Source organism: Streptomyces sp. NPDC006458, assembly GCF_040612135.1.
Lineage (GTDB): Bacteria > Actinomycetota > Actinomycetes > Streptomycetales > Streptomycetaceae > Streptomyces.
In genome coordinates this window covers 84,610-140,495 of the sequence record NZ_JBEXPR010000021.1, presented here as the reverse complement: position 1 = coordinate 140,495, position 55,886 = coordinate 84,610, and the positions used below count along the sequence as shown (strand labels likewise).

General features: G+C 72.6%; 52 protein-coding genes (2 of these 52 only partly in view). 32 read left to right on the top strand and 20 right to left on the bottom strand.

The window, feature by feature from the left end; translation table 11 throughout:
• A protein-coding gene (locus ABZZ79_RS27045) for a hypothetical protein (protein ID WP_356692917.1) crosses the window boundary here: on the bottom strand, positions 1–301 show its beginning. The gene continues 911 nt to the left of window position 1, outside the view; the window shows 301 of its 1,212 coding nt (coding positions 1–301); the start codon lies at positions 299–301; its stop codon lies off the left edge, out of view.
• Positions 298–1,095: a phosphatase PAP2 family protein gene (locus ABZZ79_RS27040; protein ID WP_356692915.1), complete on the bottom strand. Its 798-nt coding sequence runs from the start codon at positions 1,093–1,095 to the stop codon at positions 298–300. Before ABZZ79_RS27040 ends, ABZZ79_RS27045 begins: the two co-directional genes overlap by 4 nt.
• Positions 1,096–1,323: 228 nt before the next feature.
• On the opposite strand from ABZZ79_RS27040, the gene ABZZ79_RS27035 reads away from it, so the two are divergent.
• Positions 1,324–1,935 (top strand): TetR/AcrR family transcriptional regulator C-terminal ligand-binding domain-containing protein, encoded by a 612-nt coding sequence (locus ABZZ79_RS27035; protein WP_356692913.1) that lies wholly within the window; start codon positions 1,324–1,326, stop codon positions 1,933–1,935.
• A 172-nt stretch (positions 1,936–2,107) separates the two neighbouring features.
• On the opposite strand, the gene ABZZ79_RS27030 is transcribed toward ABZZ79_RS27035, so the two are convergent.
• Positions 2,108–3,211 (bottom strand): DUF2510 domain-containing protein, encoded by a 1,104-nt coding sequence (locus tag ABZZ79_RS27030; protein ID WP_356692911.1) that lies wholly within the window; start codon positions 3,209–3,211, stop codon positions 2,108–2,110.
• A 293-nt stretch (positions 3,212–3,504) separates the two neighbouring features.
• On the opposite strand from ABZZ79_RS27030, the gene ABZZ79_RS27025 reads away from it, so the two are divergent.
• Positions 3,505–6,186: an AAA family ATPase gene (locus tag ABZZ79_RS27025; RefSeq protein WP_356692909.1), complete on the top strand. Its 2,682-nt coding sequence runs from the start codon at positions 3,505–3,507 to the stop codon at positions 6,184–6,186.
• Positions 6,187–6,257: 71 nt separating this feature from the next.
• Here the strand turns inward: ABZZ79_RS27025 and ABZZ79_RS27020 are convergent, their stop codons facing one another.
• Entirely contained in the window at positions 6,258–7,244 is a 987-nt protein-coding gene (locus ABZZ79_RS27020; RefSeq protein WP_356692907.1) for a DUF3048 domain-containing protein, read from the bottom strand.
• Positions 7,245–7,450: 206 nt separating this feature from the next.
• Between ABZZ79_RS27020 and ABZZ79_RS27015 the strand changes: the two genes are divergently transcribed.
• A complete protein-coding gene (locus ABZZ79_RS27015) occupies positions 7,451–8,641 on the top strand; it encodes a zinc-dependent alcohol dehydrogenase (RefSeq protein WP_356692905.1) in 1,191 nt (396 codons plus the stop codon).
• A 1-nt stretch (position 8,642) separates the two neighbouring features.
• Here the strand turns inward: ABZZ79_RS27015 and ABZZ79_RS27010 are convergent, their stop codons facing one another.
• A complete protein-coding gene (locus ABZZ79_RS27010; protein WP_356692903.1) occupies positions 8,643–9,713 on the bottom strand; it encodes an ATP-dependent DNA ligase in 1,071 nt (356 codons plus the stop codon).
• 73 nt (positions 9,714–9,786) lie between these two features.
• On the opposite strand from ABZZ79_RS27010, the gene ligD reads away from it, so the two are divergent.
• Positions 9,787–10,812 carry a non-homologous end-joining DNA ligase gene (gene ligD, locus ABZZ79_RS27005; protein ID WP_356692901.1) on the top strand — a complete coding sequence of 342 codons (1,026 nt, stop codon included), beginning with the start codon at positions 9,787–9,789 and terminating at the stop codon, positions 10,810–10,812.
• A gap of 45 nt (positions 10,813–10,857) precedes the next feature.
• Positions 10,858–11,886, top strand: coding sequence for a LacI family DNA-binding transcriptional regulator (locus ABZZ79_RS27000; RefSeq protein ID WP_356692899.1), 1,029 nt, complete (start codon positions 10,858–10,860; stop codon positions 11,884–11,886).
• A gap of 14 nt (positions 11,887–11,900) precedes the next feature.
• Here ABZZ79_RS27000 and ABZZ79_RS26995 read toward each other — a convergent pair whose 3' ends face one another.
• Positions 11,901–12,689 carry a VOC family protein gene (locus tag ABZZ79_RS26995; RefSeq protein WP_356692955.1) on the bottom strand — a complete coding sequence of 263 codons (789 nt, stop codon included), beginning with the start codon at positions 12,687–12,689 and terminating at the stop codon, positions 11,901–11,903.
• Between the two features lie 184 nt (positions 12,690–12,873).
• On the opposite strand from ABZZ79_RS26995, the gene ABZZ79_RS26990 reads away from it, so the two are divergent.
• A complete protein-coding gene (locus ABZZ79_RS26990; RefSeq protein ID WP_356692897.1) occupies positions 12,874–13,119 on the top strand; it encodes a WhiB family transcriptional regulator in 246 nt (81 codons plus the stop codon).
• Positions 13,120–13,528: 409 nt separating this feature from the next.
• On the opposite strand, the gene ABZZ79_RS26985 is transcribed toward ABZZ79_RS26990, so the two are convergent.
• The 4 genes from ABZZ79_RS26985 to ABZZ79_RS26970 all read right to left on the bottom strand — a co-directional run bounded on the left by ABZZ79_RS26985 (position 13,529) and on the right by ABZZ79_RS26970 (position 18,060).
• Complete coding sequence (locus tag ABZZ79_RS26985) at positions 13,529–14,503, bottom strand: acyl-ACP desaturase (RefSeq protein ID WP_356692895.1); 975 nt, start codon at positions 14,501–14,503, stop codon at positions 13,529–13,531.
• Positions 14,504–14,746: 243 nt separating this feature from the next.
• A complete protein-coding gene (gene ddaH / locus ABZZ79_RS26980; protein WP_356692893.1) occupies positions 14,747–15,523 on the bottom strand; it encodes a dimethylargininase in 777 nt (258 codons plus the stop codon).
• Between the two features lie 200 nt (positions 15,524–15,723).
• The gene (locus ABZZ79_RS26975; RefSeq protein ID WP_356692891.1) at positions 15,724–17,346 is read right to left on the bottom strand and encodes an ABC-F family ATP-binding cassette domain-containing protein; all 1,623 of its coding nucleotides are present in this window, start codon (positions 17,344–17,346) and stop codon (positions 15,724–15,726) included.
• A gap of 297 nt (positions 17,347–17,643) precedes the next feature.
• A complete protein-coding gene (locus tag ABZZ79_RS26970; protein ID WP_356692889.1) occupies positions 17,644–18,060 on the bottom strand; it encodes an SsgA family sporulation/cell division regulator in 417 nt (138 codons plus the stop codon).
• 227 nt (positions 18,061–18,287) lie between these two features.
• On the opposite strand from ABZZ79_RS26970, the gene ABZZ79_RS26965 reads away from it, so the two are divergent.
• Positions 18,288–19,406: a YCF48-related protein gene (locus ABZZ79_RS26965; protein WP_356692887.1), complete on the top strand. Its 1,119-nt coding sequence runs from the start codon at positions 18,288–18,290 to the stop codon at positions 19,404–19,406.
• An 8-nt stretch (positions 19,407–19,414) separates the two neighbouring features.
• On the opposite strand, the gene ABZZ79_RS26960 is transcribed toward ABZZ79_RS26965, so the two are convergent.
• Entirely contained in the window at positions 19,415–19,711 is a 297-nt protein-coding gene (locus tag ABZZ79_RS26960; protein WP_356692885.1) for a YciI family protein, read from the bottom strand.
• A gap of 63 nt (positions 19,712–19,774) precedes the next feature.
• Here ABZZ79_RS26960 and ABZZ79_RS26955 point away from each other — a divergent pair, with 63 nt between their 5' ends.
• Entirely contained in the window at positions 19,775–20,467 is a 693-nt protein-coding gene (locus ABZZ79_RS26955; protein WP_356692883.1) for an endonuclease V, read from the top strand.
• Positions 20,468–20,746: 279 nt separating this feature from the next.
• Positions 20,747–20,893, top strand: coding sequence for a hypothetical protein (locus ABZZ79_RS26950; RefSeq protein ID WP_356692881.1), 147 nt, complete (start codon positions 20,747–20,749; stop codon positions 20,891–20,893).
• 9 nt (positions 20,894–20,902) lie between these two features.
• Here the strand turns inward: ABZZ79_RS26950 and ABZZ79_RS26945 are convergent, their stop codons facing one another.
• A complete protein-coding gene (locus tag ABZZ79_RS26945) occupies positions 20,903–22,081 on the bottom strand; it encodes a saccharopine dehydrogenase NADP-binding domain-containing protein (RefSeq protein WP_356692879.1) in 1,179 nt (392 codons plus the stop codon).
• 91 nt (positions 22,082–22,172) lie between these two features.
• On the opposite strand from ABZZ79_RS26945, the gene ABZZ79_RS26940 reads away from it, so the two are divergent.
• From ABZZ79_RS26940 to ABZZ79_RS26920, 5 genes are all read left to right on the top strand, one after another.
• The gene (locus tag ABZZ79_RS26940) at positions 22,173–22,553 is read left to right on the top strand and encodes an MmcQ/YjbR family DNA-binding protein (protein WP_356692877.1); all 381 of its coding nucleotides are present in this window, start codon (positions 22,173–22,175) and stop codon (positions 22,551–22,553) included.
• A 142-nt stretch (positions 22,554–22,695) separates the two neighbouring features.
• Positions 22,696–23,850, top strand: coding sequence for a CaiB/BaiF CoA-transferase family protein (locus ABZZ79_RS26935; protein WP_356692875.1), 1,155 nt, complete (start codon positions 22,696–22,698; stop codon positions 23,848–23,850).
• A gap of 11 nt (positions 23,851–23,861) precedes the next feature.
• Positions 23,862–25,076 (top strand): acetyl-CoA C-acetyltransferase, encoded by a 1,215-nt coding sequence (locus ABZZ79_RS26930; protein ID WP_356692873.1) that lies wholly within the window; start codon positions 23,862–23,864, stop codon positions 25,074–25,076.
• A 36-nt stretch (positions 25,077–25,112) separates the two neighbouring features.
• Positions 25,113–27,293: a 3-hydroxyacyl-CoA dehydrogenase NAD-binding domain-containing protein gene (locus ABZZ79_RS26925; protein ID WP_356692871.1), complete on the top strand. Its 2,181-nt coding sequence runs from the start codon at positions 25,113–25,115 to the stop codon at positions 27,291–27,293.
• A gap of 215 nt (positions 27,294–27,508) precedes the next feature.
• A complete protein-coding gene (locus ABZZ79_RS26920) occupies positions 27,509–28,843 on the top strand; it encodes a glycoside hydrolase domain-containing protein (RefSeq protein ID WP_356692869.1) in 1,335 nt (444 codons plus the stop codon).
• A gap of 13 nt (positions 28,844–28,856) precedes the next feature.
• Here ABZZ79_RS26920 and ABZZ79_RS26915 read toward each other — a convergent pair whose 3' ends face one another.
• Complete coding sequence (locus tag ABZZ79_RS26915; protein WP_356692867.1) at positions 28,857–29,561, bottom strand: MerR family transcriptional regulator; 705 nt, start codon at positions 29,559–29,561, stop codon at positions 28,857–28,859.
• 113 nt (positions 29,562–29,674) lie between these two features.
• Here ABZZ79_RS26915 and ABZZ79_RS26910 point away from each other — a divergent pair, with 113 nt between their 5' ends.
• Positions 29,675–30,154: a macro domain-containing protein gene (locus ABZZ79_RS26910; RefSeq protein ID WP_356692865.1), complete on the top strand. Its 480-nt coding sequence runs from the start codon at positions 29,675–29,677 to the stop codon at positions 30,152–30,154.
• 113 nt (positions 30,155–30,267) lie between these two features.
• Entirely contained in the window at positions 30,268–30,741 is a 474-nt protein-coding gene (locus ABZZ79_RS26905) for a hypothetical protein (RefSeq protein ID WP_356692863.1), read from the top strand.
• A gap of 90 nt (positions 30,742–30,831) precedes the next feature.
• Here the strand turns inward: ABZZ79_RS26905 and ABZZ79_RS26900 are convergent, their stop codons facing one another.
• Positions 30,832–32,328: a M1 family metallopeptidase gene (locus ABZZ79_RS26900; RefSeq protein WP_356692861.1), complete on the bottom strand. Its 1,497-nt coding sequence runs from the start codon at positions 32,326–32,328 to the stop codon at positions 30,832–30,834.
• A gap of 308 nt (positions 32,329–32,636) precedes the next feature.
• Here ABZZ79_RS26900 and ABZZ79_RS26895 point away from each other — a divergent pair, with 308 nt between their 5' ends.
• Both ABZZ79_RS26895 and ABZZ79_RS26890 read left to right on the top strand, forming a co-directional pair.
• On the top strand, positions 32,637–33,686 hold the full coding sequence (locus ABZZ79_RS26895; RefSeq protein WP_356692859.1) for an oxidoreductase: 1,050 nt from the start codon (positions 32,637–32,639) through the stop codon (positions 33,684–33,686).
• A 13-nt stretch (positions 33,687–33,699) separates the two neighbouring features.
• Positions 33,700–35,340, top strand: a complete 1,641-nt coding sequence (locus tag ABZZ79_RS26890; protein ID WP_356692857.1) for an ABC-F family ATP-binding cassette domain-containing protein — start codon at positions 33,700–33,702, stop codon at positions 35,338–35,340.
• 37 nt (positions 35,341–35,377) lie between these two features.
• Here ABZZ79_RS26890 and ABZZ79_RS26885 read toward each other — a convergent pair whose 3' ends face one another.
• Together ABZZ79_RS26885 and ABZZ79_RS26880 are read right to left on the bottom strand one after the other, a co-directional pair.
• The gene (locus tag ABZZ79_RS26885) at positions 35,378–36,565 is read right to left on the bottom strand and encodes a serine hydrolase domain-containing protein (protein WP_356692855.1); all 1,188 of its coding nucleotides are present in this window, start codon (positions 36,563–36,565) and stop codon (positions 35,378–35,380) included.
• Between the two features lie 697 nt (positions 36,566–37,262).
• A complete protein-coding gene (locus tag ABZZ79_RS26880) occupies positions 37,263–39,635 on the bottom strand; it encodes a Tex family protein (protein WP_356692853.1) in 2,373 nt (790 codons plus the stop codon).
• Between the two features lie 152 nt (positions 39,636–39,787).
• On the opposite strand from ABZZ79_RS26880, the gene ABZZ79_RS26875 reads away from it, so the two are divergent.
• Entirely contained in the window at positions 39,788–40,750 is a 963-nt protein-coding gene (locus ABZZ79_RS26875; protein WP_356692851.1) for a GlxA family transcriptional regulator, read from the top strand.
• Between the two features lie 42 nt (positions 40,751–40,792).
• Positions 40,793–41,428, top strand: a complete 636-nt coding sequence (locus ABZZ79_RS26870) for a DJ-1/PfpI family protein (RefSeq protein ID WP_356692849.1) — start codon at positions 40,793–40,795, stop codon at positions 41,426–41,428.
• A gap of 11 nt (positions 41,429–41,439) precedes the next feature.
• On the opposite strand, the gene ABZZ79_RS26865 is transcribed toward ABZZ79_RS26870, so the two are convergent.
• The gene (locus tag ABZZ79_RS26865; RefSeq protein ID WP_356692847.1) at positions 41,440–42,189 is read right to left on the bottom strand and encodes an enoyl-CoA hydratase/isomerase family protein; all 750 of its coding nucleotides are present in this window, start codon (positions 42,187–42,189) and stop codon (positions 41,440–41,442) included.
• Between the two features lie 291 nt (positions 42,190–42,480).
• On the opposite strand from ABZZ79_RS26865, the gene ABZZ79_RS26860 reads away from it, so the two are divergent.
• A complete protein-coding gene (locus ABZZ79_RS26860; RefSeq protein WP_356692953.1) occupies positions 42,481–42,990 on the top strand; it encodes an ATP-binding protein in 510 nt (169 codons plus the stop codon).
• A 48-nt stretch (positions 42,991–43,038) separates the two neighbouring features.
• On the opposite strand, the gene idi is transcribed toward ABZZ79_RS26860, so the two are convergent.
• The 3 genes from idi to galE all read right to left on the bottom strand — a co-directional run bounded on the left by idi (position 43,039) and on the right by galE (position 45,973).
• Positions 43,039–43,632: an isopentenyl-diphosphate Delta-isomerase gene (gene idi / locus ABZZ79_RS26855; protein WP_356692845.1), complete on the bottom strand. Its 594-nt coding sequence runs from the start codon at positions 43,630–43,632 to the stop codon at positions 43,039–43,041.
• 150 nt (positions 43,633–43,782) lie between these two features.
• Positions 43,783–44,724: a cation diffusion facilitator family transporter gene (locus ABZZ79_RS26850; protein WP_356692843.1), complete on the bottom strand. Its 942-nt coding sequence runs from the start codon at positions 44,722–44,724 to the stop codon at positions 43,783–43,785.
• Positions 44,725–45,001: 277 nt separating this feature from the next.
• Positions 45,002–45,973 (bottom strand): UDP-glucose 4-epimerase GalE, encoded by a 972-nt coding sequence (gene galE, locus ABZZ79_RS26845; protein WP_356692841.1) that lies wholly within the window; start codon positions 45,971–45,973, stop codon positions 45,002–45,004.
• A gap of 306 nt (positions 45,974–46,279) precedes the next feature.
• Here galE and ABZZ79_RS26840 point away from each other — a divergent pair, with 306 nt between their 5' ends.
• The 11 genes from ABZZ79_RS26840 to hpnE all read left to right on the top strand — a co-directional run.
• Positions 46,280–48,082 (top strand): DUF5941 domain-containing protein, encoded by a 1,803-nt coding sequence (locus tag ABZZ79_RS26840; RefSeq protein WP_356692839.1) that lies wholly within the window; start codon positions 46,280–46,282, stop codon positions 48,080–48,082.
• Positions 48,079–48,831 (top strand): phosphocholine cytidylyltransferase family protein, encoded by a 753-nt coding sequence (locus ABZZ79_RS26835; protein WP_356692837.1) that lies wholly within the window; start codon positions 48,079–48,081, stop codon positions 48,829–48,831. Before ABZZ79_RS26840 ends, ABZZ79_RS26835 begins: the two co-directional genes overlap by 4 nt.
• Positions 48,819–49,880, top strand: a complete 1,062-nt coding sequence (locus tag ABZZ79_RS26830; RefSeq protein WP_356692835.1) for an iron-containing alcohol dehydrogenase family protein — start codon at positions 48,819–48,821, stop codon at positions 49,878–49,880. Before ABZZ79_RS26835 ends, ABZZ79_RS26830 begins: the two co-directional genes overlap by 13 nt.
• Positions 49,858–50,637: a CDP-alcohol phosphatidyltransferase family protein gene (locus ABZZ79_RS26825; protein ID WP_356692833.1), complete on the top strand. Its 780-nt coding sequence runs from the start codon at positions 49,858–49,860 to the stop codon at positions 50,635–50,637. The genes ABZZ79_RS26830 and ABZZ79_RS26825 overlap by 23 nt, the downstream gene beginning before the upstream one ends.
• Positions 50,634–51,518 (top strand): glycosyltransferase, encoded by an 885-nt coding sequence (locus ABZZ79_RS26820; RefSeq protein ID WP_356692831.1) that lies wholly within the window; start codon positions 50,634–50,636, stop codon positions 51,516–51,518. The genes ABZZ79_RS26825 and ABZZ79_RS26820 overlap by 4 nt, the downstream gene beginning before the upstream one ends.
• A gap of 89 nt (positions 51,519–51,607) precedes the next feature.
• A complete protein-coding gene (locus ABZZ79_RS26815; RefSeq protein WP_356692829.1) occupies positions 51,608–52,537 on the top strand; it encodes an ABC transporter permease in 930 nt (309 codons plus the stop codon).
• The gene (locus tag ABZZ79_RS26810) at positions 52,530–53,306 is read left to right on the top strand and encodes an ABC transporter ATP-binding protein (RefSeq protein ID WP_356692827.1); all 777 of its coding nucleotides are present in this window, start codon (positions 52,530–52,532) and stop codon (positions 53,304–53,306) included. Before ABZZ79_RS26815 ends, ABZZ79_RS26810 begins: the two co-directional genes overlap by 8 nt.
• A 369-nt stretch (positions 53,307–53,675) precedes the next feature.
• A complete protein-coding gene (hpnC, locus tag ABZZ79_RS26805) occupies positions 53,676–54,578 on the top strand; it encodes a squalene synthase HpnC (RefSeq protein WP_356692825.1) in 903 nt (300 codons plus the stop codon).
• 26 nt (positions 54,579–54,604) lie between these two features.
• Entirely contained in the window at positions 54,605–55,525 is a 921-nt protein-coding gene (hpnD, locus tag ABZZ79_RS26800) for a presqualene diphosphate synthase HpnD (RefSeq protein WP_356692823.1), read from the top strand.
• Entirely contained in the window at positions 55,525–55,737 is a 213-nt protein-coding gene (locus ABZZ79_RS26795; protein WP_356692821.1) for a DUF6380 family protein, read from the top strand. The genes hpnD and ABZZ79_RS26795 overlap by 1 nt, the downstream gene beginning before the upstream one ends.
• Positions 55,734–55,886, top strand: the 5' portion of a protein-coding gene (gene hpnE / locus ABZZ79_RS26790; RefSeq protein WP_356692818.1) for a hydroxysqualene dehydroxylase HpnE. Its footprint extends 1,275 nt past the window's final position; the window shows 153 of its 1,428 coding nt (coding positions 1–153); it begins with the start codon at positions 55,734–55,736; its stop codon lies off the right edge, out of view. The genes ABZZ79_RS26795 and hpnE overlap by 4 nt, the downstream gene beginning before the upstream one ends.

The following is a 55,886-nucleotide window of genomic DNA, read 5'->3' as shown; positions in this document are numbered from 1 at the left end:
ACTCGGCGGCGCTCACCCGGCGGCCCGCGACCCGGGCCCCCAGCGGCACCGCCGCGACCAGGGTGAGCGCGCCCAGCGGCTGCACCACGGTGAGCGGCCCGTACTTGAGGGCCACCACGTGCAGCAGGGCGGCGGAGGCGTTCAGCAGTACCGCCCACCACCAGCTCACGCTGCCCATCAGCCGCAGCACTCCGGTGCCCGGGGACCGGGAGGCGAGCCGCTCCTGGGCCACGGCCGCGGCGGCGTAGGCGACGGCGGAGAACAGCGACAGGACGAGGGCGAGGCCGAACGCGGTGCTCATCGGCCCGCCCCGACGAGCACGCCGTCCTCGGAGGGAGCGAGGTCCGCGGTGCCCCGGCCCGCGGTGGTGGCCGTGCGCCGGGGCGCGTGCACCAGCGCGAGCGCGAGACCCAGCAGGGCGGTCGCGACGAGCGCGTCCAGCCAGTAGTGGTTGGCGGTGCCGACTATGACCAGCAGGGTCAGCAGCGGATGCAGCAGCCACAGCGGGCGCCAGCGCGACCGGGTCGCGACGATCAGGCCGATCGCGAGCATCAGCGCCCAGCCGAAGTGCAGCGAGGGCATCGCCGCGAACTGGTTGGAGAGTGTGTCGGTCTGCGGCGGGCCGTACACCGAGGGCCCGTACACCCGGGCCGTGTCGACGAGGCCGGTCGCGGCGAGCATCCGGGGCGGGGCGAGCGGGAACGCCAGGTGCAGCACCAGGGCGGCCGCGGTGAGCGCGGCGAGCACCCGCCGGGCCCAGACGTAGTGCGCGGGACGGCGCAGATAGAGCCAGACCAGGAAGGCGACGGTCGCCGGGAAGTGCACGGTCGCGTAGTACACGTTGGCCAGATGCACGAGCGTGTCGCCGTGCAGCAGCGCGGACTGCACCGCGCCCTCGCCCGGCAGCCGCACGGCACGCTCCAGGTCCCACACGCGGTGCGCGTTGCGGAAGGCATCCCCGGTATGGCCCGTGGCGAGCTGCCGGCCGAGCTTGTACACGAGGAACAGTCCCGCGACGAGCAGGATCTCGCGCAGCAGCGGCGGCCGGGCCGCCCGGTCGGGCTCCGCTCGGTCGGGCTCGGTGCCTGCCTTCATGCCCAGCCCCTTCGGTGACGGTGGTGTGGATGAGCAGCGGGACCGGCCCGCGCTCGGCGATACGTCCGCGTACCGATACTTAGACGTACCGATACGGGACTGTACCGATACGGCAGTGTACCGATACGGCCGCGTACCGGTACACTGGCGTATCGCAGGGCTTGAGTCACACTGGAGCCAACACTGCTGGCGAGCGCTGGAAGACCGCTGGAGCGAGAGGAAGTGCCGATGACGTCGCAGGCCGCGGACCGGCCCGATCAGGTCGCCTCGCGCCGCTCCAAGCTCACGCGGGAGCGCGAGCAGGAGTTCTTCGACGCCGTCCTGGAGCAGATCCGGGCGTGCGGCTACGACTCCGTCACCATGGAGGGCGTCGCCGCGAGCACCCGGTGCAGCAAGTCCACGCTGTACCGGCAGTGGAAGACCAAGCCGCAGTTCGTGGCGGCGGCCCTGCGCTCGTGCCGTGAGGTGCGGTTCGCCGGGATCGACACCGGCTCGCTCGCCGAGGACCTGCGCCGGGCGGCGCACGCCGCGGGCGACTCCTCGGACAAGGACCAGGGGCTGCTCCAGGCCCTGGGCCACGCGGTCATGCAGGACCGCGAGCTCCAGCGGGCGCTGCGCGAGGCGCTGGTCGACCCGGAGATCGACGCGCTGCGGGAGATCCTGCGACGCGGCGTCGAGCGGGGAGAGGTCCGCGCCGACCATCCCGCGCTGGAGTACATCCCGGCGCAGATGTACGGCGTGCTGCGGGCCCGCCCGGTCATCGAGGGGGAGTACGCCGACTCGGACTACCTGGTCCGGTTCGTGGAGGCCGCGGTACTGCCCGTGCTCGGCCTCACCTGAAGACCCGGGCGCCGTCCGTGGGATGACCGGACGGTGGCCCGGCCGCGCCGCACCGTGGGGACGGGGGGCGGCGCCCACCCCCGGCCGGGTGGGGTGCCTCCTGAGCGGAGGGGCACCCCTCCCGGCCGTCGTACGTCCCGGGCGGCCGGGTACGACCCCGGCCCGCCCGCGGTCAGACGTTCTGCCCGTTGCCGCCGCCGCCCGAGGATTCCTTGATGCCCTCGGTGATGTCGTCGATGATCGACAGCTCCTGGTCGGTGTCCAGGCCGAAGCGGACGATGATCATCTGGTTCTCGGGGTCGGCGGGCGAGGGAAAGACCAGCGACTGGACGTAGCCGTCCGCGCCCTTGCTCGTGACCGCCTTCCAGCGCACCAGATAGCCCTTCTGGCCGGCCACGGTGACCGCCTTCGAGGCCAGCTCCTGGTGCGAGGTGATCTTGCCGTAGCTGGTCCCGTAGGACTCCGCGGCGTTCCTCGCGATGTCGTTCTTCGCGATCGCCTCCGGGGTGGTCCCGGTGGCGCCGAGGGTCCGCGCCGGAGCCGAGTAGGCCCCGCCCTTGGTGCACAGCTGGGACGGCGCGCCGGGGCAGTCGTAGGTGTCGTCCGAGCCCATCGCGGCCCCGGCCCGGTTCGTCCGCCCGGACCAGCCCTGCGGCACCGGCATGCTGATCCCGTTCACCGGGTCCTGGAGGGTGCCGCCGCCCGGCACCTCGGGCAGGCCGCGCTCCGGGTCCTCGTCCTCGGGGGAACTGGGCGCCTCGGGCGAGGGCAACCGCCCGTCCGGCCCGTCGGAGCCGCCGCCGTCGGGGCCGGGACGGCCGTCCGGCCCCTGCTGGGAGTCGGCCCGCGACGGGCTCTCGCCGTCGTCCTTGGTCAGCGCGTACACACCGACGCCGATGCTCGCCAGCACCGCCGCGGCGACACCGACCGCGATCCCGGTCCGCAGCCCGCGCCGCCTCGGGACGGGCGCCGCGCCGGGGTATCCCGGATAGCCCGGGTGACCGGGATAGCCCGGATAGCCCGGGTAGCCCGCGCCCGGGGTCCCCGGATGGCCCGGCTGCCCCGGATGACCGGGCTGGGCCGGAGCTCCCTGGTAGCCCGCCGGGCCCGGGTACGCCCCGCCCGCCGTCGGCACCGGCGGCCCCCAGGGCGCGGCCGGTCCCGCGGGGCGGGTCTGGTCCGTCCAGGCCCCGCCGTCCCACCAGCGCTCGGCGGCGGGAGCGTCACTTTTCTGCCCGGGGTCGGGGTACCACCCGGGGGGAGTCACCTGCGTCATACCCCCACCGTATGAGGCGACCGTGAGATCCCGATGAGAGGGCCCCGTTCACCGCCGAGAACCGGTCGATACCGGTGCACAAACGGTGCTTCACCTGCGAAACGGTGACAACTTCCCTCCCACCGGCCCCCGCTGACATCCCTTCGCGTCGCTTCGCCCGCCCCACGCGTGGCCCGTCCGCCCTCCCCGTCATCCGTCGTGGCAAGAGCTGACCGGACCCGCCTCCGCCAGTGCCGCCGGACGGCTACGCTCAAGCTCTGTACGTCGTCCGGGCGACTTGGGGAGGTAGCGGGATGACGGAGGTACGGCCCACTGCGGCCGCCTCGGCTTCCCTGTGGGAGCGCGACGCGGAGGTCGCCGCCATCACGGAGGCGGTCGGCACCCTGTGCTCCGACCGGTCGTCGGCGGGCAGGCTGCTGGTGTTCCGCGGCGAGGCGGGGCTCGGCAAGACCGCCCTGCTCCAGGAGGCCCGACGCATCGCCGAGGAACGCGCCTGCACGGTCTGGTCGGCGCGCGGCGGCGAGACCCTGAGGTCCGTCCCCTTCAACGTCGTACGCCAGCTCCTCCAGCCCGCCCTGGTCTCCCTGCTGCCGGAGGAGGCCCGCGACTACCTCGGCGACTGGTACGACATCGCCGGTCCCGCCCTCGGCATAGCGGAGCCGACCGAGCGTCAGGCCGACCCGCAGGGCGTGTGCGACGGACTCGTCGCCGCCGTGCGCCGACTGGCCCGGCGGGACTGGCCGCTCGTCCTGCTGATCGACGACGCCCACTGGGCCGACCAGGAGACCCTGCGCTGGCTCGCCGCGTTCGCCGAGCGCCTCGACGACCTGTCCGTCCTGGTGATCGTCGCCCGCAGGCCCGGCGACGTGACCGGGGACAGCGCCCGCCACCTCGACGCCGTCGCCGCCGCGTGCGGACCGGTCACCAACCTCAGCGCCCTCACCCCGGACGCCGCGGCCGGCCTCACCCGGGTCACTCTCGGCGCCCACGCCGACGCCCCGTTCTGCCGCGAGGTCTGGGCCGTCACCGGCGGCAACCCCTACGAGACCGTCGAACTGCTCGCCAAGGTCCAGGACAGCGAACTGGACCCGACCGACGCCTCGGCGGGTGAACTGCGCGCCCTGAACCGCACGGCACGCGGCGGCGGCCTCGTGGACCGTCTGGAGGGACTGGGCATCGAGGCGACCCGGTTCGCCTGGGCGGCGGCCATCCTCGGCGCCGGCATCTCCGTCGACCTCGTCGCCCGCCTGGCCACCATGGCGAACGACGACGCCGCGCGCTGCGCCGAACTCCTGTGCAGCGCCCGCATCCTGACCGAGCCCGACCCCGCGACCGCCCAACCCGAGTCCGGGGAACTGGAGTTCGTCCACCCGCTGATCGCCTCCGCCGTCTACAACTCCATCCCCGACGCCCTGTGCACCGCGATGCACGGCATCGCCGCCCAGGTCGTCACCGACTCCGGGCTCGGCGCCGCCGCGGCCTCCCGCCATCTGCTGCGGGTCCACCCGGACGACGACGCCGATCTCGTCGAGCAGTTGCGCGAGGCCGCCGCCGAACACCTCGCCGTCGGCGCCCCGGACGCCGCCCGCCGCTGTCTGGAACGCGCGCTGGCCGAGCCGCCCCGCAAGGAGGTGTACGCCCGCCTGCTCTTCGAACTCGGCTGTGCCACCCTGCTCACCGCGCCCGCGACCACCATCGGCCATCTCCAGAGCGCGCTCGCCATGCCCGGCCTGGACGGCGCCGAACGCGTGGACGCCGTCTACCGCCTCTCCCAGGCCCTGCTCCACAACGACCAGCTCGAACAGGCCGTCCGTACCGTCGAGGCGGAGGCCGCCCGGCAGGAGGACGGGCCCGCCCGACTGCGGCTCCAGGCCGTGCAGTACATGTGGGAGGGCATCCACGCGGGCGAGGCCACCTCCCCCGGACGCTCCGAGCGGCTCGCCCGGCTCGCCGCCACCTGCACCGGCCGGGACAACTCCGAGCGCGCCCTGCTCATCCTGCGCGCCTTCGACGCCATGACCCACGGCGAGAACGCCGAGGAGGTCGTCGAACTGTGCGACCGAGCCCTGGTCAACGGCCGCCTCGCACCCGGCCTCGGCTGGACAGACACCGAGTGGGGCATCGAACTGCTGATGATGCTCGGCAGTTCCTACGCCTACTCCGACCGGCTCGACCGCGCCGAGAGCCTGTTCTCCGGAGCCCTGCGCGCGTACACGTCGGCCGGCTGGAGCGGCGGCCATCTCGCCCTGGCCAACGCCTTCCTGGGTCTGGCCTACCGCCGCCGGGGCCAACTGCGGGACGCCGAGAAGGTGTTGCGCGAGTCCCTGCGTGTGGCCGAACGCGTCGGCCGCGGCCTGCCCCTGTACTGGTCGGCCACCTGCGGACTCGTCGACACCCTGCTGGCCCGCGGCCATGTCGACAAGGCCTGGTCGCTCGCCGAGCAGTACGGCTTCGCGCCGCCCTACCCGTCCACGATCGTGCTGCCGGACACCCGCTCCGTGCGCGGCCGGCTGCTGCTCGCGGTGGGCCGTACGAAGGAGGGCGTCAACGAACTGGGCGAGGCCGAGAAGGCGGCCGCCGCGCGAGGCGGGCACAACCCCGTCCTCGCGCCCTGGACCGTCGACCTCGCCGGCGCTCTCGCCACCGAGGACCCGGCACGCGCCGCCCAGCTGGCCGCCGACGCCCGCCGTCAGGCCGAGCGGTTCGGCACCGACTCCGCCATCGGTGAGGCCCTGCGCTGCGCCGCCGCCCTGGAGAGCGGCCCGGCCAGGGCACGGCTCGCCGCGCAGGCCGTCACCTACCTGGAGGCCTCACCCTGCCAGTACGAGCACGCGGCCGCGCGCATCGAGTACGGCATCGCGGTCCGCTCGGTGACCGAGCTCAACCGCGGTCTGTCCCTGGCCCGTTCCTGTGGCGCGGACGGTCTGGTGAGCCAGGCGCGCGCGGCACTGCAGACGCTTCCGGGACCGGGCTGACCGGCCCTCACCGGGCGTCGGGCCCCGGGGCGTGATCCCCCGGGGCGTGCTGCCCCGGCGGGGGCGTGGCCTCAGGCCTTGGCGAACACCACCCACACCTGACCCGGGGCGAAGTCGATCTGCTCGCCGTCGCCCGACCTGAACAGGGTGCCGTCCTCGGCCGTCGGACGGGACCAGGTGGCCTCGAACGCCTTGCCGTCGCGCAGCACCGTCGCCCGCCCCTCGCCGACCGTCTCGGTGAAGGGCGTGTTGTTGCCGAGGACGTCGTGGAAGGCGGACTTGCGCACCGTCACGTACTGCACGACGACCGTCGCGGGCGCCAGCGGTCCGGCCTCGGTCGTGGTGGCGCTCGTGCCGTCCATGGCGACCAGATAGCCGCCGCGGCTCGGGGACCAGGTGAAGGTGAAGCGGGCCAGCGGGTAGGTGACGGTCTCGGAGGTGGCCGCCCGGCCGCCCGAGGGCGCGGCGCCGTAGCTGAAGCCGGTGGTCAGGGCGGAGACGCCGGGCGTCGTGGGCATCAGGCTCGCGGGGCGCAGATAGAGATTGTGCGGGGCCCGCCGTCCCGGGCCCCGGTAGTACGCGCCGGAGGTCTGCCCCGGCGGCTCGGCCCGCAGCGGAGCCTCGTCGATCAGCGGCATCAGCTTGCGCTGCGCCCCCGAGTAGGCGAGCGTCGGCTCGTCGAACTGGCGCAGCAGCTCCAGGTCCGTCTCGCGGGCGCTGCGCACCGGGCCGATGTCCTTCGGCAGCGCGCTCGCGTACACCGCCATCAGCCGACTCAGGCCGCCCTCGACCTGCTCGACGTAGACGATGTCCGCGCTGTTCAGCCCGGTGTGCGGGCGGGCCCGCCGGGCGTTGTCGATCTTCACGGCGAGTACGGAGCCGGTGGCCGCCGTGGTCGTCGACGGTGTCGAGGGCGATGCCGATTCATCGGCCGGGGGCCGTCCGTCGTCGGGGGTGCCGCCCCCGGAGGTGCAGCCCGCGGCCAGGGAGGCCGTCATCACGGCGGCCAGCAGCGCCAGAGCCGTACCGCCGCGCCGCGTGCGCGCCCTGTGTTCCATGCCCACCGTGGCCACCCGTCCCGTCCTGTGTCATCGATTGTCCGCTTATCGGGTCATTGCTGGCCATACCCGTCAGGACGGGACGGCGGGCCCCGGATCCCCCATTGGCCACCCGGAATCGGCCGATCGGCCCATGCCCGGTTCACCGGTGACCCCCCGGGTACCCGGGCGAGGGCCTGCCCACGACGAACCGAGAGGAGCGGGCGATGAAGGCTGTGACCTGGCAGGGCCGCAGGGATGTCCGGGTGGAGGAGGTGCCCGACCCGCGGATCGAGGAGCCCACGGACGCGGTCGTGCGGATCACCTCGACCGGGCTGTGCGGCTCCGACCTGCATCTGTACGAGGTGCTGACGGCGTTCATGACACCGGGCGACATCCTCGGGCATGAGCCCATGGGCATCGTCGAGGAGGTCGGCGCGGGCGTGCCGGACCTCAGCGCGGGGGACCGGGTGGTCGTGCCCTTCCAGATCGCCTGCGGCGGCTGCTGGATGTGTCTGAACGAGCTGCCCACCCAGTGCGAGACCACCCAGGTCACCGGCGAGGGCATGGGAGCCGCGCTGTTCGGCTACACCCGGCTCTACGGTGCGGTGCCCGGCGGCCAGGCCGAGTATCTGCGGGTGCCGCAGGCCCAGTTCGGGCCCATCAAGGTGCCCGAGGGGCCGCCCGACGACCGGTTCGTCTACCTCTCCGACGTGCTGCCCACCGCCTGGCAGGCCGTCGCCTACGCGGACGTCCCGCAGGGCGGCAGCATCGCCGTCCTCGGCCTCGGACCCATCGGTGACATGGCCTGCCGGGTCGCCCAGGTCCGCGGCGCCGGCCGGGTGTTCGGGGTCGACCTGGTCACCGAGCGGCTGGACCGGGCCAGGGCACGCGGCGTCGAGACGTACGACCTGCGGGACCACGCCGACGAGAAGGAACTGGTCGCCGCCATCCGGGACGAGACCGACGGGCGCGGCCCGGACGCCGTCATCGACGCCGTCGGCACCGAGGCGCACGGCAGCGCCGCCGCCCGGCTCGCCCAGCAGGCCGCCGGCCTGCTGCCCAGGAAGCTCGGCGCCCCCTTCGCCGAACGCTTCAGCGTGGACCGGCTCGCCGCCCTCTACACGGCGATCGACCTGGTCCGGCGCGGCGGCACGCTGTCCCTCGTCGGTGTCTACGGCGGCATGGCCGACCCGCTGCCGATGCTCACCCTGTTCGACAAGCAGCTCCAGATCCGCATGGGCCAGGCGAACGTACGCCGCTGGAGCGACGAGATCCTGCCCTACCTCACCGACGAGGACCCCCTGGGCGTGGACGACTTCGCCACCCACCGGCTGCCGCTGAGCGACGCGCCACTGGCGTACGAGATGTTCCAGCACAAGCGCGACGGCGCGGTGAAGGTGCTGATGACGCCCTGACTCAGGACCTCTCGCCGAGGATCTCCGCGAGGTCGTAGCGCACCGGCTCATCCAGCTGGGCGTAGGTGCAGCTCTCCGGCGTACGGTCGGGGCGCCAGCGGCGGAAGCGGGCGGTGTGCCTGAAGCGCGCCCCGTTCTCCATGTGGTCATAGGCGACCTCCGCCACCCGCTCCGGGCGCAGCGGCACCCAGGACAGGTCCTTCTTGCCCGACCAGCGGCTCGGCGCTCCCGGCAGCCGGGCCGTCTCGTGGGCGGCCTCCTGCGACCAGGCGGCCCACGGATGCCCCGTGGCGTCGTCCATGCGCAGCGGCTCCAGCTCCTCCACCAGCTCGGCGCGCCTCTTCATCGGGAAGGCCGCCGACACGCCGACGTGCTGGAGCACGCCCCGGTCGTCGTGGAGCCCGAGCAGCAGCGAGCCGACGATCGGACCGCTCTTGTGGAGGCGGTAGCCGGCCACCACCACATCCGCCGTGCGCTCGTGCTTGATCTTGAACATGGCCCGCTCGTCCTGGAGGTAGCGGCCCGCCGGCGGCTTGGCGATGACCCCGTCCAGTCCCGCGCCCTCGTACTGCTCGAACCAGGTCTGCGCGACCTCCACATCGGTCGTCGCCGGTGCCAGGTGCACGGGAGGGGTCACGTCCGCGAGCGCCCTGGTGAGCAGGGCCCGCCGGTCGGTCAGGGGCACGTCGAGCAGCGACTCGTCGGCGAGCGCCAGCAGGTCGAAGGCGACGAACGAGGCCGGGGTGCGCTCGGCCAGCGTGCGTACCCGGGAGTCGGCCGGATGGATCCGCTCGGTCAGCGCGTCGAAGTCCAGCCGCCCCTCACGGGCGATCACGATCTCCCCGTCCAGTACGCACCGCTGCGGCACCCGCTCCCGCAACGCCGCCACCAGCTCGGGAAAGTACCTGGTCAGCGGCTTGCCCGTGCGGCTGCCCAGCTCGATCTCGGCGCCGTCGCGGAACACGATCGCCCGGAAGCCGTCCCACTTCGCCTCGTAGTGCATCCCGGGCGGGATCCTCGCCACCGACTTGGCGAGCATCGGCTTCACGGGCGGCATCACCGGCAGGTCCATGGTCCGATTCTGCGCGCGGCCGCCGCTGTCCGCCCGGTGTGCGATGTCCGCGGGCTACGCCTACGGTGGCCGCATGGGCGAAGCGGTGGAACTGGAACTGGCCGGCCGGACCGTGCGGCTGTCCAACCCGGACAAGGTCTTCTTCCCGGAGCGCGGCTACACCAAGCTGGACCTCGCCCGCTACTACCAGGCGGTCGCCCCCGGCATCCTGCGCGCCCTGCGCGACCGGCCCACCACCCTGGAGCGCTACCCCGACGGCGTGAGCGGCGAGTTCTTCTTCCAGAAGCGGGCCCCGAAGAACATGCCCGACTGGATCCCCACCGCGCACATCACCTTCCCCAGCGGACGCAGCGCGGACGAGATGTGCCCCACCGAGGAGGCCGCCGTGCTGTGGGCCGCCCAGTACGGCACCCTCACCTTCCACCCCTGGCCGGTCCGCCGCGCCGACGTCGACCGGCCCGACGAACTGCGCATCGACCTCGACCCGCAGCCCGGCACCGACTTCGACGACGCCGTCCGCGCCGCCCACGAACTGCGGGCCGTCCTGGAGGAGTTCGGCGGCCTGCGCGGCTGGCCCAAGACCTCCGGCGGACGCGGACTGCATGTCTTCGTGCCGATCGAACCGCGCTGGACCTTCACCCAGGTCCGGCGCGCCGCCATCGCGGTGGGCCGCGAACTGGAGCGCCGGATGCCGGAGCGGGTCACCATCAAGTGGTGGAAGGAGGAGCGCGGCGAGCGCATTTTCGTCGACTACAACCAGACCGCACGCGACCGCACCATCGCCTCCGCCTATTCCGTACGGCCCCGCCCGCACGCCCCTGTCTCCGCGCCGCTGCGCTGGGAGGAGGTCGGCCAGGCCCGTCCCGCCGACTTCGACCTGAGGACCATGCCCGCGCGCTTCGCCGAAGTCGGTGATGTGCACGCCGACATGGACGAGCACGCCTTCTCCCTGGAGGCACTGCTGGACCTGGCCGCCAAGGACGAGCGCGATCACGACCTGGGCGACCTGCCCTACCCGCCGGAGTACCCGAAGATGCCGGGCGAGCCGAAGCGGGTGCAGCCCAGCCGGGCCAGGAAGGCGAAGCCCGAAGACTCCTGACGGCTGGCTATCCTGATCCGCGAGCCGCAGATGAGGAGTTGGACCGTGACCGAGAGCGTGCCGCGCCCCACCCTGGAGGCAGTGGCCGAACGGGCCGGGGTGTCACGAGCCACCGTCTCCCGCGTGGTCAACGGCGGCGACGGGGTGCGCGAACCCCTGGTCGAGCGGGTACGGCAGGCCGTGGAGGAACTGGGCTACGTCCCCAACCAGGCCGCCCGCAGCCTGGTGACCCGGCGGCACGACGCCGTCGCCGTGGTCATCGCCGAACCCGAGACCCGGGTCTTCGCCGACCCCTTCTTCGCGCTCCAACTGCGCGGCATCAGCAAGGAGTTGACGGCACACGACAACCAGCTCGTCCTGCTGCTCACCGAGGGGCCCGAGGACCACGGCCGGGTCGGGCGCTATCTCGCGGGCGGACACGTCGACGGCGCGCTGGTGTTCTCCCTGCATCTGGACGACCCGCTGCCCGGCCTCATCCGGGGCGCCGGGGTGCCCGCGGTGTTCGGCGGACGTCCCGGGTGGGGCGACGCCCAGGGCGTCGGCCCGGGGACGGTGTACGTCGACAGCGACAACCGGGGCGGCGCACGGGACGCCGTACGGCATCTGGCCGGTCTCGGCCGCACCCGGATCGCGCACATCACCGGCCCGCTGGACCAGACGTCCGCGGCGGACCGTCTGGACGGCTACCGGGACATGGTGGGGGAGACGGATCCGGGCCTGATCGCGCAGGGCGACTTCACGCCGGGGGGCGGGGAGCGGGCGATGCGGGAACTGCTGGACCGCCGCCCGGACCTGGACGCCGTCTTCGCCGCCAACGACCTGTCCGCCGCGGGCGCCCTGCGCGTGCTGCGCGAGCGGGGGCGGCGGGTGCCCGGGGACGTCGCCGTGGTCGGCTTCGACGACATGCAGCCGGTCGCCGAACAGACCGACCCGCCTCTGACGACCGTACGGCAGCCCATAGAGGAGATGGGCCGCCGGATGGCCCGGCTGCTGCTGGGCCGCCTCGCCGGGGACGAGCACCCCGCGGCCGGGACCGTGCTGCCGACGACGCTGGTACGCAGGGCGAGCGCGTAGGGGCCCCGTGGCCTTCAGGCGGGCGGCACGCTCCTGATGACCGCGAAGCGGGCGCCGTACGGGTCGGCGAGCTTGGCGATCCGGCCGATCTCCGGGAGATCGGTCGCAGGCATCCGCACGGTCCCGCCCAGCTCCTGGGCGCGGGCGACCACCGCGTCGGTGTCCGTCACCTCGATGTACGCCAGCCAGTAAGGGTCGGAGCTGGCCTCCGCCTGGTCCTCGTCCAGCGGGACCAGGCCGGCGAACATGGTGTCCTCGCTCTGGCCCGCCGGGTTGAAGCAGGTGTAGATGCCGCCCGGGTACGTGACGGAGGCGGTCTCCCAGCCCAGCACCCGGTGGTAGAAACCGGCGGCCGCGGCGATGTCCGGGGTGTAGAGCTCCAGCCAGAACAGGGAGCCTGGCGCCTGCACCAGGTCCACGCCCTTGTTCCGCCCCGGCTGCCAGATGCCGAACGGCACGCCCGCCCGGTCCGTGAGCAGCGCCATCCGGCCCTGGTCCATCACGTCCATCGGCCGCAGCAGCACCGCGCCGTGGGCCTGCTGGGCGGCCTCGGCCGTGGCGTCGGCGTCCGGGCTCTGGAAGTAGACGGTCCAGGACGGCGGTCCCTGCTCCGCCGTGGTCTGCATGCCCCCGGCGACGGTCTTGCCGTCGAGCTGGAAGAACCCGTACCCGCCGGCCTCCGGCCCGGCCGACACGAACCGCCAGCCGAACAGGCCGCCGTAGAAGGCCGCGGCCGCGTCGATGTCGGGAGTGCCGACATCCAGCCAGTTCGGAGCGCCGTGCACGAAACGGGTGGTGAGCATCATCGCCTCCTCGGCAGGGGCCGGTCGCCTCCACTGCCGAGTCTTGCACCGCCCACCGACAACCGCGCGCCGCCGTGCGCACGGGCCCGGACAGGGGCATCATCAACGCGCGACCGGGGCCCGGGCTCGTCGCGTTGATGAAGCGTTGATCGAACGTTTTGCGCCGCGCGGCATGATCTCGTCCATGCACACCGACACGCTCTCCCCGGCCGGTCCCGCCTGGCAGGCCCAGGCCTTGTGCGCGCAGACCGGGGCGGACTTCTTCTTCCCCGAGCCCGGCAGCTCGGTCCGCGAGGCCAAGCGGATCTGCGCCATGTGCGACATGCGCACGGCCTGCCTCGAATACGCCCTCAGCCACGACGAGCGCTTCGGCGTCTGGGGCGGCCTCTCGGAAAAAGAACGCCTCCGCCTCCGCCGCACCCCCAGCTGACCGACCAGCCCCCCGCCCAAAAAGGGGCGCGGGGAACTGCGCGACCAGCCACAGACTCCGCTGACCCCGTCGGCGGCCCGGCTAGAAGCCGCCAGTCACTCTCCGCCAGGCCTGCCGTCCAACGCCCAAAAAGGGGCGCGGGGAACTGCGCAAGCAGTGGCCCTGCTCGAAGCCATCAGTCGCTCTCTGCCAGGCCCGCAGACCAACGCCCAAAAAGGGGCGCGGGGAACTGCGCAAACAGTGGCCCTGCTCGAAGCCGAAGTCGCTCTCTGCCAGGCCTGCCGTCCAACGCCCAAAAAGGGGCGCGGGGAACTGCACGACCAGCCACAGCGAACCCGCACCCGCCCACGGCAAAGGCCGGCCACGGCGAACCCGCACCCGCCCAACGGCAAAGAGCGTCAGCACCCCGTCAGCCCGCCGCCCGCGCAGCCATCCGCGCCTTGCGCGCCGCGAGCCTCTCGTCGAACTTGGCGGCCTCCGCGTCGAGGCCACCCATGAACAGACCCAGCTCCTCCTGCGCCTGCTGCCCCTCGGGGCCCAGACCGTCGATCTCCATGACCTTCAGGAAGCGCAGAACGGGCTGCAGGACGTCGTCGTGGTGGATGCGCATGTTGTAGACCTCCCCGATGGCCATCTGCGCGGCGGCACGCTCGAAGCCGGGGATGCCGTGGCCGGGCATGCGGAAGTTGACGACGACGTCGCGCACGGCCTGCATGGTCAGGTCGGGAGCGAGCTCGAAGGCGGACTTCAGCAGGTTCCGGTAGAACACCATGTGCAGGTTCTCGTCGGTCGCGATGCGCGAGAGCATGCGGTCGCAGACGGGGTCGCCGGACTGGTGGCCGGTGTTGCGGTGGGAGATGCGGGTGGCCAGCTCCTGGAAGGCGACGTACGCGATGGAGTGCAGCATCGAGTGCCGGTTGTCCGACTCGAAACCTTCGCTCATGTGGGCCATGCGGAAACGTTCAAGCTGGTCCGGGTCGACCGCCCGGGAGGCGAGCAGATAGTCACGCATGACGATGCCGTGCCGGCCCTCCTCGGCCGTCCAGCGGTGCACCCACGTGCCCCACGCGCCGTCCCGCCCGAACAGCGTGGCGATCTCGTGGTGGTAGCTCGGCAGGTTGTCCTCGGTGAGCAGATTGACCACCAGCGCGATCCGGCCGATCTCGGTGACCTTGGACTGCTCCTTCTCCCAGGCCTGGCCGTCCTCGAAGAAGCCGGGGAAGTTGCGGGCGTCGCTGAACGGGACGTACTCGTGCGGCATCCAGTCCTTGGTGATCTTCAGGTGCCGGTTGAGCTCCTTCTCGACCACTTCCTCCAGTGCGTACAGCAGCCGGGCGTCGGTCCACGCGGAAGGGCTACCGAGATGGGGAGAAGTGATCGTCACGGGTACTCCAGGGGGACGAATCGGGGGTGCCCCCAGGCCCTCGGGGCGCTGGGGGAGGAGCGCGCGGCGCGCGGCGCCGGAACCCTACGGGATCGTAGGCTACGAAGCCGTAGGTTACGAAGCCGTAGGTTAAGCGCGCTGTAAAGAAGGCCCCCAAGATCCCTGGTCAGCGGCCTCGTACGGGCATACGAAACAGCTCCGGGACCTGCGGTCCCGGAGCCGGACGGGGATCAGTACACCCTGTCAGGCGTACAGCTCCCGCAGCCGCACCGAGAGGCACGTCACACATCCCTCCAGCTTCTCGAACTCGCTGATGTCGACGACGACCGGCGAGTAACCGAGCGAGCGGTACAGCTCGGCCGTCTTCGGCGCGCTCGCCGCCATCAGCAGCCTGTCGCCGCCGAGCAGCACCACATGCGCCCCGGACTCCTCCGGCACCGGCAGAAAGCGCCCGAACAGCGAGGGCTGGTCCATCATCGGTATGTGCCCGACGACCGTCCCGTCCGGCAGCGCCGTGACCGACGTCTTCAGGTGCAGCACCTTGGTCACCGGCACGGCGACCACCCGTGCCCCCAGCGGCTCGAAGGCGGCGCGCAGCTGCCGCACACCCTCCGCGTTGGTGCGCCCGCCCCGGCCGACGAAGATCGTGTCGCCGATCTTCAGCACGTCGCCGCCGTCCAGTGTGCCGGGCTCCCAGACCCAGTTCACCGAGCAGCCGAGCGAGGCCACCGCCTCCTCGACCGCGGCGGTCTCCGCGCGCCGGGACTCGGCCCCGGGGCGCGCGATCAGCGCCACGTTCCTGTACATCACGACCGTGTCCTCGACGAACACGGCGTCCGGGCAGTCGTCCGCCGGGTCCACCTCGACGGTCTCCCAGCCGTTCTCGCGCAGCGCCTCGGTGTACGCCTCCCACTGCTCGGCCGCCAGGCCGGCGTCGACCTCGGCGCGCTCGATGTGCGTGACGAGGCCCTCGGCGAGGCGGGGGCCGGGGCGGCGGACGAGGGCTTTCCTGCTGGGCACGAGGGGATCTCCGTATCGGGTGGGACTTCACCGGCGCCTACATCCGCGTCGGAGGGGTCATCATGCACAGCCCGCGCGCAGGGACATAACCCCTCGTTGTCGACCTGTGGCCCTCCTGAAATACTCGGCGGTAACGGACGGGCGGCCGCGAGTGGCTCCCGCGACCACCCGCGGCCCCCTGAGACCCGTCGCCGGAACCTCTAGGCGGGGTTCCCCACCTCCTCCGGTGTGATCTCCCGCAGCCCGCCGTCCAGCAGCAGCCAGCGCGTGATGCCGATGGACTCCAGGAACGGCAGGTCGTGACTGGCCACGACCAGCGCGCCCTCGTAGGACTCCAGGGCCGTGGTGAGCTGCCGGACGCTCGCCATGTCCAGGTTGTTCGTCGGCTCGTCCAGCATCAGCAGCTGCGGGGCCGGCTCGGCCAGCATCAGCGCGGCGAGAGCCGCCCGGAAGCGCTCGCCGCCGGACAGCGTGCCGGCCTGCTGGTCGGCGCGGGCGCCACGGAACAGGAAGCGGGCCAGCCGGGCCCGGACGCGGTTGTTGGTGGCGCCCGGCGAGAACCGGGCCACGTTCTCGGCGACCGTCAGCGCGTCGTCGAGCACGTCCAGCCGCTGCGGCAGGAAGCGGTGCGGCACATGTGTCCGCACCTCGCCCGAAACGGGCGCCAGCTCCCCGGCGATCGTGCGCAGCAGCGTCGTCTTGCCCGCGCCGTTGCGTCCGATCAGCGCCACCCGCTCCGGCCCGCGCAGATCCAGACCGCCCGCCACCCGTGTGCCGTAGGCCAGTTCCAGATCCTGGAGCGTGAGCACGTCACGGCCCGGCGGTACGGCGGTGTACGGCAGGTCGACACGGATCTCGTCGTCGTCCCGTACGGCCTCCACCGCCTCGTCGAGCCGGTCCTTCGCCTCGGCGAGCTTCTCCTCGTGCATGATCCGGTGCTTGCCCGCGGACTCCTGGGCGGCCCGCTTGCGCGCCCCCATGACGATCTTCGGCTCGCGCTTGCTGTCCCACATCTTCTGGCCGTACCGCTTGCGGCGGGCCAGTTTGAGCTGGGCGTCGGCCAGTTCGCGCTTCTGCTTGCGCAGGTCGGCCTCGGCCGTGCGGACCATCCGCTCGGCCGCATCCTGTTCGACGGCGAGGGCGTCCTCGTAGGCGGTGAAGTTGCCGCCGTACCAGGTGACCTCGCCGGAGCGCAGATCCGCGATCTGGTCGACCAGGTCGAGCAGTTCGCGGTCGTGGCTGACCACGATCAGGACGCCCGGCCAGGACCGTACGGCCTCGTACAGCCTTCGCCGCGCGTACAGGTCGAGGTTGTTGGTCGGCTCGTCCAGCAGCAGCACGTCCGGGCGGCGCAGCAGCAGCGCGGCCAGCCGCAGCAGCACGGACTCACCGCCCGACAGCTCGCCGGTGGTGCGGTCCAGGCCGATGTGGCCGAGCCCGAGTTCGCCGAGCGTGGCGAGCGCGCGCTCCTCGACGTCCCAGTCGTCGCCGACCGCCTCGAAGTGCTCCTCGGACGCGTCACCCGCCTCGATGGCGTGCAGCGCGGCCCGCCGTTCGGCGATGCCGAGGGCCTGGTCGACCTTCAGGGAGGTGTCGAGGGTGACGTTCTGCGGGAGATGGCCGACCTCGCCCGCGACGCGAACGGTGCCCTCGGCCGGGGCGAGTTCACCGGCAATGAGTTTCAACAGGGTCGATTTCCCGGCCCCGTTGACGCCGACGAGCCCGGTCCGCCCGGGTCCGAAGGAGATGTCGAGCCTCTCCAGGACGGGGGTGCCGTCGGACCAGGAGAAGGACAGGGAGGTACAGGTGATCGAAGTATGCATACGGGCCTCCGCGAATGCGTGACGGTCAGGGCAGACGCGTGTCGAGACACCGGGAGGCGGCGACCGACCCCATGGCGGGGGAGAGGCGGGCACGGAAAAGCCCTGCTTCGTCGGGACGGCTCGAACGCCGAGGTCGCACGCAGCGCACACCTCACGGGTGTGACGCGGTGTCTCAGGACCTCAGACGAGCAACGTCCTTCTCCAATCGACGACAACAGGACCGTCGAACACCGTAGGAGACGGGTGCGCGGCCGTCAACGGAATTACGGCGGGGTGCGAAGGGAACGACCGCCGGGGTCAGCAGGCGTCGCGCATCAGCTCCGCGAGATCGCGGTCCAGGTCGATCATGAGGTGCTCGCGCCCCACCGGCACCAGCGTGCCCGTCGCGTCCAGGAAGCGGCGCACGTCGCCCGCGTGCAGATGCACCACGGCCGTGCCCTCCGGCGCGTGGAACTCCAGCTCCGTGCGCTCGAAGCCGTACGGCCGGACCCGGACGTCGCCGTGCCCCTCGGCGCCCACCAGACCCGCCGCCAGCAACTCGCGTGCGAAGGTCCAGCAGACCTCGACACCCTCCAGGGTGGCCTGGGCCGGGAAGGTCATATGGACGGCGAACGGGTCGCGCGGGTCGTAGTGCAGCGCGGCCGGGATGCGCCGCATCCGCGGCGCGGCGGAGATCAGACGGGCCTCGACGGGCTGCTCGATCACGGTGGACAAGGCCTAGCTCCCTTGGGACGGCGGGACGGGTTCCGGGTGGATGAGGCCCCTTGATGAAAGAGACGAGCGAACCGCCCATGGCGTGCACCCGAGAGCTCAGTGACCTCTGTCACCGTGTTCCATCACCGCCGTGACTCAGTCCTCCGGCTTTTCACGGCCGTACGCGCGCGTGGAGGCCCTCTGGACGGGCACCGGGCGGTCGGCTAGCTTCGCGCGCCATGAGGCGTATGGGGAGCACGCGAGGGACGGGAAGAACGCGACGGGCGGGCCGGACGGCGGCCGCGGCGGTCGCGTGCGGGGCGGCACTGGCCGCGCTGACGGCCGTACCGGCCCAGGCACACGGCCCCGAGCACGGCCACGGGCGGCCGCACTGGGAGCTCAAGGACCTCAAGGACAGCGGCACGGCCACGGTCCGCTTCCGCGGCCTGTCCGCCGTCAGCGGCCGGGTCGCCTGGGTGTCCGGCAGCGCCGGCACGGTCCTGCGCACCACCGACGGCGGCGCGAGCTGGCGGAACGTCTCGCCGCCGGGCGCGCGGGAACTCCAGTTCCGGGACATCGAGGCCTTCGACGCCCGGCGGGCGGTGGTGCTCGCGATCGGCGAGGGCGAGAGCTCGCGGGTGTACCGCACGGACGACGGCGGAGCGACCTGGACCGAGTCCTTCCGCAACACCGACGCGCGGGCCTTCTACGACTGCCTCACCTTCTTCGACCACCGCCACGGCCTCGCGATGAGCGACCCCGTCGACGGCAGGTTCCGCATCCTGTCGACCGGCGACGGCGGCCGCACCTGGCGGGTCCTGCCCGCGGACGGCATGCCCGCCGCGCTGGCGGGGGAGGCCGGGTTCGCCGCGAGCGGCCAGTGCCTGGTCGCCTCCGGCCCGAAGGACGTCTGGTTCGCCACCGGCGGCGCGGCACGCGCGCGCGTGCTGCACTCCACGGACCGCGGACTGACCTGGACGGCCACCGACACGCCCGTCCCCGCGGGCGACCCGGCGCGCGGAGTGTTCGCCCTCGCCTTCCGCGACCGCACGCACGGCCTCGCCGTCGGTGGCGACTACCGCCCCGACCAGACCTCCCCGCGGGCCGGGGCGCGCACCTCCGACGGCGGCCGCACCTGGCAGGCCGCCGCCCAGCCGCCGCCCGCCTACCGCTCCGGCGTCGCCTGGCTCCCGCACAGCCGCACCGCCGCCCTGGCGGTCGGTCCGACCGGCACCGACCTGACCACCGACGCCGGCCGCACCTGGCGGACCGTGGACACGGGCTCGTACGACACCGTCGACTGCGCCCCGGACCGCGGCTGCTGGGCCTCCGGCGAGAAGGGGCGCGTGGCGCGCCTGGAGCGGTGAGCCGGGCCTCAGGCCCGCGGCTCCCGGTACCGCTCCAGTCCGGGCGCCGTCCTGGTGGCGACGAACTCCGTGACGCGGTAGGCGCAGACCCCGGCCGTGACGAACGGATCGCCCGCGGTGATCCGTTCGATCTCGGCGCGGTCCGGCGCCACGGCGATGATCACACCGCCCTCACGGGGGTTCTTGCGCCCGGACGCCAGGAAACGGCCCCGCGCGTACTGCTCGTCGAGCCAGGCCACATGAGCCGCCAGCACGGCGTCGACGGCCTCCAGCGGTGCGGTGTAGGTGAGTTCCAGTACGAACATGATCGCGAGCCTGACCGCGTGACTCCGGGCGCGGACCGGGGGGACCGTACGCTCGTTCCCATCATGACGACCGTACGCATTCCCGCGGGCTGGCCCGCGACCGAGGGACAGGCCCGCGCGGTGCAGGACGAGTTGCGCGAGCGGGTGGTGCTGGACGAGCCGGGACCGCCGCCCGGCACGGGGCATGTCACCGGGGTCGACGTGGCCTACGACGACGAGCGCGACCTCGTCGCCGCGGCCGCCGTGGTGCTGGACGCGGCGAGCCTCGCCGTGGTCGCCGAGACGACCGCGGTGGGCCGGATCTCCTTCCCCTACGTCCCCGGGCTGCTGGCCTTCCGGGAGATCCCGACCGTGCTGGCCGCCCTCGACGCCCTGCCCTGCCCGCCCGGCCTGGTCGTCTGCGACGGCTACGGCCTGGCCCACCCGCGCAGGTTCGGGCTGGCCAGTCACCTGGGCGTGCTGACCGGGCTGCCCACGATCGGCGTCGCCAAGAACCCGTTCACCTTCACCCACGGCGATCTCGCCGCGCCGCGGGGGTCCGCCGCCCCGCTGCTGGCGGGCGAGGAGGAGGTCGGCCGCGCCCTGCGCACCCGCGACGGGGTCAAGCCGGTGTACGTGTCCGTCGGCCACCGCGCGCGGCTCGACGCGGCCTGCGCCCACGTCCTGCGCCTCACCCCCCGCTACCGCCTGCCGGAGACCACCCGGCTCGCGGACGCCCTGTGCCGGCGGGCCCTGCGTGAGGCGGCGGGGGAGTGACGTGGCATGACGTGAGAACGCCCCACCCACGCGCGCGTTGAGCGAAGCGAGGAGAACTGCACACGAGCGGAACGAGCGGAACGAGCGGAACGAGCGGAACGAGCGGAACGAGCGGAACGAAGCGAGAAGAACCACCACGCGCGCGTGAGCACCCTCCGCCCGGCACCGCGTCACCCGGCCGGACGCCGTGAAAGCCCCCACGCGCGTGAGTACCCCGGGCGCCCGGCTGAGTACGTGTACGGATACCCGGGCACCCTGCCCGCCCGTGAGGCTGTCCGTATGCCGACTCACCGCGCTCCCAAGCCCGTCGCCAGCCCCACGCAGCCCGTCGAGCGGGCGGTCACCGCCGCGCTGGTGCTCGCCGCGCTCGCGGGGCTGGCCTGGATCGCCGGGATGATCTACACCCTCGCGGTGTGGCCGGTGTGACGGGCCGCGTCAGCGGGTCGCGGCCACCCGGAAGGTGATCCCCGCGCGGGTCAGCCGCCCGATCAGCGCGTCGCCCATCGCCACCGCGGTCGTCACCTGTCCGGACGTCGGCGGCAGGTCGTCGAAGGCCAGGGACAGCGCCGCCTCGGCGAACATCTTGGCCGTCTCGCCGTAGCCGGGGTCGCCGCCCGCGACCTCGGTGAACACCCGTCGGCCACCGCCCTCGCCGACGAACCGCACGGAGAACCAGCTCTTCGCCCGCTTCTCGGCGCCGGGCCCGTCGCCGGACCGCAGCCGCCCGGTCAGCCAGCGTCGCGCGGCCGGCACCTGGGCGGCGGCGAACAGCGTGCCGACGGCCGCGATCCCGCCGATCGCGACCGGCAGATGCCGTACGGCGGCGTAGTGGCGGTAGCGGAAGTCGGGGCCGTAGCGCTCCAGCGACCGGGCCGAGCGGCCCACGATCTGCGGGTCGACGGTCGGCAGGGGCAGCGCCCAGGCGTCGACCTCGGCGGCGTAGCGGGGCGACCCGGTGGGCGTCGTCGCCCGGCGGCCCATCAGCCGCGGCTCGTGGCGCCGCCGTTCCCGGGCGGCCGCGAGCATCTGGCGCCCGCGCGCGAACTGGCCGAGCGCCGAGGCCAACGTGCCCCCGGAGACGGAGGCGTCGGCGCTGACATAGCCGTCCACGGTCAGCGGCACCCCCTCAGGCAGCTGCTGGACCGTGAAGTACACGCCCAGGTCGTGCGGCATGGAGTCGAACCCGCAGGCGTGCACCAGACGGGCGCCCGTCTCCCGCGCGCGTGCGTCGTGCCGGACGTACATCAGGTCCACGAACTCCGGCTCCCCGGTGATGTCCAGGTAGTCGGTGCCCGCGTCGGCGCAGGCGGCGACCAGCGCCTCCCCGTACCGCACGAACGGCCCTACGGTCGTCGCTACCACGCGCGCCTGCCCGGCCAGCGCGCGCAGGGACTCCGGATCCGCCACGTCGGCGACCAGCACGCCCACCTTCTCGCCGCCGGGCAGTGACTCGCGCAGCCGCTCCAGCCTGGTCTCGTCGCGGGCGGCGACCGCCCAGCGCAGTCCCTCCGGCGCGTTCGCCGCGAGGTACTCGGCGGTGAGCCTCCCCACGAAGCCGGTGGCTCCGAAGAGCACGATGTCGTACGGACGTTCCGCCTTTTTCAGCCTGGTCATGACACCCCTCGATCCCGCGGCCCGCGCCGTTGTCGGTGGCTGAGGCTAGCGTGAGGAGTGCGGAGCCCGACGAGGAGGCCGGAGGTGTGCGGTGGCCGTGGCCAGAACTGCCCTGAAGAAGTGGGAGAAAGTGCGCGAGTTCGCCCTGGGGCTGCCGGGCGCCGCCGAGGACTTCCCCTGGGGGGAGACGGTCGTCAAGGTCAACAAGAAGGTGTTCGTCTTCCTCGGCGTCACCGACGGCAGCTACCCCCTCGGTGTCACCGTCAAGCTCAGGGACGAGACCACCCACGCCCACGCCCTGAGCTCCCCGGGCGCCGAACCCGCGGGTTACGGCCTCGGCAAGGCGGGCTGGGTCAGCGTCCCCCTGGCCGGGGCGGGCACCCCGCGGGCCGATCTGGTGTGCGACTGGGTCGAGGAGAGCTACCGCGCGGTCGCGCCGAAACGGCTGACGGCGGAGCTGGACGCGCGCTGAGCACGGCCGGGGTACTGCCGCGCCTCCCCCTGTCGCCGTAGATTGTCTAAGCGCTTGCTCTTTCGGGTCTTGCCCGGACTGGAACGCGTTCTTAACATCGCTGGTGTTACATCAGTGGTGTCATAAGCGGCTTGGGGGCCGGATGACGACGGCGAAGACGCCAGGGCAGGGCCCGCTCGCGGGCGTGCGCGTGGTCGAGCTGGCCGGTATCGGCCCCGGCCCGTTCGCCGCGATGCTTCTGGCCGACCTGGGCGCGGACGTGGTCCGGGTGGACCGCCCCGGCGGCCCCGGCCTCGGCATCGACCCGGCGTACGACATCACCAACCGCAACAAGCGGTCCGTGGTCGTGGACCTGAAGTCCCCGGACGGCCCCGCCCGCGTGCTCGACCTCGCCGCCCGCGCCGACGTCCTGATCGAGGGCTACCGGCCCGGCGTCGCCGAGCGCCTCGGCGTCGGCCCCGAGGACTGCCACGCCCGCAACCCCGCCCTGGTGTACGGCCGGATGACGGGCTGGGGCCAGGAGGGCCCGCTCGCCCACCGCGCGGGTCACGACATCGCGTACATCGCGCTGACCGGCACCCTCGGCATGATCGGCGCGCCCGACGGATCCCCGGCCGTCCCGGCCAACCTCGTCGGCGACTACGCGGGCGGCTCGCTCTATCTCGTCGTCGGTGTCCTGGCCGCCCTGCACCACGCCCGCGCCACCGGCACCGGCCAGGTCGTCGACGCGGCCATCGTGGACGGCGCCGCGCACCTCGCCTCGATGATCCACGGCATGCTCGCGGCCGGCGGCTGGCAGGACCGGCGCGGCGCCAACCTCCTGGACGGCGGCTGCCCGTACTACGGCACCTACGAGACGGCCGACGGGCGGTACATGGCCGTCGGCGCCCTGGAGAGCCGGTTCTACGACGAGTTCCTCGGTCTGCTCGGCCTACCGGAGCTCGCCCCGGCCCGCGAGGACCTCACCCGCTGGGGCGAACTGCGCGAGGCGGTGGCCGCCCGGTTCAAGAGCCGTACCCGGGACGAGTGGGCGGCCGTCTTCGAGGGCTCCGACGCCTGCGTGGCGCCCGTGCTGTCGCTGCGCGAGGCCCCGCACCACCCCCACCTCGCCGCCCGCGGCACCTTCACCGACCACGGCGGCCTCACCCAGCCCGCCCCCGCGCCCCGCTTCTCCGCCACCCCCACCGCGGTCCGCGGCGGCCCGGCCCTGCCCGGCGCCGACACCGCGGACGTGGCCCGGGACTGGGACGTACCGCGACTGACGACCGACCACTCCGCGCCCCGAAACCCTCGTTGAAAGGCCTCCACGTGAGCACCGAAGCGTACGTGTACGACGCGATCCGCACCCCGCGCGGGCGCGGCAAGGCGAACGGCGCCCTGCACGGCACGAAGCCCATCGACCTGGTCGTCGGACTCATCCACGAGATCCGCGACCGCTTCCCCGGCCTCGACCCGGCCGCCGTCGACGACATCGTGCTCGGAGTCGTCGGCCCGGTCGGCGACCAGGGCTCCGACATCGCCCGGATCGCGGCCATCGCCGCCGGGCTGCCGGACACGGTCGCGGGCGTGCAGGAGAACCGCTTCTGTGCCTCCGGCCTGGAAGCCGTCAACCTGGCCGCCGCCAAGGTCCGTTCCGGCTGGGAGGACCTCGTCCTCGCGGGCGGCGTCGAGTCCATGTCCCGGGTGCCGATGGCCTCCGACGGCGGCGCCTGGTTCAACGACCCGATGACCAACCTCGCGGTCAACTTCGTGCCGCAGGGCATCGGCGCCGACCTCATCGCCACGATCGAGGGATTCACCCGCCGCGACGTCGACGAGTACGCGGCCCTGTCCCAGGAGCGGGCGGCCGCCGCCGTCAAGGACGGCCGCTTCGACCGCTCCGTCGTGCCGGTCAGGGACCGCAGCGGCCTGGTCGTCCTCGACCACGACGAACACCCGCGCCCCGGCACCACCGCCGACTCCCTGGCGGGGCTCAAGCCGTCCTTCGCGGACATCGGCGAGCTCGGCGGCTTCGACGCCGTCGCCCTGCAGAAGTACCACTGGGTCGAGAAGATCGACCACGTCCACCACGCCGGCAACTCCTCCGGCATCGTCGACGGCGCCTCCCTCGTAGCCATCGGCTCCAAGGAGGTCGGCGAGCGCTACGGCCTCACCCCGCGCGCGCGGATCGTGTCGGCCGCCGTCTCCGGCTCCGAGCCCACCATCATGCTCACCGGCCCGGCCCCCGCCACCCGCAAGGCACTCGCCAAGGCGGGCCTGACCATCGACGACATCGACCTGGTCGAGATCAACGAGGCGTTCGCCGCGGTCGTCCTGCGCTTCGTGAAGGACATGGGCCTCTCGCTGGACAAGGTCAACGTCAACGGCGGCGCCATCGCGCTCGGCCACCCGCTCGGCGCCACCGGCGCGATGATCCTCGGCTCCCTGATCGACGAGCTGGAGCGCCAGGACAAGCGCTACGGCCTCGCCACGCTCTGCGTCGGCGGCGGCATGGGCATCGCCACGATCATCGAGCGTCTCTGACCCCTTCCCGACGGATTCCTACGGAGCGACCTCCCCATGAGCACTGAGTCCACGACCATCCGCTGGGAACAGGACGACACCGGCGTCGTCACCCTCGTCCTCGACGACCCCGACCAGTCCGCCAACACCATGAACGCGGCCTTCCGCGCCTCGCTGGCCGCGACCGCCGACCGCCTGGAAGCCGAGAAGGACTCCATCCGCGGTGTCATCCTCACCTCGGCCAAGAAGACCTTCTTCGCCGGCGGCGACCTGCGCGACCTCATCCGGGTCACGCCCGAGACCGCGCAGCAGCTGTTCGACGGCGGCCTGGAGATCAAGCGCCACCTGCGCCGCATCGAGACCCTCGGCAAGCCGGTCGTCGCGGCGATCAACGGCGCCGCCCTGGGCGGCGGTTACGAGCTCTCCCTGGCCTGCCACCACCGGGTCGCCCTCGACACGCCCGGCACCAGGATCGGCTGCCCCGAGGTCACCCTCGGCCTGCTCCCCGGAGGCGGCGGCGTCGCCCGCACCGTCCGCCTGCTCGGCATCGCCGACGCCCTGCTGAAGGTCCTCCTCCAGGGCACCCAGTACAACGCCCGGCGCGCCCAGGAGAACGGCCTCGTCCACGAGGTCGCCTCCTCGCGGGAGGAACTGCTCGCCAAGGCGCGCGCGTTCATCGACGCCAACCCCGAGGCCAAGCAGCCCTGGGACGTGCCCGGCTACCGCATCCCGGGCGGCACCCCGGCCAACCCGAAGTTCGCCGCCAACCTCCCCGCCTTCCCGGCCACCCTGCGCAAGCAGACGGCCGGCGCCCCCTATCCGGCCCCGCGCAACATCCTCGCCGCGGCCGTCGAGGGCGCCCAGGTCGACTTCGAGACCGCCCAGGTGATCGAGGCCCGCTACTTCGTGGAGCTGGCCGCCGGGCAGACCTCGAAGAACATGATCCAGGCGTTCTTCTTCGACCTCCAGGCCGTCAACTCCGGCGCCAACCGGCCCAAGGGCGTCGAGCCCCGCCAGGTCCGCAAGGTCGCCGTCCTCGGCGCCGGCATGATGGGCGCGGGCATCGCCTACTCCTGCGCCCGCGCGGGCATCGAGGTCGTCCTCAAGGACGTCACCGCCGAGGCCGCCGCCAAGGGCAGGAACTACTCCGAGAAGCTCTGCGCCAAGGCCGTCGCCAAGGGCCGCACCACCCAGGAGAAGGCCGACGCCCTCCTCGCCCGCATCACGCCCACCGCCGAGGCCGCCGACCTCGCGGGCTGCGACGCCGTCATCGAGGCCGTGTTCGAGGACACCGCCCTCAAGCACAAGGTGTTCCAGGAGATCCAGGACGTCGTCGAGCCCGACGCGCTGCTGTGCTCCAACACCTCCACCCTGCCGATCACCGCGCTCGCCGAGGGCGTGGAGCGCCAGGACGACTTCATCGGGCTGCACTTCTTCTCGCCCGTCGACAAGATGCCGCTCGTCGAGATCATCAAGGGCGAGCGCACCGGCGACGAGGCGCTCGCCCGCGCCTTCGACCTGGTCCGCCAGATCAACAAGACGCCGATCGTCGTCAACGACTCGCGCGGCTTCTTCACCTCCCGTGTCATCGGCCACTTCATCAACGAGGGTGTCGCGATGGTCGGCGAGGGCATCGAGCCCGCCTCCGTGGAGCAGGCGGCCGCGCAGGCCGGCTACCCGGCCAAGGTGCTCTCCCTGATGGACGAGTTGACGCTGACGCTGCCGCGCAAGATCCGCAAGGAGTCGCGGCGCGCGGTCGAGGAGGCCGGCGGCACCTGGCAGGCCCACCCCGCCGACGCGGTGATCGACCGCATGGTCGACGAGTTCGGCCGCCCCGGCCGCAGCGGCGGCGCCGGCTTCTACGAGTACGGCGAGGACGGCAGGCGCGCGGGCCTGTGGCCGGGCCTGCGCGAGCACTTCGGCAAGTCCGAAGCCGGGATCCCGTTCCGCGACATGCAGGAACGGATGCTCTTCGCGGAGGCCCTCGACACCGTCCGGCTGCTGGAGGAGGGCGTGCTGACCTCCGTCGCTGACGCCAACATCGGCTCGATCCTGGGCATCGGCTTCCCCGGCTGGACCGGCGGGGTGCTCCAGTACGTCAACGGCTACGCGGGTGGCCTGCCCGGCTTCGTGGCCCGCGCGCGGGAACTCGCCGAGCGCTACGGCGACCGGTTCACCCCGCCCGCGCTGCTCGTCGAGAAGGCCGAGAGGGGCGAGACCTTCACCGACGCGCGCTGACGCGACGCACCACCGCGGCCCCGGCGACCACCCCGCCGGGGCCTCCTGTCGTTCGGACCATGTCGGCGTCGCGGGTCTGCCGACCCGATCCAGACGACAGGCTCTGCGCATCAACTCCGTAATAGGGCTGGAACAGGACGGTACGACCTCTTGCCGCCGAACGGACAAAGGCCAACTCTGAGGCCAAACTCCATCGCGCGCCCTGGGGGGCCGTCATGTCGCATCTGCGCCCTGCGATGCGAAGACTCACCGCCGTCTTCGCCGTCTGCGTCCTGGGCCCGGCCGCCGTTCTGGTGGCCGCCCCCACCGCCTCCGCCGAACCGGCAACTCCCGTCACCTACCCGGCGGGCGCGACCGCGACCCGCTACTCCGGCCTCGCCTTCGACGCGTGCACCGCCCAGCCGCTGAGCTCGATCAAGGCGTGGAACGCCTCGCCGTACCGCGCCGTCGGCGTCTACGTCTCCGGTGTCAACCGCACCTGTCAGCAGCCCGAGCTGACGCCCTCCTGGGTGGCCTCGGTGTCCCGGCTGAAGTGGCGGCTGCTGCCCATACACAAGGGGCTGCAACCGCCCTGCGGCGCCCGTCCCACCGACGCCAAGATCAGCAGGACCCCGGCCACCGCCCGCTCCCAGGGCACCGCCGCCGCGACCGAGGCCGTCAAGGCGGCCAAGACCCTCGGCATGCTGCCCGGCAGCGCCCTCTACAACGACATCGAGCACTACAGCCAGACCGACAGCACCTGCCGCACCGCCGTCCTCACCTATCTCTCCGCCTGGACCAAGGAGTTGCACCGCGTCGGCTGGGTCTCCGGCGTCTACATGAACCTCAACCTCGGCGCCGGGCAGCTCTCCGACGTCTACACCTCCACCGCCTACGCCCGCCCCGACGCCCTGTGGATCGCCCGCTACGACGGGGTCGACTCCCTCAAGGGCTGGGCGAACATCGCCGACTCCAAGTGGGCCCGCCACCAGCGCGCCAAGCAGTACCGGGGCAGCCACGACGAGACGTACGGCGGCGTCACGATCAACATCGACAACGATCGCCTCGACGCGCCCGTCGCCACGGTCGCCCACCCCTACAAGGTGACCAGCGCGACCCCGCTCAACGCCCGCACCGGCCCCGGCACGAGCTACCCGGTGGCCGCCACCTACGCCCCCGGCGCCACGGTCAGGGTCGTCTGCCAGACACCCGGCACCAAGGTCGGCACCACCAGCGTCTGGAACAAGCTCAGCAGCGGCCAGTACGTCACCGACCACTACGTCGACACCCCGTCCGGCACAGGCTACAGCGCCCCGCTGCCGCGCTGCGCCTATCCCTACCAGGCCACCGCCTCCGGCGGCCTGACCGAGCGCAGCGGCCCCGGCAGCGGCTACGCGGCCGTCGGCACCCTGCCGGGCGGCGGACTCGCCTGGGTCACCTGCCAGCGGGCCGGTACCCGGGTCGGCACGTCCTCGGTGTGGGACCGTCTCGACAACGGCCACTACGTCGCCGACCACTATGTGGCGACGCCGAGCTCCACCTCGTACAGCAAGCCGATCCCGCGCTGCTGAACGGCCGGCGGGCTCACGCGCCCGGCTCGCTGAGCCACGCGCGCAGCTCCTCCCGCAGCGACCGCTGAAACACCGTCAGCAGAGCCTGTACGACCAGCGGATGCATGTGCGCGGACAGTGTTCTGACCTCCTGCGGGGCGCGTTCGGCGACCGCCTCCCGCAGGAGCCGCGACAGTTCGCCCGCCGCCGCCCGCGAGTGTGCGATCAGCGCGGTGCGCGCGGCCAGGACGGTCTCCTGCGACAGCGGCACGTCGAGCATCTCCACGCCGAGCCGCAGCAGACCGGCGTCCACCCGGAAGCGGCCGTCGTCCTCGCGGGCGAGCACGTCCAGCGCCACCAGCCGGTCCATGTCCTCGTCGCCGAGCTCCCGGCCGGCCAGCCGCGCCAGGTCCTCCCGGGACACCGACTCCACCGTCTCCGGGGCCCAGGAGGCCACCACGGCCCGGTGGATGGCCAGGTCGTGCGCGCTCAGGCCGGGCGGCAGCGTGCTGAGATGACGCTCGATCGCGGCCAGTGTCATGCCCTGGCGCTGGAGCTCCTCGATCAGCGCCAGTCGCGCAAGATGCCCCGGACCGTAGTGGCCCACCCGGCGCGGACCGATCGCCGGGGGCGGCAGCAGGCCCTTGGTGCCGTAGAACCGCACCGTGCGCACCGTGACGCCCGCGCGCGCGGCCAGCTCGTCGATGGTGAGGGCCGGCTCCCCGGCGTCCGTCGTCATGTCGAGCAGTATCGCTGTCACACCAGTCGCTGTGACACCTGTGACTGTCAACCGGACCACGATGTGAGACACGGCCCGAGGCCACTGTCAGTGGCCTCGCCTACGGTGGCGTCATGTCGGGGATCACATACCTCAGAGGCGACGCCACCCTCCCGTCCGTCAAGGGCGTGAAGATCATCGCCCATGTCTGCAACGACATCGGCGGCTGGGGCAAGGGCTTCGTCCTCGCCCTCTCCCGCCGCTGGCCGCAGCCGGAGGCCGCGTACCGCGCCTGGCACCGCGAGCGCGCGAGCAACGACTTCGCCCTCGGCGCGGTCCAGCTCGTCCAGGTCGACCGGTACGTCTGGGTGGCCAACATGGTCGGCCAGCACGGCATCCGCACAGGAAGCAAGGGCGTCCCGGTCCGCTACGAGGCGATGGACACCGCCCTGGACCGGCTCGCCGGTCACGCGCTCGAACTCGGTGCGTCGGTGCACATGCCGCGGATCGGCTGTGGTCTGGCGGGAGGCAAGTGGTCCAGAGTCGAGCCGCTGATCGACGAGCGGTTGGTGGGGCGGGGTGTCCCGGTGACCGTCTACGACCACGAAGCCTGACCCGCGCGGGGGCGCTGCGACCTCAGGGCGCCGCGAGCTCAGGGTGTCGCGTTTCGGTCAGGATTGACGTGAAAGGTCAGCGGCTCGCACCGGTGAGTGGGTAGGACATCGGCATGGAGCTGATTCCGTGGAACATCGGACCGCTGAACCCTCGCCTCCCCGAGCTGATCGTCGCGCTGCTGCTCTTCACGTGCTGCTACGCCGCCACGGCACGGCTCCTGCGCCGCATGAACCACGTCCTGGAGGAACGCGAGCGGGCCACGGACGGAGCTGACCGCGAGGCCGAGCAGATCCGCGCCCAGGCCGAGGCCACGCGCGAGGAAGCCCTCACGCTGCTCGCCGCCGCCCGCCACGACGCCGCCCGCCTCCGCCAGCAGGCCCGCGAACAGGGAGCCGCCCTCATCGCGGGCGCCCGCGCCGACGCCCTGCGCGAACGGGACGCATTCCTCGCCGAGTCCACGGCCCGCCTCGACGCGGACCGCGCCGCCGCCGAGGCGGAACTGCGCCTCCACGTCCCGGACCTGGCCGGGCGCCTGGCGGGCAGCCTGGTGGGCGAACCGCCGGCCGACCTGCAACGGACCTCCTAGGCAGCCGCCTCGCAGGCGAACCCCCGCGCCGCAGCGTGCGATACGCGGCGACGCGGGGGGCGTACGCCCGAGCGGTACCGTCGGCCGAACTCAGTGGTCGTGCACGTCGTTCGTCGCGGTGATCTTCTTCCAGGACTTGGGCTGCGCGGGCGCGGGGGCCGAGGGGCGGGCGACCGCGGTGGCGCGGGCCGCGGGTGTCGTGGGCTTCTGCGGCTGGTAGAGCCAGGTGTCGAACAGCGCGTCCAGGTCCTGTCCGGACACCTGCTCGGCGTAGGCCACGAAGTCCGCGACCGTCGCGTTGCCGTACGCGTACCGCTGCGGCCAGCCCTTGAGGACGGCGAAGAACGCCTCGTCGCCGATCCGGTTGCGCAGCGCCTGGAGGGCCAGCGCGCCCCGGTCGTAGACGGCGATGTGGAACTGGTTGTCCGGCCCCGGGTCGCCTGGCTTCACCGTCCAGAACGGGTCGTCGGCCGGGCGCGAGGCGTACACGTAGTCGGCGATCTCCTGCGTCGTCCCCTCGCCCTCGTGCTCGGACCACAGCCACTGCGCGTACCGCGCGAAGCCCTCGTTGATCCAGATGTCCTTCCAGCCGGCCACCGACACGAGGTCGCCGTACCACTGGTGGGCCAGCTCGTGCACGACCACGGAGGTGTTCGACCCGTTCGCGAACTGGCGCGGGCTGTAGAACGGCCGGGTCTGGGTCTCCAGCGCGTACCCGGTGTTCGTGTTGGGCACATAGCCGCCCAGCGCGTTGTACGGATACGGCCCGAAGTACTCGACCAGCCAGTCGGCGATCTCACCCGTCCGCTCGACACTCGCCCGTGCGGCCCCGTAGTTCTCCCCGAGGTCCTTGCTGTAGGCGTTGACGAAGGGGATGCCGCTCTCGGTGGTCCCGGTGGACAGGTCGAACTCGCCCACCGCGAGCGTGGCCAGATACGTGGCCTGCGGCTTGTCGGAGCGCCAGTTCCAGCGGGTCCAGCCCAGTCGCGAACTGCTCGACTGCAGACGGCCGTTGGAGATCGCCTGGGTACCGTCCGGCACCAGCACCGACACGTCGTACGTGGCCTTGTCCAGCGGGTGGTCGTTGCTCGGGAACCACCACCAGGCCGCCTCGGGCTCGTTGGCGCCGACGCCGCCGTCCGGGGTGCGGTGCCAGCTGGTGAAGCCGTACGCCCGCTTCGTCGACGGCACGCCCTTGTAGCGCACCACCACGGTCACGGACGCGCCCTTGGGCAGCGGCGTTCTCGGCGTGATCTCCAGCTCGTGTTCGCCCGAGGTGGTGAACGCGGCCTTGCCGCCGTTGACCCGGACCTCGCTGACGTCCAGCAGGAAGTCCAGGTTGAACCGCTTCAGGTCCTGGGTGGTGCGGGCCAGGAGGGTCGCCGTGCCTTCCAGTTCGTCCGTGCCCGGCTGGTACTTCAGCCGGAGGTCGTAGTGGGAGACGTCGTATCCGCCGTTGCCGTAGTCCGGGTAGTAGGGGTCTCCGATGCCCGGTGCGCCGGGGGTGAAGGCGGTCGCCGATGCCGGGATCGCCAGCAGGAGGACGGCCGCCGTCAGCGCGCCCGGTGCGATGATTCTGCGGTGCACGCAAGCTCCAAGTCGTAGGATCACGTGGTCTGTTCGGAGCCTATTCAGGCCCTGGGCGGGAGAGGCTGTCCACGGGGCCCGGTGTCACACGAACGCCATCCGGCCGAAACGTGGTGCGCTTCGTGCGCGGCTTTCCCCCGTTTCGCGGCCCCTTCTCCCGCACGCGTACCGCCCGAAGTGATTTCTCGAGAGCCCTGCTCCCCCTCCGCGGATGCATGCCGATCGGCAGGCCCGCCAGTCAGCAGCCGCAGTGTCCGGCGTCGGCGGCTTCCCGTCTCGGCAACCCTTTTGCTGGGAACACTCCCCCCATGCCCGCCGCCCACGCGACCTTCGCCCTCGCCCCCGCGATCCGTGCCGGTGGCGTCCTTCCCGACGGCGCCTATCAACTGCACAGGGACTTCGTGGACTTCATCGTCGACGGCCGTCCGCTGCTGTTCCAGCTGTCCGACCTGGACGCGGTGTCCCCGCTCGCCTCCGACGTGCCGCCCGCGATCTTCACCGCGCAGGTCCGCGCACTCCTGCTGGAGCCGGAGGCATCCGCCCCGCTGCCCGGCGGCAGGTACGTGATCTACGGCTGCCCCGAGTGCGCGGACCTGGCCTGCGGCGCGGTCACCGCGGTGATCGAGCGCGACGGCGAGGACTACGTCTGGCGGGACTTCGCCTGGCAGACCGAACCGGAGGCCGACCTGGAGCGGAACGGGTATCACGGCATCGGCCCGTTCCGCTTCGCCGGCGAGGAGTACCGCGCGGCCCTGGACGCCCTGACGCACACCGGCGACCGCCGCCGCGTCCTGCTCATCGGCGCCCGCGTGGCCGTCCTGGCCAAGCTCGCGGCGGCCCTGCGCGGCATCGGCATCGGCGCCGACATCACCCGGGACGCCGAGCACGTCCCCGCCGAGGAACTGAGCGCCTACGGCGCCGTCGCCTTCGGCCGCGCCGTCGGCGAGCCGGAGCGCGCCGCCGTACGCGCCGCCTTCGACCGGGCCGGGGTCGACGTGGCCTACGTGGACGGCCTGGCCCCCGTCGTCCCCCTCCTGGTCGCCCAGATCGAGCAGGCCCTGGACCGCGGTCCGGTGACGCGGCGCCGCCTGAACCGGCTGGAGGCGGCGGACGGCCACCTCGGCGTCGAGGTCGGCTCGTCCTGCCGGGTCCGCGTCACGGCGTACCGCCTGGACCGGCTCCACCGCACGCACACGTACGAGATCTTCGACGGCGTACTGGAGCCCGGCCCGCACCGCATCGCGCTGGATACCGGGACGGTGCGCGGCGAGGCGTTCGTGGTGGCCCGCACCGCGGGGAACGTACTGGTCGCGGCGCTGTCGCGCACGGCGGACGGACCCTCCGGCGCCGCCCATTAGGATCGGCCCCCTGATGACTGCCACCCTCGTCGCCAAGAACCTCGCCGCCGGACACGGCGACCGCGCCCTCTTCACGGACCTCGACCTGGTCGTCGCACCCGGGGACGTGATCGGCCTGGTCGGCGCCAACGGCGCGGGCAAGTCCACCCTGCTGCGCCTGCTCGCCGGACTCACCGCGCCGGAACAGGGCGAACTCCGCCTCTCCCCGCCCACCGCCGCGGTCGGCCACCTCCCGCAGGAGCCGGACCGCCGCCCGGGCGAGACGGTCCGGGCGTTCCTGGCCCGCCGCACGGGCGTCGCAGAGGCCCAGCGCGTGATGGACGAGGCCACCCAGGGCCTGGTCGACGGCACCCCCGGCGCGGACGACGCCTACGCGGCGAGCCTGGAGCGCTGGCTCGGCCTCGGCGGCGCCGACCTCGACGAACGCGCGGAGGAAGTCGCCGACTCCCTGGGCCTCGCCGTCGACCTGGACCAGCCGATGACCGCGCTGTCCGGCGGTCAGGCGGCCCGCGCGGGCCTCGCCTCCCTCCTGCTCTCCCGCTACGACGTCTTCCTGCTGGACGAGCCCACCAACGATCTGGACCTGGAGGGCCTGGAACGCCTGGAGCGGTTCGTCACCGGCCTGCGCGCGGGCACCGTCGTCGTCAGCCACGACCGTGAGTTCCTCACCCGCACGGTCACCAAGGTCCTCGAACTCGACCTCGCCCAGCGGCAGATCAACCTCTACGGCGGCGGCTACGACGCCTACCTGGAGGAACGCGAGACGGCCCGCCGGCACGCCCGCGACGACTACGAGGAGTACGCCGACAAGAAGGCCGCCCTCCAGGACCGCGCGCAGATGCAGCGGGGCTGGATGGACAAGGGCGTGAAGAACGCCCGGCGCAAGGCGGGCAACGACAACGACAAGATCGGCCGCAAGTTCCGCAGCGAGGCCAGCGAGAAGCAGGCCGCGAAGGCGCGCCAGACCCAGCGCATGATCGAACGCCTGGACGTCGTCGAGGAGCCCCGCAAGGAGTGGGAGCTGCGCATGGAGATCGCCTCGGCGCCGCGCTCCGGGGCGGTCGTCGCGACGCTGCGGGACGCCGAGGTCCGTCGCGGCGGCTTCACCTTCGGCCCGGTCTCCCTCCAGATCGACTGGGCCGACCGCGTCGCCGTGACCGGGGCGAACGGCGCGGGCAAGTCCACCCTGCTCGGCGCGCTGCTGGGCCGCGTCCCCCTCGACGCGGGGCACGCGGCCCTCGGCTCGGGTGTCCTGGTGGGCGAGGTGGACCAGGCCCGCAAACTGTTCCACGGCACCGAGGCGCTGCTGGACGCGTTCTGCGCGGCCGTGCCGGACACCGAGCCGGTCGAGGTCCGCACCCTCCTGGCCAAGTTCGGCCTGAAGGCGGAGCACGTGATGCGCCCGGCCGCCACCCTGTCACCCGGCGAACGCACCCGGGCGGCCCTCGCCCTGCTCCAGGGCAGGGGCGTCAACCTCCTCGTCCTCGACGAGCCCACCAACCATCTCGACCTGCCCGCCATCGAGCAGCTGGAGTCCGCTCTCGACGCCTACGAGGGCACCCTGCTGCTGGTCACCCACGACCGCCGGATGCTCGACGCCGTGCACGTCACCCGCCACCTGGAGGTCGCCGACGGCAAGGTGACGGAACGCTAGGGCCGGTCCGCGGGCCTGTCCGGCCCCGGGGGAGCCCCTACGGCTTGCCCTTCAGCAGGGCGCAGACGAAGTCCTCCTGCACGGCCCGCAGCCGGCGCAGCAGATCCGGGGTCTGGGCCTGGTTGATCTGGCTGGTCGTCGAGAACGTCAGCGACCGGCGTCCGTCGGGCGTGGCCGCGATCAGCTGGGTGTACCCGGCGGTGTTGCCGGTGTGCCCGAGCACCACCCCGCAGCGGGTGGTGTACCGGAAGATGGCCAGCCCGGCGTCGTTGCGGCCGGGCCCGGCGGGCTCCGACGCGCCGCCGATGACCCAGCGCCGCTGCTCCCGTACGACGGCCGGGCCGTACAGCCGCCCTCCGGCGTAGCCCCGTACGAACCGGGTCATGTCGGCGGGCGTCGAGACGATGCCGCCCGACGCCCACACGCCGGACATGCTGATCAGCTCGCTGACGTCCTCGGGGGGCGGGGGCGGGCTCGTGTCGTAGCCGTGCAGATAGGGCCGCGGCATCCGGAACCCCTGCGGCAGGCTCGTCCGGCGCAGGCCCAGCGGGCGGTACACCAGTTCCGCGAGCAGCCGCTCGTAGCGCGTCCCGGTGACGGCCTCCGCCATCAGCGCGACCGCGATGTTGTCGGAGTTCGAGTACTGGTACCGGCTGCCCGGCGGGAACCGCAGCGGCTGGTCGGCGACGAAGTCGAGCAGCCTGCGCGAGTCGAACAGGTGGTGTGGGTCGGCGAACAGCAGGGAGAGGAAGCCGGGGCTCTGCGAGTAGTCCGGCAGGCCGCTGGTGTGGTTGAGCAGCTGGCGCAGCGTCACCGCGCTCCATGCCCGCGGCAGCTGGGGGAGGCGTTCGCCCAGGGTGTCGTCGAGCCCCAGGTCGCCGAGCTGCACGAGGGACAGGGCCACCGCTCCGCTGAACGCCTTGGCCGTGCTGGCGATGCGCATATGGTCCTGCGGCTGGGGCCTCCGGCCGGTCTCCAGGTCAGCCACCCCGGCCCGCACCACCCGGGTGCGTCCGCCGTCGCGCAGTACGGCGATGACCCCGGGCGGGCCGCCCGGCGCTTGGACGAGATCCTCCAGCCGCCGCTGCAACCCGGCGTCGCCGTACGGCGGTTCGGGATGCGCGGCGGCCTGCGCGGCAGCGGGGGAGACCAGGGCCAGACAGACCGCGATCAGGGAGACGGCGGCCGGCCGGGAGCGGCCACGGGCAGAGCGCTGGAACTGCATCGGTCACTCCGGAAGGGGGACGACGGGAGGTCCAGCTTCACCCCGCCCCCGCCCACCCGTCCGCCGCGACTGCTGCACTCGGCCCAACGCCCCACCCCCTCGGCGCCCGGACATCCCCGCACCGACCGGCGACCGACCCGCCAGGCCCGACCCGCCAGGCCCGACCCGCCAGGCTCGGCCCGGCAGGCCCGGCTGCGCCGCGGCGCCTGGCGTAACCCCGGTCCGGCGTTATCCCGGCCAGGCGGCCCCGGCTCGGGGTCATCCCGTCCCGGCCGCCCGGGCTCGGCGTCGCCCCGGCCCGGGGATGCCGGGCCGATCGGATCAGCGCTTGCCCTTCTTCGGGTCCAGCAGTCCCGCCTTGCGCAGCGCGTCCGCCATCGCGCTGTTGGCCGGTGGCGGCGTTTGGCGGGAGCCTCCGCCTCCGCCCCCGCCGCGACCCTGCCGCTGCTGCCGGCCGCCGCCGGAGGGCTGGCCGCCCTGCGGTGCCGCCTCGTCGTCTAGCCGCAGCGTCAGGGAGCGCCCCGGCCCGGGCCCCGTCCGGCCGTCCCCGGCTCGGGGTCATCCCGGTCCGGCCGCCCGGGCTCGGCGTCGCCCCCGCCCGGGCGCCCCCGGTCCGGCGTTATCCCGGTCAGGCGCGACCCCGGCCGGTCACCCCGGCCCGGCGGCACCCCGGCCCGGGGATGCCGGGCCGATCGGATCAGCGCTTGCCCTTCTTCGGGTCCAGCAGTCCCGCCTTGCGCAGCGCGTCCGCCATCGCGCTGTTGGTCGGTGGCGGCGTTTGGCGGGAGCCTCCGCCTCCGCCCCCGCCGCGACCCTGCCGCTGCTGCGGCGGCCGGCCTCCGCCGCGCTGCTGGCGGCCGGCGCCGGAGGGCTGGCCGCCCTGCGGTGCCGCCTCGTCGTCCAGCCGCAGCGTCAGGGAGATCCGCTTGCGCGGGATGTCCACGTCGAGGACCTTCACCTTGACGATGTCACCCGGCTTGACCACGTCCCGCGGGTCCTTCACGAACGTCTTCGACATGGCCGAGACGTGCACCAGCCCGTCCTGGTGGACACCGACGTCGACGAACGCGCCGAACGCGGCCACGTTGGTGACGACTCCCTCCAGCACCATCCCGGAGGCGAGGTCGGAGATCTTCTCCACGCCCTCCTTGAAGGTGGCCGTCTTGAAGGCCGGACGCGGGTCGCGCCCCGGCTTCTCCAGCTCCTTCAGGATGTCGCTGACGGTCGGCAGACCGAAGGTCTCGTCGACGAACTCCGTCGGCTTCAGCGAGCGCAGCACCGAGGTGTTGCCGATCAGCGCGGCTACCTCCTGACCGGCGGTCTTCACCATCCGCCGGACCACCGGGTACGCCTCGGGGTGCACGCTGGAGGCGTCCAGCGGGTCGTCCCCGCCCCGGATACGCAGGAAGCCCGCGCACTGCTCGTACGCCTTGGGGCCGAGCCGCGCCACCTTCTTCAGCTCCGAGCGCGAGCGGAACGGGCCGTTGGTGTCGCGGTGCGCCACGATGTTCTCGGCGAGGCCGGAGGAGATGCCGGACACGCGCGAGAGCAGCGGCGCGGAGGCGGTGTTGACGTCCACGCCGACGCCGTTCACACAGTCCTCGACCACCGCGTCCAGCGAGCGCGACAGCTTCACCTCGGACAGGTCGTGCTGGTACTGGCCGACGCCGATCGACTTCGGGTCGATCTTCACCAGCTCGGCCAGCGGGTCCTGGAGCCGGCGGGCGATCGAGACGGCGCCGCGCAGCGACACGTCCATGTCGGGCAGCTCCTGCGAGGCGAACGCCGACGCGGAGTACACCGAGGCGCCGGCCTCGGAGACCATCACCTTGGTCAGCTGCAGCTCGGGGTGCCGGGTGATGAGGTCACCGGCGAGCTTGTCGGTCTCGCGGGACGCCGTGCCGTTGCCGATCGCGACCAGCTCGACGGCGTGCTCCTTCGCCAGCCGTGCCAGCTTGGCGATCGCCTCGTCCCAGCGGTTGGCCGGCACGTGCGGGTGGATGACGTCCGTGGCGACGACCTTGCCGGTGGCGTCGACGACCGCGACCTTCACACCCGTACGGAAACCCGGGTCCAGGCCCAGCGTCGCGCGGGTGCCGGCCGGGGCGGCGAGCAGCAGATCGCGCAGGTTGGCGGCGAACACGCCGACCGCCTCGTCCTCGGCGGCCGTGCGCAGCCGCAGCCGCATGTCGATGCCGAGGTGGACGAGGATGCGGGTGCGCCAGGCCCAGCGGACCGTGTCCGTGAGCCACTTGTCGCCGGGGCGGCCGTGCTGGCCGATGCCGAACCGGCCCGCGACGATCGCCTCGTACGAGGAGGGACCCTCGGTGGCCTCCTCCGGCTCCAGGACGAGATCGAGGACCTCCTCCTTCTCACCGCGCAGCATCGCCAGGACGCGGTGCGAGGGCAGCGCGGTGAACGGCTCGGCGAAGTCGAAGTAGTCGGCGAACTTCGCGCCCGCCTCCTCCTTGCCCTCGCGCACCTTGGCGGCCAGCCGCCCGCGCACCCACATGCGCTCGCGCAGCTCGCCGATCAGGTCGGCGTCCTCGGAGAACCGCTCGGTGAGGATCGCGCGGGCGCCGTCCAGCGCGGCCTGCGGGTCGGCGACGCCCTTGTCGGCGTCGACGAAGGCCGCGGCGGCGGCCAGCGGATCCACGCCCGGGTCGCCGAGCAGGCCCTCGGCCAGCGGCTCCAGACCGGCCTCGCGGGCGATCTGCGCCTTGGTGCGCCGCTTCGGCTTGTAGGGCAGGTAGATGTCCTCCAGGCGCGCCTTGGTCTCGGCCCCCCGGATCTGCGCCTCCAGCTCGTCGGTGAGCTTGCCCTGCTCACGCACCGACTCCAGGATCGCCGTGCGGCGCTCCTCCAGCTCCCGCAGATAGCGCAGCCGCTCCTCGAGCGTGCGCAGCTGCGCGTCGTCGAGCATCTCGGTGGCTTCCTTGCGGTACCGGGCGATGAAGGGCACCGTCGAACCGCCGTCGAGCAGTTCCACCGCAGCCTTGACCTGCCGCTCCCGTACGCCGAGTTCCTCGGCGATCCTGCCTTCGATGGACGCTGCCAGGGGTGTCGTCACGATCGCGTACCGCCTTCTCCACTTCGGGTTGCGCGGCAATTGTGGCAGGTGGCACCGACAGCGGGGGATGTGGGCACGCCACCACCCTCATGGCAGGAAAGGTGGGGTGCTCGTCATTGCGGCCATCGCCGGGCCGCCGAAGAATCGAGGACATGGCGCAGCGAACCGTGCTCGTCGTCCTCTTCGACGACGTCCAGAGCCTCGATGTCACCGGTCCCGTGGAGGTCTTCGCGGGCGCCGAGGGGTGTGTGCCGGGCGCGTACACGATTCGTACGGCCTCGCTGGACGGCGGTCCCGTGCGCACCTCCAGCGGGCTGACCCTGGTGCCGGACATGGCCCTGGCGGACGCGGACGAGCCGGATCTGCTGCTGGTGCCGGGCGGCCGGGGCACCCGAGCGGCGGACCCGCGGCTCGTCGACTGGCTGCGCCGCCGCGGCCCGCGCGCCCGGCGTCTGGTGTCCGTGTGCACGGGCGCGATCCTGCTGGCCGAGGCCGGGCTGCTGGACGGCCGCCGGGCCACCACCCACTGGGCGTACTGCGGGAAACTGGCCCGCGACCACCCGGAGATCGAGGTCGACGCCGACCCGATCTACGTACGGGACGCACATGTGTGCACCTCGGCCGGTGTCACCGCGGGCATCGACCTGGCCCTGGCCCTGGTGGAGGAGGACCTCGGCCGGAAGGTCGCGCTCACCGTCGCCCGGTATCTGGTGGTGTTCCTGCGCCGGCCGGGCAACCAGGCCCAGTTCAGCGCCCAGTTGGCGGCCCAGACGGCGGCGCGCGAGCCGCTGCGCGACGTCCAGCAGTGGATCACCGAGAACCCCGGCGGCGATCTGTCCGTCGAGACGCTCGCCGCCCGCGCCCGGCTCTCCCCGCGCCACTTCGCCCGGGCGTTCCGCGCCGAGACCGGGCTCACCCCCGGCCGGTACGTGGACCGGGTGCGGCTCGAACACGCCCGTCGGCTGCTGGAGGACACCGGTGACGGTGTCGAGGAGATCTCCCGCGCCAGCGGCTACGGAACCCCGGAGGCCATGCGCCGCGCCTTCGTGCGCGCCCTCGGGACCGCGCCCGCCGAGTACCGGCGTCGCTTCCGCCCGGCACAGGGCCGCCGGTGAACACCCCAGGACAAACCACCGAATCGAGTGAAGGGACACCCCGTGCAGATCGCGATCGTCCTCTACGACCGCTTCACCGCCCTCGACGCCGTCGGCCCCTACGAGACCCTCGTCCGGCTGCCGGACGCCGAACTGGTCTTCGTCGCCGAGCACACCGGCCCGGTCCGCACCGACACCGGGAACCTCGCCCTGGTCGCCGACCGCACGCTCGCCGAGGTGCCGGACCCGGACATCGTCGTCGTACCGGGCGGCCCCGGACAGACACCGCAGATGGACAACGCGGCTCTGCTGGACTGGCTGCGCGCGGTGGACGCCACCAGCACCTGGACGACGTCCGTGTGCACCGGCTCCCTGCTGCTGGCCGCCGCCGGACTGCTGAAGGGCCGCCGCGCGACCTCGCACTGGCTCGCGCTGGAGTACCTGTCGGGGTTCGGCGCCGAGTCCACCGGCGAGCGGGTCGTCTTCGACGGCAAGTACGTCACCGCGGCCGGAGTCTCCTCCGGCATCGACATGGGCCTCGCCCTGGTGGGCCGGATCGCGGGCGACGAACACGCCCAGGCCGTCCAGCTGGTGACGGAGTACGACCCGCAGCCGCCCTACGACGCGGGCTCCCCGCACAAGGCGCCCGCGCGTCTCGTCGAGGAGTTCCGCGGCAGGAGCCGTTTCGTGCTGACCTGACGCGGGGCGCGTCAGCCCGAGGTCGTCCAGGTGAACCGCGGCTTCCTGCGCTCCAGGAACGCGGCGACCCCCTCGGCGGCCTCCGTGCTCTCGCGGGCCCGCGCGGCCCAGTGCTCGTCGCGGTCGGAGCGGCCGTCGGCGAACTCCTTGGCCGCGGCCTGCGTCAGCTGGGAGCGCGTCACCAGGATCCGGGTGAACTCCGCGACCCGCTTGCCGAGTTCGCCCTCGGACAGCACCTCGTCCACCAGGCCGGTGCGCAGCGCCCGCGCGGTGTCGATCAACTCACCGGAGAACAAGAGGTACTTGGCGGTGGCGGGCCCGGTCAGCGACACCAGCCGACGGGTGGAGGAGGCCGGGTAGACGATGCCGAGCTTCGCCGGGGTCACCCCGAACAGGGCGCCCTCCTCGGCGAACCGCAGATCGCAGGCGGCGGCCAGCTGCGAGCCGCCGCCCACACAGTGCCCCTGGACCGCGGCGAGCGTGGGCCGGGGGAAGGCGGCCAGTGCCTCCTCGGCCCGCACCGCGAGCTCCTGCGCCGCACGGGGCGAACCCTGGAGCGTGGAGATGTCGGCGCCCGCGCAGAAGGTGCCGCCCTCGCCGGTCAGCACCAGCGCCCGTACGCCCGGGTCGGCGGCCAGCGTGTCGAGCAGCGGCGGCAGCGCGGCCCACATCGCGGCGGTCATGGCGTTGCGCTTGGCCGGGTGGTGGATGACGACCGTGGCGACGGAATCGGTCACGCTGTGCAGCAGCTGGGGCTCCATGCGCCGGATGCTAACCCGGACCCCCTGGCGTGCCTCTGTGGGGCTGATCACGATCCTCGGGGGAGAACCCCCGGCAAAGAGGGCGAGCGCGCCGTCAAACCCGTACAACCCGAATAGTTCCCGAAGGCGGCACGAGGGGGGCAGGAGCAGTCCCACAACTGACCGTGTCATACGCCAATGGTCAGAAACGCTCGATAGTCGCTGACTTGTGTTCAGTCATCCGGTCCGGACCGACTCATTACCAACACTCGACGTGTGGTGACAATCGAGCGCGAGGGTGGCGACCGGACGATGGAGACCCATGGGTGCGGGCCCGGTCCACGCCCAGAAGGTGACGCGGACGCACCCCTTCAGGCGGGCCCTGCGGACCCGCTGCCGTACGAAGGTGTCTGGCGGTTCACGGCCCCGGCCGTGGAAGCCTCGGTCCCGCAGGCGCGGCACGCCGTGCGGGACCTGTTGTACCGGCAAGGCGTGCCCGCCTCGGACGACCTCGTCCAGGGACTCCTGCTGATCGTCTCGGAGCTGGTGACCAACGCCGTGCGGCACGCCGCTCTGCTGTCGCCGGTGCTGGCCGTGGAGGTCGCCGTCGGCGCGGAGTGGGTGCGGGTGTCCGTCGAGGACAGCCACCCCTACCGCCCGACCGCCCTGGAGGCCGACCACGGCCAGACGGGCGGGCGGGGACTGCTGCTCGTGCGGGAGATCACGCGGGAGGCGGGCGGGGTGTGCGACGTGGAGCACACCGCGAGCGGCGGCAAGGTGATCTGGGCCGCCCTCCCGCTCAAACCCCCGGGACGGCCCTGAGGTCCGGACCCGACGACCGGGACCAAGACCTCGGGGCCGATGCCGGCCTCACCAGCCGGGGGCGTCGCCCGTCAGCTCGCGGATCGCGGGGCGGGCGGCGTCCAGCACGGTCATGAACCAGGCGGAGAACCGGTCCTTCGCATGCCGCTCGGCGAGTTCCGCGGGCGTCACGAAGGCCGTGTCGCCGACCTCCCTCGCATCCGGCCGCAGCGGGGCCTGCACCAGGCCGACGAAGAGGTGGTTGTACTCCTGCTCCACCAGACCCGAGGCCGGGTCCGGGTGGTTGTAGCGGACCGTGCCCGCCTCCGCCAGCAGCGCCGGTGAGGCGCCGAGCTCCTCGAAGGTGCGCCGGGCCGCGGCGGCGAAGGGCGCCTCGCCGGGGTAGGGGTGGCCGCAGCAGGTGTTGGACCACACGCCGGGGGAGTGGTACTTGCCGAGCGCCCGCTGCTGGAGCAGCAGCCGCCCGCGGTCGTCGAAGAGGAACACCGAGAACGCGCGGTGCAGTTGCCCCGGCGCCTGATGGGCGGCGAGCTTCTCCGCGGTGCCGATCGTCACGCCGTCCTCGTCGACGAGTTCCAGCAAGATAGCTTCCGCGGTGCCCTCCGACGCCTGCTGCGTCGTGGTGGCAGGTGTGATCGCCATACCCATCCTTCGCTTCGGTCCTCGCGCCCCAGTCTGCCGTACGAAACCGGCGCTTTCGGCACTACCTGTCCTCGGTACGCCGGAATGAGGGGCCCGATGAACGATCATGCCCAGGGGCGCGTGCCGCAACCACCGCGGCACCCCTCGAGTTCAGTGGCACAGCCGGGCCTCGTGCTCCGCGTGGCCGCCCGGCTCCAGCTGGAAGGTGCAGTGCTCCACGTCGAAGTGGTCGCCGAGGCAGCCCTGGAGCTCGTGCAGCATCTTCTCGTGCCCGATCGCACTGAGGACGTCCTCGCGCACCACCACGTGCACCGACAGCACCGGCATCCCCGAGGTGATCGTCCAGGCGTGCAGGTCGTGCACGTCCTCCACCCCGTCCAGCGCCAGGATGTGCTCGCGCACCTCGGCCATGTCGACGCCTCGGGGAGCCGACTCCAGCAGTACGTCCAGGGTCTCGCGCAGCAGCCGCAGGGTGCGCGGGACGATCATCAGACCGATGACCAGCGAGGCGATCGGGTCCGCCGCCTCCCAGCCGGTGGTGAGGATCACCGTGGCCGAGATCAGCACCGCGACCGAGCCCAGCGCGTCCGCCGCGACCTCCAGGAACGCGCCGCGCACGTTCAGGCTGTCCTTGCTGCCCCGCATCAGCAGCGTGAGGGAGACCATGTTCGCGGCGAGGCCCACCAGCGCGAAGACGATCGTCACGCCGCCCTCGGTGCCGGCCGGCGTGATGAACCGCTGGATCGCCTCGTAGAGGACGTAGCCGCCGACGCCGAGCAGCAGCAGACAGTTGGCCAGCGCCGCGAGGATCTCGGCGCGGGCGTAGCCGAAGGTGCGTCTGGCCGTCGGCGGCAGGCTCGCGAAGTGGATCGCCAGCAGGGCCATGCCGAGCCCGAGCGCGTCGGTCGCCATGTGCGCGGCGTCCGCGATCAGCGCCAGAGAGTCGGCGAGCATGCCGCCGACGATCTCGGTCACCATCACACCGAGCGTGATCGCGAGCGCGACCCTCAGCCGCCCGCGGTACGCCGCGGTCGCCGTACCGCCGGGCTCGGTGCGCCCGTGCGCATGCCCGTGGTCATGCCCAGCCCCCATGGGAACCGCCCTCCTGCGATCGGACCGGGATCACAGTGAACTACGGGTGGGGGGTATCCGGCAACGCGGCACTGAACACCGTTGTCATGTGCTCTGACCTGCGGAAACGAACCGCAGGTCAGAGCGGTGCGGTCACCGGGCGTGATGCGGCCGCGACCCGCCGGGCGTCATCGGTCCCCGGTGCGGCCGTCCCGTGGTTCCGGAGGCCGGCGGCCCCGGCCGCACCCGGGCCGCCGCCCAGGCGTCGATGCCCGGACTCTGAACTCCGCGCAGGACGTCACCGGCCCTGGTGCAGCCGCCACCCCTGCCATGCCGACTCGACCATCTCGGTGAGGCCGTACCGCGCGCTCCAGCCGAGCTCCTTCGCGGCGCGGGCGGCCGAGGCGACCGCGCGGGGCGCGTCACCGGGGCGGCGGCCCTCGACGACGGGCGCGCGGGCGTCCTCCGTCACCTCGCCGATCAGCGTGACCAGCTCGCGCACGGAGACGCCCTCGCCGCGGCCGATGTTCACCGTGAGGTCGCCCGAGGAGCCGACGGCGTTCAGATGCCGGGCCGCCGCGAGATGGGCCTCGGCGAGGTCGGCCACATGGATGTAGTCGCGCACACAGGTGCCGTCCGGCGTCGGATAGTCGCCGCCGAAGATCCGCGGGGCCTCGTCGCGGGTGAGCCGGTCGAAGACCATCGGGACGATGTTGAACACACCTGTGTCGGCCAGCTCGGGCGCGGCCGTCCCCGCCACGTTGAAGTAGCGCAGACACACCGTCGCGATGCCGTGCGCCCGGCCCGCGGCCCTGACCAGCCACTCACCGGCCAGTTTGGTCTCGCCGTAGGGGTTCACCGGCGCGCACGGGGTGTCCTCGGTGATGAGATCCACGTCCGGGGTGCCGTAGACGGCCGCGGAGGAGGAGAAGACGAACCGGCCGATCCCGGCGTCGGCGACGGCTTGAAGGAGGGTGGCCAGACCGCCCACGTTCTCCGCGTAGTACCAGGCCGGCCGCGCGACCGACTCCGCCACCTGCTTGCGGGCCGCGAGGTGCACCACCCCGGTCACCTCGTGCTCGGCGAACACCTGCCGCAGCAGGGCCGGGTCCAGCAGCGAGCCCGCCACGAGCGGCACGCCGTCCGGCAGCCGTGCCGGGACGCCCGCCGAGAGGTCGTCCAGCGCCACGACGCGCTCCCCGGCACCGGCCATGGCCCGTGCCACATGCGCCCCGATGTATCCGGCACCGCCGGTGATCAGCCATGTCATGGTCGCCCACCCTAAGCCGACCCCGAAGCGGGGAACGGCTCCGCCGCGTTCGCCCGGACGGCCGTATGTCTCGAATGCCCTTTCTGGGGCCGTGATTTTGTCTGCCTGGCATCCCATCACCGATGATGATCGCGACAGAGGTCACGAGCAGACCGTGTCGACCGGACCATGAACGGCCGGTGAACACGGCTTTCCCATCATCCGATAGCCTCTGCCGACACGCCGCCCGCCTGGTCCAGCCAAGGGGCGCCGCCAACATGTACACGACCGGCGCGGAGGCGCCGGCACCCCAGGGAGTGAGTTCGGTTGCCGACCGCCATCCTCACCGGTCAGCCGGTCCCCGGATCGTCGATCGAGGACGATCTGCGGTCCCTCGGCTTCGACGTCCGCGTGGCGTCCGGCGCCGACGACGCCGCGACCCTCCTGGAGCAGGTGCCGGCCGACCGGCGGGTCGCGGTCGTCGACCCCGCCTTCGTCGGCCATCTCCACGCGCTGCGTCTCGGCCTGACCGACCCGCGCTTCCCGCTCGCCGCGATCCCCGGTGCCGTCACCGCCCAGCCGGCCGGCCGCCAGGCCCTCGGCCGGGTCCTGACCGTGGAGAGCGCCCCGAGCGGCGGCGCGGTCGCCGTCGCCGGCCTCGCCGACCGGCTGGTCACCGCCCTGGACGCGGACGGCTCCGCCGTGCACCGCCCCGAGCTGGGCAGCCTCGTCGCCACCGTCCCGGCCGACCCGCAGGCCCGCAACGAGGCCCGGCAGGCCGTCACCGCCGTGGACGACGAAGCCGTACGCCTGAAGTCGGCGGTGAAGGCCCGCGACGGCTTCTTCACCACGTACTGCATCAGTCCCTACTCCCGCTACATCGCCCGCTGGTGCGCCCGCCGCGGTCTGACCCCCAACCAGGTCACCACCGCCTCGCTGCTCACCGCGCTGATCGCGGCCGGCTGCGCGGCCACCGGCACCCGCGGCGGGTTCGTCGCGGCGGGCGTCCTGCTGATCTTCTCCTTCGTGCTGGACTGCACCGACGGCCAGCTCGCCCGCTACTCCCTGCAGTACTCCACGCTCGGCGCCTGGCTGGACGCTACCTTCGACCGGGCCAAGGAGTACGCCTACTACGCGGGTCTCGCCCTCGGCGCGGCCCGCGGCGGCGACGACGTCTGGGCCCTCGCGCTCGGCGCGATGATCCTCCAGACCTGCCGGCACGTGGTCGACTTCTCCTTCAACGAGGCCAACCACGACGCCACCGCCAACACCAGCCCCACCGCCGCCCTCTCCGACAAGCTCGACAGCGTCGGCTGGACGGTGTGGGTGCGCCGCATGATCGTCCTGCCGATCGGTGAGCGCTGGGCGATGATCGCGGTGCTGACAGCGGCCACGACCCCTCGGATCACCTTCTACGCGCTGCTCGTCGGGTGCGCGTTCGCGGCGACCTACACCACTGCGGGCCGGGTGCTGCGGTCGCTGACCCGCAGGGCCGAGCGCACCGACCGGGCGGCCAAGGCACTGGCGGACCTCGCGGACAACGGCCCGCTCGCCCAGTTGCTGAGCCGTGTCGCGATCCCCTTGCGCACCCCGGTGGTCTCCGCGCTGATGGGCACCGCCGCCGTCGTGCTCACCGCGAGCCTCGCCCCGTACGGCAGCTGGCTGCCCGTGTTCGGCGCCGTGTTCTACGTCGCCTTCTCCGCGCTCGCCGTCACCGCCGCCCGCCCCCTCACGGGCGCCCTCGACTGGCTCGTCCCGCCGCTCTTCCGGGCCGCCGAGTACGGCACCGTCCTCGCGCTGGCGAGCAAAGCCGCGGTGAACGGAGCCCTCCCAGCGGCTTTCGGCCTGGTGGCGGCGGTCGCCTACCATCACTACGACACGGTGTACCGCATCCGCGGAGACGCCGGCGCGCCCCCGGCCTGGCTGGTGCGCGCCATCGGGGGGCAGGAAGGGCGGACGCTGCTCGTCGCCGTGCTGGCCGCGCTGCTCACCGGCGCGCAGTTCACGGTCGCGCTCACGGCCCTGGCCGTGGCCGTCGCCCTGGTGGTGCTCGTCGAGAGCATCCGCTTCTGGGTCGCCTCCCATCTGGGGGGCGCGCCCGCCGTACACGACGAAGGAGAACCCGCATGATCGGCCTCGTGCTGGCGGCCGGCGCCGGACGGCGTCTGCGCCCCTACACCGACACCCTGCCCAAGGCGCTGGTGCCGGTGGGGCCCGCGGGCATAGAGGGCGAGCCCACGGTCCTGGACCTGACCCTCGGCAACTTCGCCGAGATCGGTCTGACCGAGGTCGCGGTCATCGTCGGCTACCGCAAGGAGGCCGTGTACGCGCGCAAGGCGGCGCTGGAGGCCAAGTACGGCCTCACGCTCACCCTCATCGACAACGACAAGGCCGAGGAGTGGAACAACGCCTACTCCCTGTGGTGCGGCCGTGACGCCCTCAAGGACGGCGTGATCCTCGCCAACGGCGACACCGTCCACCCGGTCTCCGTCGAGAAGACACTGCTGGCCGCCCGCGGCGAGGGCCGTCGCATCATCCTGGCCCTGGACACCGTGAAGTCCCTCGCGGACGAGGAGATGAAGGTCGTCGTCGACCCCGGCCAGGGCGTGCGGAAGATCACCAAGCTGATGGACCCCGCCGAGGCCACCGGTGAGTACATCGGCGTCACCCTCATCGAGGGCGAGGCCGCCCCCGAGCTGGTCGACGCGCTGAAGACGGTGTGGGAGACCGACCCGCAGCAGTTCTACGAGCACGGCTACCAGGAGCTCGTGAACCGGGGATTCAAGATCGACGTCGCGCCGATCGGCCAGGTCGACTGGGTGGAGATCGACAACCACGAGGATCTCGCCCGGGGACGGGAGATCGCGTGCCGGTACTGACCAGGCTGATTCCCTCACCCGTCGTCGTCGACATCCGCCCAGGCGCCCTCGACGACCTCGGCAGTGTGCTCGCCGACGAGCGGATCTCGCACTCCGGCAAGCTCGCCGTCGCCGTCAGCGGCGGCTCCGGCGCCCGGCTGCGCGAGCGGATCCGGCCCGCGCTGCCCGGCGCCAGCTGGTACGAGGTCGGCGGCGGCACGCTCGACGACGCCGTGCGGCTGGCCACCGACATCAGGGCCGGCCACTACGACGCGGTCGTCGGACTCGGCGGCGGCAAGATCATCGACTGCGCCAAGTTCGCCGCGGCGCGCGTCGGCCTGCCGCTGGTCGCCGTGCCGACCAACCTCGCGCACGACGGCCTGTGCTCACCCGTTGCGACCCTCGACAACGACGCGGGCCGCGGCTCGTACGGTGTGCCGAACCCGATCGCGGTCGTGATCGACCTGGACGTCATCCGCGAGACCCCGGTGCGCTTCGTGCGGGCCGGTATCGGCGACGCCGTGTCGAACATCTCGGCGATCGCCGACTGGGAGCTGGCCCACCGGGTCAACGGCGAGAAGATCGACGGCCTGGCCGCCGCCATCGCCCGGCAGGCCGGTGAGGCCGTACTGCGCCACCCCGGCACCATCGCGGACACCGCCTTCCTCCAGGTGCTGGCCGAGGCGCTGGTGCTCAGCGGCATCGCCATGTCGGTGTCGGGCGACACCCGCCCGTCCTCCGGCGCCTGCCACGAGATCAACCACGCCTTCGACCTGCTGTATCCCAGGAGGGCGGCCGCCCACGGCGAGCAGTGCGGCCTGGGTGCGGCCTTCGCGATGTACCTGCGCGGGGCCCACGAGGAGTCGGCCTACATGGCCGGGGTACTGCGCCGCCACGGGCTTCCCGTCCTCCCGGAGGAGATCGGCTTCACGCCCGAGGAGTTCGTCGGGGTCGTGGAGTTCGCCCCCCAGACCCGGCCCGGCCGTTACACGATCCTCGAACACCTCGACCTGACAACCGACCAGATCAAGGACATCTACGCCGACTATGTCAAGGCCATCGGTAGCTGAACTCCGTCCGGTCGTCCACCCCGCTGGGGTCAAGGACCGGCGCAGCGGTGAGCACTGGATGGGACGCCTCTACATGCGTGAGGTGTCCCTGCGGGTCGACCGCTACCTGGTGAACACCAGGGTCACGCCCAACCAGCTCACGTACCTGATGACCGTCTTCGGCGTGCTCGCGGCCCCGGCCCTGCTGGTGCCGGGCATCGCGGGCGCGGTCCTCGGCGTGCTGTGCGTCCAGATGTATCTGCTGCTGGACTGCGTCGACGGCGAGATCGCGCGCTGGAAGAAGATGTACTCGCTCAACGGCGTCTACCTGGACCGGGTCGGCGCCTACCTCACCGACGCCGCGGTCCTCGTCGGCTTCGGTCTGCGCGCCGCCGATCTGTGGGGCGGCGGCGGGGCGGACTGGCTGTGGGCGTTCCTCGGCACCCTCGCCGCGCTCGGCGCGATCCTGATCAAGGCCGAGACCGACCTGGTCGGCGTCGCCCGCCACCAGGCCGGCAAGCCGCCGGTGCAGGAGGCGGCCGCGGAGATGCGCTCCTCCGGCATGGCGCTGGCCCGCCGGGCGGCCGCCGCGCTGAAGTTCCACCGGCTCATCCTCGGCATCGAGGCCTCGCTGGTGATCCTGGTCCTGGCGATCGCCGACCAGGTACGCGGCGACCTGTTCTTCACGCGGCTCGGCGTAGCGGTGATGGCCGGCATCGCGCTCGTGCAGACGCTGCTGCACCTGGTGTCCATCCTCGCCTCCAGCAGGCTGAAGTGAGCGCCCCGGTGAAGGTCGGCGCGGTGATCATCACCATGGGCAACCGCCCCGACGAACTGCGAGCGCTGCTCGACTCGGTCGCCAAGCAGGACGGCGGCCCGGTCGACGTCGTCGTCGTCGGCAACGGCTCGCCCGTCCCGGACGTCCCCGAGGGCGTGCGCACGGTGGAGCTGCCCGAGAACCTGGGCATCCCCGGCGGCCGCAACGTGGGCATCGAGGCCTTCGGCCCCGGCGGCCGCGACGCCGACATACTGCTCTTCCTCGACGACGACGGCCTGCTCGCCCGCACCGACACGGCCGAACTGTGCCGCCGTGCCTTCGCGGACGACGAGCGGCTCGGCATCATCAGCTTCCGGATCGCCGACCCGGAGACCGGCGTCACCCAGCGCCGCCACGTCCCCCGGCTGCGCGCGTCCGACCCGATGCGCTCCTCCCGGGTCACCACCTTCCTGGGCGGCGCCAACGCCGTCCGCACCCGGGTGTTCGCCGAGGTCGGCGGGCTGCCCGACGAGTTCTTCTACGCCCATGAGGAGACCGACCTGGCCTGGCGCGCCCTGGACGCCGGCTGGATGATCGACTACCGCTCCGACATGGTGCTGTACCACCCGACGACGGCCCCGTCCCGGCACGCGGTCTACCACCGCATGGTCGCCCGCAACCGGGTCTGGCTGGCCCGCCGCAATCTGCCCGCCCCCCTGATCCCGGTGTACCTCGGGGTGTGGCTGCTGCTCACCCTCGTACGCCGTCCGTCGCGGTCCGCGCTCCAGGCGTGGTTTGGCGGATTCCGGGAAGGCTGGACGACGGCCTGCGGGCCCCGAAGGCCGATGAAGTGGCGTACCGTGTGGCGGCTGACCCGACTCGGCCGGCCCCCGGTCATCTGACAAGCTCGACCCTGGGAGCGCCGGGGCCGGGCCCCGGGGCCCCGGCCCCGCCCGGACCGGCTGCACATCGAAGACGAAAGTTTCCACTAGTGAGTGAGACCACGCAGGACGGAGGACTCGCGGTGACCGCGGCTCCGTCCCCCGACGAGTCCATGACGGCGGCCCAGCTCGCCGAGAAGTACGGGCTGGCCGTCAGCGGCGCCCGGCCCTCGCTCGTCGAGTACGTCCGCCGGCTCTGGGGCCGCCGCCACTTCATCCTGGCGTTCTCCCAGGCCAAGCTGACCGCCCAGTACAGCCAGGCCAAGCTCGGCCAGCTGTGGCAGGTGGTCACGCCGCTGCTGAACGCGGCCGTCTACTTCTTCATCTTCGGTGTCATCCTGGAGGCCGACCGGGGCATGTCCCGGGACGTCTACATCCCCTTCCTGGTCACCGGCGTGTTCGTGTTCACCTTCACGCAGAGCTCGGTGATGGCGGGCGTGCGGGCGATCTCCGGCAATCTCGGCCTGGTGCGCGCGCTGCACTTCCCGCGCGCGGCGCTGCCGGTCTCCTTCTCGCTCCAGCAGCTCCAGCAGCTGCTGTTCTCGATGATCGTGCTGGTCGCGGTGACCGCCGCGTTCGGCAGCTACCCGGACCTGTCCTGGCTGCTGATCTTCCCGGTGCTGGCCCTGCAGTTCCTCTTCAACACCGGCCTCGCCCTGATCATGGCCCGTGCCGGCGCGAAGACCCCGGACCTCGCGCAGCTGATGCCGTTCGTGATGCGGACGTGGATGTACGCCTCCGGCGTCATGTACTCGATCCCGATCATGCTGGCCGACAAGCCGCAGTGGATCGCCACGGTCCTGCAGTGGAACCCGGCCGCGATCTACATGGACCTGATGCGCTTCGCGCTGATCGACGGCTACGGCTCGAAGAACCTGCCCGACCACGTGTGGGCGGCCGCGGCCGGCTGGGCCGTGCTGTTCGCGGTCGGCGGCTTCGTGTACTTCTGGAAGGCTGAGGAGAGGTACGGCCGTGGCTGAGTCCCGCATCCCCACCGTCATCGCCGACGAGCTGCACATCGTCTACCGCGTCAACGGCGCCAAGACCGGCAAGGGCAGTGCGACGGCGGCCCTGAGCCGCATAGTCGGACGGGGCTCCGGCAACGCGGAGCGCGGCGTGCGCAAGGTGCACGCCGTCAAGGGCGTGTCCTTCGTCGCCTACCGGGGCGAGGCGGTCGGACTGATCGGCTCCAACGGCTCCGGCAAGTCCACCCTGCTGCGGGCCATCGCCGGCCTGCTGCCCGCGGAGAGCGGCAAGGTCTACACCGACGGCCAGCCCTCCCTGCTCGGCGTGAACGCGGCCCTGATGAACGACCTCACCGGCGAGCGCAACGTCGTCCTCGGCGGCCTCGCCATGGGCATGTCCCGGGAGCAGATCAGGGAGCGCTACCAGGAGATCGTCGACTTCTCCGGCATCAACGAGAAGGGCGACTTCATCACCCTGCCGATGCGCACCTACTCCTCCGGCATGGCGGCCCGGCTGCGGTTCTCCATCGCCGCGGCCAAGGACCACGACGTCCTCATGATCGACGAGGCCCTCGCCACCGGTGACCGCTCCTTCCAGAAGCGCTCCGAGGCCCGCATCCGCGCGCTGCGCGAGCAGGCGGGCACGGTCTTCCTGGTCAGCCACAACAACAAGTCGATCCGCGACACCTGCGACCGTGTGCTGTGGCTGGAGCGCGGTGAGCTGCGCATGGACGGCCCCACCGAAGAGGTGCTCAAGGAGTACGAGAAGTTCACCGGCAAGTGACCCGCCGGCACAGGGCCCCGCTGGATTCGCTCCGGTGGGGCCCGCCTGTGCGGGCAACCTGCAAAAGAACTGTCAACTTCGGCTTCCGACAGGAATCTTGGACGTCAATCGGTGTTGTCTTGTGATGTGCAGGACACCCCCACGGTCCGTAGCGCGTTGTACAACGTAAGCTGTACCGGTGCCCAATCACGGCAAGTGGGGCGATAATGCGCGACACCGCCCCACAGGGCACCGCGCCGAGCGCCGGGCGGCGTGTCCGAAATAGTGTGTATTGGGTCGGCAGTGTAGAACGGGAGATGTGACGGCAATGGCTACGGAAACTCCCCAGCTCCGCGAGGCGTGCGCCGTCCCCGCCCAGGGCAGCGAGCGGTGACGGGAACCCGCACGACACGCCTCGGCGACCCCGAGCGCGACACGCTCGCCAAGGCCGCGGCCGAGAACTTCCCCGTGGCCCCGTTCTTCCTGCCCCGCGCCTGGCGCGCCGACCTCATGGCCGTATACGGCTTCGCCCGTCTCGTCGACGACATCGGCGACGGCGACCTCGCCCCCGGCGGCGCCGACGCCCGCCTGCTCGGTGTGGCCCCGGACCGGGCCGACGACCGCGTGATCATGCTCGACGCCTTCGAGGCCGACCTGCGTCGCGTCTTCGACGGCGAACCCCGTCACCCCCTGCTGCGCCGCCTGCGGCCGACCGTCCGCCGTCACGCGCTCACCCCCGAACCCTTTCTCGGCCTGATCGCCGCCAACCGCCAGGACCAGCTGGTCAGCCGGTACGAGACCTACGACGACCTGCTCGCCTACTGCGAGCTGTCCGCCAACCCCGTCGGCCGGCTCGTTCTCGCCGTCACCGGCACCTCCACCCCCGAGCGCGTCCGCCGCTCCGACGCGATCTGCACCGCCCTGCAGATCGTCGAGCACCTCCAGGACGTCACCGAGGACCTCGGCCGCGACCGGATCTATCTGCCGGCCGAGGACATGAAGCGCTTCCACGTCCAGGAATCCGACCTCGCCGCGCGATCCGCGGGCGCGTCGGTGCGCGCGCTGGTCGCATTCGAAGGTCAGCGAGCCCGCGACCTGCTGACTGAAGGCGCCCCCCTGGTGGGTAGCGTCCACGGCAGGCTGAGGCTGCTGCTCGCGGGGTTCGTGGCAGGGGGAAGGGCGGCACTCGACGCCATCGCCGCCGCCGAATACGACGTACTTCCCGGCCCGCCCAGACCCGGCAAGCTCCAGCGGCTGCGCGAGGCGGGCGTCACTCTGCGAGGAAAGGGGTGATCGGGGCCGTGGAGTCTCCACCACCCATGTCCGCACCGGTACTCGCCGCCTACAGCTACTGCGAGGCCGTCACCGGACAGCAGGCCCGTAACTTCGCCTACGGGATCCGCCTGCTGCCCACGTCCAAGCGCCGGGCGATGTCCGCGCTGTACGCGTTCTCCCGCCGGGTCGACGACATCGGCGACGGGGCGCTCGCCGTCGACGTCAAGGCCGCCCGGCTGGAAGACACCCGCGCCATGCTGGCCCGGGTGCGCGCGGGCACGGTCGACGAGGACGACACCGACCCCGTCGCGGTCGCCCTCACCCACGCCGCGCGGTCCTTCCCGATCCCGCTCGACGGCCTCGACGAGCTGATCGACGGCGTGCTGATGGACGTACGCGGCGAGGCCTATGAGACCTGGGACGACCTGAAGGTGTACTGCCGCTGTGTGGCGGGCGCCATCGGGCGGCTCTCGCTCGGGGTGTTCGGCACCGAACGGGGGGCGCGCGGCGCCGAACGCGCACCCGAGTACGCCGACACGCTCGGGCTCGCGCTCCAGCTCACCAACATCCTGCGGGACGTCCGCGAGGACGCCGCGGACGGGCGCACCTATCTGCCCGCCGACGACCTCGCCAAGTTCGGCTGCTCGGCAGGGTTCGACGGGGGGCCGACCCCGCCCGAGGGCTCCGACTTCGCCGGCCTCGTGCACTTCGAGGTCCGCCGGGCCCGCGCCCTGTTCGCCGAGGGCTACCGGCTGCTGCCCATGCTCGACCGGCGCAGCGGCGCGTGCGTCGCGGCCATGGCCGGTATCTACCGCCGGCTGTTGGACCGCATCGAGCGCGATCCCGAGGCCGTGCTGCGCGGCCGCGTCGCCCTGCCCGGCCGCGAGAAGGCCTACGTCGCCGTGCGCGGACTGTCCGGACTGGACACCCGCCATGTCACGCGGACCGTCAGGAGGCGGGTCTGATGGACGGCCCCGACAGCCCCGGCAGCTGCGACGGCCCCGGCAGCTGCGACGGCCCGGGCCGAGGTGACGCCGCCGGTCTGCACGGACCGGCCCGCCGCGCCGGTCACAAGCGGTGCGCAACCCTCCGCCACCGGACGGCGTCCCTGAGTGCAGCGGCCTGCCGTGCAGCGTTCAACCACCACGGCGGTTCCGCGGGGGAGGGCACACGATGACCGACGGCATGCGGCCGCACGAGCCGCTCACCGGCCTCGGCGACGGCTCCGGAAAGGACGCCGTCGTGGTCGGCGGCGGGCTCGCAGGCATCACCGCCGCGCTCGCGCTCGCCGACGCGGGGATGCGCGTCACTCTGCTCGAAGGCAGG

Bases quoted from the DNA above. Each gene is read 5' to 3' on its own strand.
- ABZZ79_RS27040 (WP_356692915.1), bottom strand. From the start codon at position 1,095: ATGAAGGCAGGCACCGAGCCCGACCGAGCGGAGCCCGACCGGGCGGCC.
- ABZZ79_RS26850 (WP_356692843.1), bottom strand. From the start codon at position 44,724: ATGGGGGCTGGGCATGACCACGGGCATGCGCACGGGCGCACCGAGCCC.
- ABZZ79_RS26885 (WP_356692855.1), bottom strand. From the start codon at position 36,565: ATGCAGTTCCAGCGCTCTGCCCGTGGCCGCTCCCGGCCGGCCGCCGTC.
- ABZZ79_RS26975 (WP_356692891.1), bottom strand. From the start codon at position 17,346: ATGCATACTTCGATCACCTGTACCTCCCTGTCCTTCTCCTGGTCCGAC.
- ABZZ79_RS27015 (WP_356692905.1), top strand. From the start codon at position 7,451: ATGAAGGCTGTGACCTGGCAGGGCCGCAGGGATGTCCGGGTGGAGGAG.
- galE (WP_356692841.1), bottom strand. From the start codon at position 45,973: ATGACATGGCTGATCACCGGCGGTGCCGGATACATCGGGGCGCATGTG.
- ABZZ79_RS27025 (WP_356692909.1), top strand. From the start codon at position 3,505: ATGACGGAGGTACGGCCCACTGCGGCCGCCTCGGCTTCCCTGTGGGAG.
- ABZZ79_RS27030 (WP_356692911.1), bottom strand. From the start codon at position 3,211: ATGACGCAGGTGACTCCCCCCGGGTGGTACCCCGACCCCGGGCAGAAA.
- ABZZ79_RS26825 (WP_356692833.1), top strand. From the start codon at position 49,858: ATGTCAAGGCCATCGGTAGCTGAACTCCGTCCGGTCGTCCACCCCGCT.
- ABZZ79_RS26945 (WP_356692879.1), bottom strand. From the start codon at position 22,081: ATGACCAGGCTGAAAAAGGCGGAACGTCCGTACGACATCGTGCTCTTC.
- ABZZ79_RS26950 (WP_356692881.1), top strand. From the start codon at position 20,747: ATGCCGACTCACCGCGCTCCCAAGCCCGTCGCCAGCCCCACGCAGCCC.
- ABZZ79_RS26920 (WP_356692869.1), top strand. From the start codon at position 27,509: ATGTCGCATCTGCGCCCTGCGATGCGAAGACTCACCGCCGTCTTCGCC.
- ABZZ79_RS26995 (WP_356692955.1), bottom strand. From the start codon at position 12,689: ATGCTCACCACCCGTTTCGTGCACGGCGCTCCGAACTGGCTGGATGTC.
- ABZZ79_RS26960 (WP_356692885.1), bottom strand. From the start codon at position 19,711: ATGTTCGTACTGGAACTCACCTACACCGCACCGCTGGAGGCCGTCGAC.
- ABZZ79_RS27035 (WP_356692913.1), top strand. From the start codon at position 1,324: ATGACGTCGCAGGCCGCGGACCGGCCCGATCAGGTCGCCTCGCGCCGC.
- ABZZ79_RS26990 (WP_356692897.1), top strand. From the start codon at position 12,874: ATGCACACCGACACGCTCTCCCCGGCCGGTCCCGCCTGGCAGGCCCAG.
- ABZZ79_RS26910 (WP_356692865.1), top strand. From the start codon at position 29,675: ATGTCGGGGATCACATACCTCAGAGGCGACGCCACCCTCCCGTCCGTC.
- ABZZ79_RS26965 (WP_356692887.1), top strand. From the start codon at position 18,288: ATGGGGAGCACGCGAGGGACGGGAAGAACGCGACGGGCGGGCCGGACG.
- ABZZ79_RS26865 (WP_356692847.1), bottom strand. From the start codon at position 42,189: ATGGAGCCCCAGCTGCTGCACAGCGTGACCGATTCCGTCGCCACGGTC.
- ABZZ79_RS26890 (WP_356692857.1), top strand. From the start codon at position 33,700: ATGACTGCCACCCTCGTCGCCAAGAACCTCGCCGCCGGACACGGCGAC.
- hpnD (WP_356692823.1), top strand. From the start codon at position 54,605: ATGTCCGCACCGGTACTCGCCGCCTACAGCTACTGCGAGGCCGTCACC.
- ABZZ79_RS27020 (WP_356692907.1), bottom strand. From the start codon at position 7,244: ATGGAACACAGGGCGCGCACGCGGCGCGGCGGTACGGCTCTGGCGCTG.
- ABZZ79_RS26795 (WP_356692821.1), top strand. From the start codon at position 55,525: ATGGACGGCCCCGACAGCCCCGGCAGCTGCGACGGCCCCGGCAGCTGC.
- ABZZ79_RS26860 (WP_356692953.1), top strand. From the start codon at position 42,481: ATGGAGACCCATGGGTGCGGGCCCGGTCCACGCCCAGAAGGTGACGCG.
- ABZZ79_RS27010 (WP_356692903.1), bottom strand. From the start codon at position 9,713: ATGGACCTGCCGGTGATGCCGCCCGTGAAGCCGATGCTCGCCAAGTCG.
- ABZZ79_RS26875 (WP_356692851.1), top strand. From the start codon at position 39,788: ATGGCGCAGCGAACCGTGCTCGTCGTCCTCTTCGACGACGTCCAGAGC.
- ABZZ79_RS26895 (WP_356692859.1), top strand. From the start codon at position 32,637: ATGCCCGCCGCCCACGCGACCTTCGCCCTCGCCCCCGCGATCCGTGCC.
- ABZZ79_RS26925 (WP_356692871.1), top strand. From the start codon at position 25,113: ATGAGCACTGAGTCCACGACCATCCGCTGGGAACAGGACGACACCGGC.
- ABZZ79_RS26835 (WP_356692837.1), top strand. From the start codon at position 48,079: ATGATCGGCCTCGTGCTGGCGGCCGGCGCCGGACGGCGTCTGCGCCCC.
- ABZZ79_RS26915 (WP_356692867.1), bottom strand. From the start codon at position 29,561: ATGACGACGGACGCCGGGGAGCCGGCCCTCACCATCGACGAGCTGGCC.
- ABZZ79_RS26935 (WP_356692875.1), top strand. From the start codon at position 22,696: ATGACGACGGCGAAGACGCCAGGGCAGGGCCCGCTCGCGGGCGTGCGC.
- ABZZ79_RS26905 (WP_356692863.1), top strand. From the start codon at position 30,268: ATGGAGCTGATTCCGTGGAACATCGGACCGCTGAACCCTCGCCTCCCC.
- ligD (WP_356692901.1), top strand. From the start codon at position 9,787: ATGGGCGAAGCGGTGGAACTGGAACTGGCCGGCCGGACCGTGCGGCTG.
- idi (WP_356692845.1), bottom strand. From the start codon at position 43,632: ATGGCGATCACACCTGCCACCACGACGCAGCAGGCGTCGGAGGGCACC.
- ABZZ79_RS26955 (WP_356692883.1), top strand. From the start codon at position 19,775: ATGACGACCGTACGCATTCCCGCGGGCTGGCCCGCGACCGAGGGACAG.